General features: G+C 53.0%; 49 protein-coding genes (1 of these 49 running past the window's edge). 30 read left to right on the top strand and 19 right to left on the bottom strand.

Going from position 1 to position 57,671, the window contains the following annotated elements:
- A protein-coding gene (locus tag M3090_RS09745; protein ID WP_249055689.1) for an acyl-CoA carboxylase subunit beta crosses the window boundary here: on the top strand, positions 1–507 show its 3' end. 1,026 nt of this gene lie to the left of the window's left edge; only the last 507 of its 1,533 coding nucleotides appear in the window; its start codon lies off the left edge, out of view; it ends in the stop codon at positions 505–507.
- A gap of 94 nt (positions 508–601) precedes the next feature.
- Here the strand turns inward: M3090_RS09745 and M3090_RS09740 are convergent, their stop codons facing one another.
- A complete protein-coding gene (locus M3090_RS09740) occupies positions 602–976 on the bottom strand; it encodes a YccF domain-containing protein (RefSeq protein ID WP_249055687.1) in 375 nt (124 codons plus the stop codon).
- Positions 977–1,446: 470 nt separating this feature from the next.
- On the opposite strand from M3090_RS09740, the gene M3090_RS09735 reads away from it, so the two are divergent.
- The 16 genes from M3090_RS09735 (at position 1,447) to M3090_RS09660 (ending at position 23,577) form a co-directional block, all read left to right on the top strand.
- Positions 1,447–1,803 (top strand): P-II family nitrogen regulator, encoded by a 357-nt coding sequence (locus tag M3090_RS09735; RefSeq protein WP_249055685.1) that lies wholly within the window; start codon positions 1,447–1,449, stop codon positions 1,801–1,803.
- A 94-nt stretch (positions 1,804–1,897) separates the two neighbouring features.
- A complete protein-coding gene (locus M3090_RS09730) occupies positions 1,898–3,232 on the top strand; it encodes an ammonium transporter (protein WP_249055683.1) in 1,335 nt (444 codons plus the stop codon).
- Positions 3,233–3,277: 45 nt separating this feature from the next.
- Complete coding sequence (asnB, locus tag M3090_RS09725; RefSeq protein ID WP_249055681.1) at positions 3,278–4,942, top strand: asparagine synthase B; 1,665 nt, start codon at positions 3,278–3,280, stop codon at positions 4,940–4,942.
- On the top strand, positions 4,867–5,124 hold the full coding sequence (locus tag M3090_RS09720; protein ID WP_249055679.1) for a hypothetical protein: 258 nt from the start codon (positions 4,867–4,869) through the stop codon (positions 5,122–5,124). Before asnB ends, M3090_RS09720 begins: the two co-directional genes overlap by 76 nt.
- 137 nt (positions 5,125–5,261) lie before the next feature.
- A complete protein-coding gene (locus M3090_RS09715; RefSeq protein WP_410553226.1) occupies positions 5,262–5,972 on the top strand; it encodes a hypothetical protein in 711 nt (236 codons plus the stop codon).
- 54 nt (positions 5,973–6,026) lie between these two features.
- Positions 6,027–8,216, top strand: coding sequence for a glutamine synthetase III (locus M3090_RS09710; RefSeq protein ID WP_249055677.1), 2,190 nt, complete (start codon positions 6,027–6,029; stop codon positions 8,214–8,216).
- A 621-nt stretch (positions 8,217–8,837) separates the two neighbouring features.
- Positions 8,838–13,316: a glutamate synthase large subunit gene (gene gltB / locus M3090_RS09705; RefSeq protein ID WP_249055675.1), complete on the top strand. Its 4,479-nt coding sequence runs from the start codon at positions 8,838–8,840 to the stop codon at positions 13,314–13,316.
- 35 nt (positions 13,317–13,351) lie between these two features.
- The gene (locus tag M3090_RS09700) at positions 13,352–14,698 is read left to right on the top strand and encodes a glutamate synthase subunit beta (protein WP_249055672.1); all 1,347 of its coding nucleotides are present in this window, start codon (positions 13,352–13,354) and stop codon (positions 14,696–14,698) included.
- Positions 14,699–14,957: 259 nt separating this feature from the next.
- Positions 14,958–15,671, top strand: a complete 714-nt coding sequence (gene pyrH, locus M3090_RS09695; protein ID WP_249055670.1) for a UMP kinase — start codon at positions 14,958–14,960, stop codon at positions 15,669–15,671.
- 75 nt (positions 15,672–15,746) lie between these two features.
- Positions 15,747–16,307: a ribosome recycling factor gene (gene frr / locus M3090_RS09690; protein WP_087339346.1), complete on the top strand. Its 561-nt coding sequence runs from the start codon at positions 15,747–15,749 to the stop codon at positions 16,305–16,307.
- Positions 16,308–16,395: 88 nt separating this feature from the next.
- Positions 16,396–17,331 carry a ribosome small subunit-dependent GTPase A gene (gene rsgA / locus M3090_RS09685; protein ID WP_249055716.1) on the top strand — a complete coding sequence of 312 codons (936 nt, stop codon included), beginning with the start codon at positions 16,396–16,398 and terminating at the stop codon, positions 17,329–17,331.
- Positions 17,332–17,378: 47 nt separating this feature from the next.
- Positions 17,379–18,458: an efflux RND transporter periplasmic adaptor subunit gene (locus M3090_RS09680; protein WP_249055668.1), complete on the top strand. Its 1,080-nt coding sequence runs from the start codon at positions 17,379–17,381 to the stop codon at positions 18,456–18,458.
- An 11-nt stretch (positions 18,459–18,469) separates the two neighbouring features.
- Positions 18,470–21,502 (top strand): efflux RND transporter permease subunit, encoded by a 3,033-nt coding sequence (locus tag M3090_RS09675; RefSeq protein WP_249055666.1) that lies wholly within the window; start codon positions 18,470–18,472, stop codon positions 21,500–21,502.
- Between the two features lie 61 nt (positions 21,503–21,563).
- Positions 21,564–22,880: a TolC family protein gene (locus M3090_RS09670; RefSeq protein WP_249055664.1), complete on the top strand. Its 1,317-nt coding sequence runs from the start codon at positions 21,564–21,566 to the stop codon at positions 22,878–22,880.
- A 185-nt stretch (positions 22,881–23,065) separates the two neighbouring features.
- Positions 23,066–23,287, top strand: coding sequence for a hypothetical protein (locus M3090_RS09665; RefSeq protein ID WP_249055662.1), 222 nt, complete (start codon positions 23,066–23,068; stop codon positions 23,285–23,287).
- A complete protein-coding gene (locus M3090_RS09660) occupies positions 23,191–23,577 on the top strand; it encodes a RagB/SusD family nutrient uptake outer membrane protein (protein ID WP_317239186.1) in 387 nt (128 codons plus the stop codon). Before M3090_RS09665 ends, M3090_RS09660 begins: the two co-directional genes overlap by 97 nt.
- A 287-nt stretch (positions 23,578–23,864) precedes the next feature.
- Here the strand turns inward: M3090_RS09660 and M3090_RS09655 are convergent, their stop codons facing one another.
- Positions 23,865–26,516 carry a heavy metal translocating P-type ATPase gene (locus M3090_RS09655; RefSeq protein WP_249055660.1) on the bottom strand — a complete coding sequence of 884 codons (2,652 nt, stop codon included), beginning with the start codon at positions 26,514–26,516 and terminating at the stop codon, positions 23,865–23,867.
- Positions 26,517–26,730: 214 nt separating this feature from the next.
- Here M3090_RS09655 and M3090_RS15855 point away from each other — a divergent pair, with 214 nt between their 5' ends.
- The 3 genes from M3090_RS15855 (at position 26,731) to M3090_RS09645 (ending at position 32,936) form a co-directional block, all read left to right on the top strand.
- The gene (locus tag M3090_RS15855; RefSeq protein WP_262918880.1) at positions 26,731–26,859 is read left to right on the top strand and encodes a hypothetical protein; all 129 of its coding nucleotides are present in this window, start codon (positions 26,731–26,733) and stop codon (positions 26,857–26,859) included.
- A 1,062-nt stretch (positions 26,860–27,921) separates the two neighbouring features.
- The gene (locus M3090_RS09650; protein ID WP_249055658.1) at positions 27,922–29,850 is read left to right on the top strand and encodes a site-specific DNA-methyltransferase; all 1,929 of its coding nucleotides are present in this window, start codon (positions 27,922–27,924) and stop codon (positions 29,848–29,850) included.
- Between the two features lie 224 nt (positions 29,851–30,074).
- The gene (locus M3090_RS09645; RefSeq protein ID WP_249055655.1) at positions 30,075–32,936 is read left to right on the top strand and encodes a DEAD/DEAH box helicase family protein; all 2,862 of its coding nucleotides are present in this window, start codon (positions 30,075–30,077) and stop codon (positions 32,934–32,936) included.
- Between the two features lie 34 nt (positions 32,937–32,970).
- On the opposite strand, the gene M3090_RS09640 is transcribed toward M3090_RS09645, so the two are convergent.
- From M3090_RS09640 to M3090_RS09620, 5 genes are all read right to left on the bottom strand, one after another.
- Complete coding sequence (locus M3090_RS09640; RefSeq protein ID WP_249055653.1) at positions 32,971–33,537, bottom strand: helix-turn-helix domain-containing protein; 567 nt, start codon at positions 33,535–33,537, stop codon at positions 32,971–32,973.
- Positions 33,538–33,676: 139 nt separating this feature from the next.
- Positions 33,677–34,993 (bottom strand): MATE family efflux transporter, encoded by a 1,317-nt coding sequence (locus M3090_RS09635; protein WP_249055652.1) that lies wholly within the window; start codon positions 34,991–34,993, stop codon positions 33,677–33,679.
- A 44-nt stretch (positions 34,994–35,037) separates the two neighbouring features.
- Positions 35,038–35,442 carry a hypothetical protein gene (locus M3090_RS09630; protein ID WP_249055649.1) on the bottom strand — a complete coding sequence of 135 codons (405 nt, stop codon included), beginning with the start codon at positions 35,440–35,442 and terminating at the stop codon, positions 35,038–35,040.
- Between the two features lie 40 nt (positions 35,443–35,482).
- Positions 35,483–36,259 (bottom strand): biotin--[acetyl-CoA-carboxylase] ligase, encoded by a 777-nt coding sequence (locus M3090_RS09625; protein WP_410553223.1) that lies wholly within the window; start codon positions 36,257–36,259, stop codon positions 35,483–35,485.
- A 2-nt stretch (positions 36,260–36,261) separates the two neighbouring features.
- Entirely contained in the window at positions 36,262–36,630 is a 369-nt protein-coding gene (locus M3090_RS09620; RefSeq protein ID WP_249055645.1) for a YraN family protein, read from the bottom strand.
- 84 nt (positions 36,631–36,714) lie between these two features.
- Between M3090_RS09620 and M3090_RS09615 the strand changes: the two genes are divergently transcribed.
- Positions 36,715–36,948 (top strand): hypothetical protein, encoded by a 234-nt coding sequence (locus M3090_RS09615; RefSeq protein WP_249055642.1) that lies wholly within the window; start codon positions 36,715–36,717, stop codon positions 36,946–36,948.
- Positions 36,949–36,956: 8 nt separating this feature from the next.
- The gene (locus M3090_RS09610) at positions 36,957–37,388 is read left to right on the top strand and encodes a nucleoside deaminase (RefSeq protein ID WP_249055640.1); all 432 of its coding nucleotides are present in this window, start codon (positions 36,957–36,959) and stop codon (positions 37,386–37,388) included.
- A 34-nt stretch (positions 37,389–37,422) separates the two neighbouring features.
- Here the strand turns inward: M3090_RS09610 and M3090_RS09605 are convergent, their stop codons facing one another.
- The 4 genes from M3090_RS09605 to M3090_RS09590 are packed head-to-tail and all read right to left on the bottom strand — an operon-like array spanning position 37,423 to position 39,355.
- Entirely contained in the window at positions 37,423–37,638 is a 216-nt protein-coding gene (locus tag M3090_RS09605; protein ID WP_249055637.1) for an immunity 17 family protein, read from the bottom strand.
- A 4-nt stretch (positions 37,639–37,642) separates the two neighbouring features.
- On the bottom strand, positions 37,643–38,071 hold the full coding sequence (gene tsaE, locus M3090_RS09600) for a tRNA (adenosine(37)-N6)-threonylcarbamoyltransferase complex ATPase subunit type 1 TsaE (RefSeq protein WP_249055635.1): 429 nt from the start codon (positions 38,069–38,071) through the stop codon (positions 37,643–37,645).
- 6 nt (positions 38,072–38,077) lie between these two features.
- Entirely contained in the window at positions 38,078–38,917 is an 840-nt protein-coding gene (locus M3090_RS09595; protein WP_249055713.1) for a metal ABC transporter permease, read from the bottom strand.
- A gap of 12 nt (positions 38,918–38,929) precedes the next feature.
- Positions 38,930–39,355 carry a phospholipase gene (locus tag M3090_RS09590; RefSeq protein ID WP_249055632.1) on the bottom strand — a complete coding sequence of 142 codons (426 nt, stop codon included), beginning with the start codon at positions 39,353–39,355 and terminating at the stop codon, positions 38,930–38,932.
- Positions 39,356–40,010: 655 nt separating this feature from the next.
- Here M3090_RS09590 and M3090_RS09585 point away from each other — a divergent pair.
- Positions 40,011–40,679: a hypothetical protein gene (locus tag M3090_RS09585; protein ID WP_249055631.1), complete on the top strand. Its 669-nt coding sequence runs from the start codon at positions 40,011–40,013 to the stop codon at positions 40,677–40,679.
- Between the two features lie 6 nt (positions 40,680–40,685).
- On the opposite strand, the gene M3090_RS09580 is transcribed toward M3090_RS09585, so the two are convergent.
- Positions 40,686–41,951 (bottom strand): 3-phosphoshikimate 1-carboxyvinyltransferase, encoded by a 1,266-nt coding sequence (locus tag M3090_RS09580; RefSeq protein WP_249055629.1) that lies wholly within the window; start codon positions 41,949–41,951, stop codon positions 40,686–40,688.
- Between the two features lie 251 nt (positions 41,952–42,202).
- Here M3090_RS09580 and M3090_RS09575 point away from each other — a divergent pair, with 251 nt between their 5' ends.
- Positions 42,203–43,408, top strand: a complete 1,206-nt coding sequence (locus M3090_RS09575; RefSeq protein WP_249055628.1) for a multidrug effflux MFS transporter — start codon at positions 42,203–42,205, stop codon at positions 43,406–43,408.
- Here the strand turns inward: M3090_RS09575 and M3090_RS09570 are convergent.
- From M3090_RS09570 to M3090_RS09540, 7 genes are all read right to left on the bottom strand, one after another.
- Entirely contained in the window at positions 43,375–43,767 is a 393-nt protein-coding gene (locus M3090_RS09570; protein WP_249055625.1) for a hypothetical protein, read from the bottom strand. The two genes, M3090_RS09575 and M3090_RS09570, sit on opposite strands and share 34 nt — an antisense overlap.
- A gap of 209 nt (positions 43,768–43,976) precedes the next feature.
- Positions 43,977–44,756, bottom strand: a complete 780-nt coding sequence (locus M3090_RS09565; RefSeq protein WP_249055623.1) for a DnaJ domain-containing protein — start codon at positions 44,754–44,756, stop codon at positions 43,977–43,979.
- Positions 44,757–44,929: 173 nt separating this feature from the next.
- Positions 44,930–46,162: an exodeoxyribonuclease VII large subunit gene (gene xseA / locus M3090_RS09560; RefSeq protein ID WP_249055622.1), complete on the bottom strand. Its 1,233-nt coding sequence runs from the start codon at positions 46,160–46,162 to the stop codon at positions 44,930–44,932.
- A gap of 15 nt (positions 46,163–46,177) precedes the next feature.
- Entirely contained in the window at positions 46,178–47,545 is a 1,368-nt protein-coding gene (locus M3090_RS09555) for a S8 family peptidase (protein WP_249055619.1), read from the bottom strand.
- Positions 47,546–47,562: 17 nt separating this feature from the next.
- Positions 47,563–48,651, bottom strand: a complete 1,089-nt coding sequence (gene mnmA / locus M3090_RS09550) for a tRNA 2-thiouridine(34) synthase MnmA (RefSeq protein ID WP_249055617.1) — start codon at positions 48,649–48,651, stop codon at positions 47,563–47,565.
- A gap of 13 nt (positions 48,652–48,664) precedes the next feature.
- Complete coding sequence (locus M3090_RS09545) at positions 48,665–49,681, bottom strand: C1 family peptidase (RefSeq protein ID WP_249055616.1); 1,017 nt, start codon at positions 49,679–49,681, stop codon at positions 48,665–48,667.
- 98 nt (positions 49,682–49,779) lie between these two features.
- Positions 49,780–51,150, bottom strand: coding sequence for an NAD(P)/FAD-dependent oxidoreductase (locus M3090_RS09540; protein WP_249055613.1), 1,371 nt, complete (start codon positions 51,148–51,150; stop codon positions 49,780–49,782).
- Between the two features lie 229 nt (positions 51,151–51,379).
- Here M3090_RS09540 and M3090_RS09535 point away from each other — a divergent pair, with 229 nt between their 5' ends.
- The 6 genes from M3090_RS09535 (at position 51,380) to M3090_RS09510 (ending at position 57,542) form a co-directional block, all read left to right on the top strand.
- A complete protein-coding gene (locus M3090_RS09535; RefSeq protein ID WP_249055712.1) occupies positions 51,380–52,417 on the top strand; it encodes a porin in 1,038 nt (345 codons plus the stop codon).
- A gap of 208 nt (positions 52,418–52,625) precedes the next feature.
- Positions 52,626–53,489 (top strand): hypothetical protein, encoded by an 864-nt coding sequence (locus M3090_RS09530; RefSeq protein ID WP_249055611.1) that lies wholly within the window; start codon positions 52,626–52,628, stop codon positions 53,487–53,489.
- Between the two features lie 209 nt (positions 53,490–53,698).
- Positions 53,699–54,475 (top strand): ParA family protein, encoded by a 777-nt coding sequence (locus M3090_RS09525; RefSeq protein ID WP_249055608.1) that lies wholly within the window; start codon positions 53,699–53,701, stop codon positions 54,473–54,475.
- 6 nt (positions 54,476–54,481) lie between these two features.
- A complete protein-coding gene (locus tag M3090_RS09520; protein WP_249055607.1) occupies positions 54,482–55,372 on the top strand; it encodes a ParB/RepB/Spo0J family partition protein in 891 nt (296 codons plus the stop codon).
- Positions 55,369–56,223: a DUF5683 domain-containing protein gene (locus tag M3090_RS09515; protein WP_249055605.1), complete on the top strand. Its 855-nt coding sequence runs from the start codon at positions 55,369–55,371 to the stop codon at positions 56,221–56,223. The genes M3090_RS09520 and M3090_RS09515 overlap by 4 nt, the downstream gene beginning before the upstream one ends.
- Before the next feature lie 71 nt (positions 56,224–56,294).
- A complete protein-coding gene (locus M3090_RS09510; RefSeq protein ID WP_249055710.1) occupies positions 56,295–57,542 on the top strand; it encodes a lytic transglycosylase domain-containing protein in 1,248 nt (415 codons plus the stop codon).
- Positions 57,543–57,671: the final 129 nt, after the last annotated feature.

The following is a 57,671-nucleotide window of genomic DNA, read 5'->3' as shown; positions in this document are numbered from 1 at the left end:
GCCGCTCGTTTCATCCGCTTCTGCGACTGCTTCAACATACCTATTATTACGTTCGAAGACGTGCCCGGCTTCTTGCCCGGCACCGTGCAGGAGCACAACGGCATCATCCGCCACGGCGCCAAGATTGTCTATGCCTATGCCGAGGCCACTGTGCCCAAGATTACGCTCATCACCCGCAAGGCCTACGGCGGCGCCTACATCGTGATGTCCAGCAAACCCACCGGCGCTGACATCAACCTGGCCTATCCGCAGGCGCAGATTGCCGTGATGGGGGCCGAAGGAGCAGTGAACATCCTCTACCGCAAGGCATCTGCCGAAGAGAAGGCGGGCATCATCCAGGAGTACGAAGAGAAGTTCAACAACCCCTATCGTGCTGCCGAACGCGGCTACATCGACGAGATTATCCTGCCGCGCGACACCCGCTACAAGCTGGTGCAGGCCCTGGAGATGGCGCACAACAAGAACCAGAGCAATCCGCCGAAGAAGCATGGCAACATGCCGCTGTAAGGCAATAGCTGGTAATAAACGACAAATGGTTAATGGCCGATACACAAGTATCCCCATTAACCATTTATTTTTTCAATCTTAGAAAAGAAAAACACTAATCATTGACGATATCCTTTCCAAAAGGCGTCAATGCCAGACCTGCCAACTTGAAATGCTGTAATCCGAAAGGGATGCCAACGACTGTGATACATAGAATGGCTCCAAAAAACAAGTGAGATACAGCTATCCAAATACCTCCCAACAGAATCCAAAGCACATTCATCAACACATGTAGACAGCCGCTTGAACGCTCGCCGCTCACCACCTTCTTACCAAACGGCCAAAGAGCCAGACCTGCCAACTTTAACGTCTGCATGCCAAAAGGAATGCCAACAATAGTCACCATCAGCAACAGACTCGACACCACATATTCAATAGCCGTGAAAACCCCGCCTAACACCAACCACAAAACATTCATAAAACAACCCATAAGTTCTCTCGATTTAAAATTACAAAGACAAAGGTAATGCTTTGTTCCTCATATCAGCCACGATAAATAGAAGAAATTGCATCTTTCTCTTCAAGAAACAAACGACGCAACCATTTTTATTGCACACAGACAAACAGGCTACAAACATGTTGTTCCCTCTTTCAAACAACTGCAACATGTCAGCAAAGCATCTATAAAAAAGTAGAATTGTCAGCAATTCTGCAGAAAAGCATAACAACAAATCTATCCCAACCTTTAAACAACTTACATTTTTCACATATACAAACGATATATATATCAATTTGAAATAAAAACAAGAAATATTATAGCAGATGTGTAACTTCTCCAAAACTATAATTACAATACGATTGTATTTACTTGTATCTGCTATCATAAAGTTGCAATTTTGCAGAAAATTATTGCGCAATAACACGATTTCATTCATTAACATTGCCAAAAGAGAAACAATTATGAAAAAGATCGAAGCGATTATCCGCAAGTCAAGATTCGAGGACGTAAAAAAAGCGTTGCTTGAGGCTGACATCGAATGGTTCTCTTACTATGACGTGAGAGGAAACGGTAAAGCACGCCAAGGGCGCATCTACCGCGGAATAGTATATGACACCAGTTCGATAGAACGCACACTTATCTCAATTATTGTCCGCGACAAGAATGTGGAGAAAACAGTGAAAGCTATCCAAAAAGCCGCTCAGACAGGTGAAATAGGCGACGGACGTATCTTTATCATACCCGTGGAAGATGCCATAAGGATACGCACCGGAGAACGAGGAGACATAGCATTGTATAATGCCGAACAGGAGCAATGAGCTTAAGTACATAAGCGACAGGATAACAAGGTTGAAAAAACAAATGAAATAACAGGAGGATACAGTTATGAGTAAACATAGATTAGCACATTTCATGGATAAAAGATGGATCGTGGCAACAGCTTTGGCAGGATTGTTTTCAACCAGCGCATGGGCCAACGACGCAGTCGATGCCACCATACCCACACTTGACAGTGGAAACACGGCTTGGATGATTACAGCCACAGTATTGGTACTGCTCATGTCCATTCCGGGCATAGCATTGTTTTACGGAGGATTGGTCAGGCAGAAAAACGTGCTGAGCATCATCATGCAGACGATGGTCATCGTAGGCATTGTCAGTATTCTATGGGTAGCCATCGGATACACCTGGGTGTTTGGCACTGGCTTTAAAGAGTCCGGCAATCCGTTGTTCTGCATCATAGGCGGATTTGAAAAGGTATTTCTGAACAACATTACGACGTCGACGCTTACGGCGGGCAATATCCCTGAACTGGTCTTCGTCATGTTCCAGTGTATGTTTGCACTGATTACTCCGGCTTTGATATTGGGAGCTTTCGCCGAACGCATCAAATTCAAAGGCTACATGGTGTTCATCGTATTATGGGTAATACTGGCCTACTTCCCGATGGCACACTGGGTTTGGGGCGGTGGTTTCCTGCAAGAGATGGGGGCCATTGACTTTGCGGGAGGCACCGTGGTGCATATCAATGCCGGTATCTCCGCACTGGTCATGGCTCTGCTGATTGGCAAACGGGAAGACTATAAAGTGGGTCATCCTATCACGCCGCATAACATTACTTTTGTCTTCCTCGGCATGTCATTCCTCTGGTTAGGGTGGTTTGGATTCAACGCCGGCAGTGGCCTTAACGCCGACGGTATTGCCGCCAATGCTTTTCTGGTAACTCACATCGCAACGGCTACGGCAGCCATGACGTGGATGGCCATTGAATGGATATTTAACAAGAAACCGACTACCGTGGGAGCATGCACGGGAGCTGTGGCCGGATTGGTAGCCATCACCCCGGCGGCAGGCTCCACAGATCTGCTGGGTGCTTTCTGCATCGGACTGATTACGACCATGGTATGTTTCCTAATGGTGGCAGTAATCAAGCCCAAGTATAAATACGATGACGCATTGGATGCTTTCGGTGTGCATGGCATCGGTGGTGTAGTAGGTTCGGTACTGACCGGTGTATTTGCCACCCGCATCATTACAGGTGAAGGTGGAGCTGAAGGCGCACTTTACGGTGACTGGCACCAACTATGGGTACAGGTGCTGACAACGGTCGTTTCGATTGCGTTCAGTGCTGTCGTTACTTTCATCCTGTACAAAGTGGTCGATGCGCTGGTAGGCATAAGAGTAGACAGACGAGTAGAGGAAGAAGGTCTGGACATCTACGAACACGGAGAGTCGGCATACAACTAACATACAATATTATTAATTATACTCTTTATAGTCAGCTAAAGTTTTATGTGTGGTATAGTTTCTATTTTCAACATCAAGCAACAGACGTTTGCGCTGAGGCAGAAAGCCTTGCAGATGAGTGGCAAGATTCGCCACCGGGGCCCTGACTGGAGCGGCATCTATTGTGGCGGCAGCGCCATCCTGGCCCATGAACGCCTGGCTATTGTCGACCCGCAATCGGGCAAACAGCCGCTTTTCAGTCCGGACAAGAAGTTGATATTGGCTGTGAACGGCGAGATTTACAACCATCAGGACATCCGCCGGTGTTATGCCGGAAGATACAACTTCCAGACAGGAAGCGATTGCGAAGTCATCCTGGCACTTTACCGTGAGAAAGGTGACAAGTTCCTGGACGACCTGGACGGCATATTCGCCTTTGCCCTGTATGATGCCGAGCATGATGATTACCTCATAGCCCGCGACCCGATAGGAGTCATTCCGTTGTATTATGGATACGACCGCGAGGGGTTGCTCTACGTGGCCAGCGAACTGAAAGCCCTCGAAGGCCAATGTGACAGGTATGAACCTTTCCCGCCGGGACATCTCATGACTGCTCACGACAGATGCCCGCGAAGATACTACGAGAGGGACTGGTTCTGCTACGACAACGTGAAGGACAACGATGCAGACGAGGTCCGGCTGCGTCAATCACTCGAGGCAGCCGTCAGGCGGCAGATGATGAGCGACGTGCCCTACGGTGTCTTGCTGAGTGGCGGGCTGGATTCGTCCATCATCAGTGCCGTGGCACAGAAGTATGCCCAGAACCGCATAGAGAGCGGAGGGCGCGAAGCGGCCTGGTGGCCCCGGCTACATTCGTTTGCCGTCGGCCTGCACGGGGCGCCTGACTTGGCGAAGGCTGCCGTCGTGGCCGAGCATATCGGCACGGTGCATCACGAGATAAACTATACCATACAAGAGGGGCTCGATGCTTTGAGCGACGTCGTCTATTTCACGGAGACGTATGACATCACCACCGTAAGGGCTTCCACCCCCATGTATCTGCTGGCACGAGTGATAAAGAGCATGGGCATCAAGATGGTGCTTTCGGGCGAAGGGGCTGACGAGATATTCGGCGGCTATCTTTACTTCCACAAGGCACCGTCGGCCCGGGCTTTCCACGAGGAGACGGTGCGCAAGCTGTCCAAACTGCACCTGTACGACTGCCTGCGTGCCAACAAAAGCCTCGCTGCCTGGGGCGTCGAGGGGCGGGTGCCGTTTCTGGACACGGAGTTCCTGGACGTGGCCATGCGAATGAATCCTCAGGCCAAGATGTGCCCCGGGGCAACGATGGAGAAGAAGATACTGCGCAAGGCCTTTGCCGATTTGCTGCCGGCAGAGGTGGCATGGCGGCAGAAGGAGCAGTTCTCCGACGGCGTGGGCTATTCATGGATTGATACACTGAAACGCATCACGACCGACAGCGTGAGCGATGACGAGATGGCACACGCCGCCGAGCGCTTCCCCATCAATCCCCCGCGCAACAAGGAAGAATACTACTATCGGTCGCTATTCGCCAGCCACTTCCCAAGCGACAGCGCAGCCGCCTGCGTGCCCAGCGTGCCCAGCGTGGCGTGCAGCACGGCAGAAGCCCTGGCATGGGACAAAACATTCAGCCAGATGAACGAGCCAAGCGGACGTGCCGTCAGCGGCATACACGAACAGGCATACTGACACAAGCGGAGAACCGTTTCCGCACAGCAACGAAGAGTAAGTATAACAAGAAGAAACAACCCATTGTGATGAGTATCCGTAAGGTAGCGATGGCCATCACCGTGCATGGCAGTGAACAGTCATTTACAGGTGTGATGAATCATAAAGAACGATTCGACAAATCATATACGATGATTCCATAAATCATATACGATGATTCTATAAATCATATACGATGATTTCATCACAGCCACGTACATGCACGACGGCAACCCACGTACAGGGAAAGACATCCCTAACGAATACATGCAGATATTCATCCTATTAAACAGAAACAATTATGAAAGGTATCCAAAGAAAAGCCATCATCCTGATGATGACATGCGTGGGCACACTCACGGCCCATGCACAAGACAAAGTAGAGGCGAACGTACAAGCCGACTTAGTGAACCAATACATCTGGCGCGGACAGGAACTGGGCGACATCAGCCTGCAACCCACGCTCGGATTGTCATACAAAGGATTGTCACTGACAGCCTGGGGAAACGTGGGACTGTCTGATTCCGAAGACACCAAGGAGTTCGACCTGACCCTCGGCTATAGCATCGGCCGCTTCAACATAGGCATCACAGATTATTGGTTCAACTCGCCCAACGAACGCTACTTCTGCTACGGAGCCCACAGCACCTCGCACGTCTTCGAAGCCAACGTGGGCTACAATTTCGGCCCCGTCAGCCTGCAATGGTACACGAACTTCGCCGGAAACGACGGAGTCAACGCCGACGGCAAACGCAGCTACTCATCCTACTTTGAGGCAAGCGCCCCATTCCGCCTGGGAGGTTGCGACTGGACAGCCACAGTCGGAGCAGTACCCTACGCCACCAGCTTTTACGCAGAGGCAAACGGATTTGCCGTTACGAACGTCTCCCTCAAAGCAACCAAAGACATCCAGGTGACAAAAAGCTTCAGCATCCCCCTCTTTGCAGGCCTGTCGGTCAACCCCAGCACAGAAAAAGCCTACCTGCTCTGCGGATTCACCCTGCGCCCCTGACAGCACGAGACTGAACCCAAACAAGAACATTAACAACCAATCAATAACACAAAAATGACCAACTTAAGATTCAAAGTCGTAGAAAGCGCTTTCCAGAAGAAGCCTTTGGAAGTGACAGCCCCCACCGAGCGCCCTTCCGAGTATTTCGGCAAGAACGTATTCACCCGGGCAAAGATGTACAAGTATTTGCAGCCATCAGTCTACAACACACTGATAGACGTGATTGACAACGGCTCGTGCCTGGACCGCTCCATAGCAGACGCCGTGGCAGCAGGCATGAAACAATGGGCGGAAGAAAACGGAGTGACCCACTACACACACTGGTTCCAGCCCCTGACCGAAGGCACGGCCGAAAAGCATGACGCCTTTATCGAACACGACGGCAAAGGAGGAATGATTGAAGAGTTCTCCGGCAAGCTGCTCGTACAGCAAGAACCAGACGCCAGCTCATTCCCCAACGGAGGCATACGCAACACGTTTGAAGCACGCGGATACTCGGCATGGGACCCCACATCGCCCGTATTCATCATGGACGACACGCTCTGCATCCCGACCATCTTCATTTCATACACAGGCGAAGCACTGGACTACAAAGCACCGTTGCTGCGTGCATTGCATGCCGTCAACGTGGCAGCGACAGACGTGTGCCACTATTTTGACGAGAAAGTGAAGAAAGTGACCAGCAACCTGGGATGGGAACAGGAATACTTCCTGGTAGACGAAGGGCTGTATGGCGCACGCCCGGACCTGATGCTGACAGGACGCACGCTGATGGGACACGACTCTGCCAAGAACCAGCAATTGGAGGACCACTACTTCGGAACCATCCCAGACCGCGTACAGGCCTTCATGAAAGAGCTGGAGATACAGGCACTGGAGCTGGCCATCCCGTGCAAGACACGACACAACGAAGTGGCGCCCAACCAGTTCGAGATAGCTCCTATCTTCGAAGAAACCAACCTGGCCGTAGACCACAACATGCTGCTGATGTCTTTGATGAAGAAGGTGGCCCGGAAGCACGGTTTCCGAGTGCTGCTGCACGAAAAGCCTTTCGCCGGCATCAACGGTTCGGGCAAGCACAACAACTGGAGCTTGAGCACAGACACAGGCGTGCTGCTGCATGCACCGGGCAAGACGGCCGAAGAGAACCTGCGGTTTGTCACCTTCATTGTCGAGACGCTGATGGGCGTATACAAGCACAACGGATTGCTGAAGGCCAGCATCATGAGCGCCACCAATGCCCACCGCCTGGGAGCCAACGAGGCACCGCCTGCCATCATTTCATCGTTCCTGGGCAAGCAATTGTCCGAACTGCTGGACCATATTGAAAAGAGCGATAAGGAGAACCTGTTCAACGTGGCCGGCAAACAGGGCATGAAGCTTGACATCCCCGAGATACCGGAATTGCTCATCGACAATACAGACCGCAACCGCACATCGCCGTTTGCTTTCACAGGCAACCGCTTCGAGTTCCGGGCAGTGGGCAGTGAAGCCAACTGTGCTTCGGCCATGATTGCCCTGAACACAGCCGTGGCCGAGGCTTTGACAGAGTTCAAGCAGCGGGTAGACGCGCTCATCGCAAGGGGACAGGAGACGGCCGATGCCATCATCGACGTCTTGCGCGAAGACATCAAGGCCTGCAAGCCGGTGCGTTTCGACGGCAACGGGTATTCGGAAGAATGGGTCGAAGAGGCACGCAAGCGCGGACTGGATTGCGAGACAAGTTGCCCGGTCATCTTCGACAACTACCTGACAGAATCGTCCGTACGAATGTTCGAACGCATGAACGTCATGACCCGCAAGGAGCTGGAGGCACGCAACGAGGTGAAATGGGACACGTACACGAAGCGCATCCAGATTGAGGCACGCGTGATGGGCGACATTACCATGAACCACATCGTGCCCGTGGCCACCCACTACCAGAGCCTCTTGGCGGAGAACGTGCAACACATGCGTCAGATTTTCGCCCCGGACAAAGCCGACAAGCTTTGCGAACGGAACATGAAACTGATTGAGGAGATTGGAGAACGCACACGACTGATAGAAACCGGCGTAGAGGAACTGGTCAATGCACGCAAAGTAGCCAACAAGATAACGAGCGAGCGCGAAAAGGCCATCGCTTACCACGATAACGTGGCTCCCAAGATGGGGACCATACGTTACCAGATAGACAAACTGGAGCTGATTGTGGCCGATGAGCTATGGACCCTGCCCAAATACCGCGAATTGCTGTTTATCCGATAAAGCATTTGCCCCAACAATATCAATAGGTGTTTTTATGACTATGCGTGTATAGAGTACATCGCGTTGACTTTAGCTGCATAAAGTCGGGCGCGGGGGGCTGTGAAGCCGCACCCGCGCTTTCTTTTTTTCCCTTGCCCGCCCACCATGCCATTCCCGCGCCATACAATAGAGGGATAAGAATGGTTCCGTACCATTCCTAGAATCGTTCCGTACCATTCCTAGAATCGTTCCGTACCATTCCCAGAATCGTTCCGTACCATTCCCAGGTCTCTCCATACCTCGCCCGAAAACCTTGCAAGGCCGTCGCCCGGACGACCTGCCGACACCCCTTGCCCGCACACTGCCCGCCTTTAAGAAAACCCGGAAGAAAACCAAACAGCCGACGCAAGAAAATCCGGAAAAGAAGAAGATTATAACAGATTGAAACCAGAAAGCATATATTCACTTATAAAAACAGCATATCACCACCCAAAATACGTCAAACAGAAACAAAGGCACAACTCACCCTCAAAAAAGCGTCACGAAGGCCGAACAATAATAGGTCAGACTGAAAGCAATTTTATACTTTTGCAATCAAATTGACGTAAACAAATAGAATAATCAAATCAAATGAAACCAAATATGAAAAAAGGATTATACAATGACAGCTACGAGCATGACGCATGCGGCGTCGGGATGGTCGTCAACATCCACGGCAACAAAAGCCATGAACTAGTGGACAACGCGTTGAAAGTCCTCGAGAACATGCGCCATCGTGGCGCAGAAGGAGCCGACAACAAAACAGGCGACGGCGCCGGCATCCTGCTGCAAATCCCCCACGAGTTCATACTCCTCCAGGGCATCCCCGTGCCCGAAAAAGGAAAATACGGTACCGGATTGCTGCTGCTGCCCAAAGACCCCGCACGCCAGCAAAACATCCTGAGCATCATGATAGAAGAAATAGAACGCGAAGGACTGTCGCTGATGCACCTGCGCAACGTGCCTACCAACCCCTCGTGCCTGGGCGAAACCGCCCTGGCCAGCGAACCCGACATCAAACAGATATTCGTCACAGGCGTCACCGACGACAAAGTGCCCACGTTCGAACGCACACTCTACCTCATCCGCAAACGCATCGAACGGCGCATCCACGACACCGATTTCTACATCTGTTCCCTCTCGTCCAAGAACATCGTCTATAAAGGCATGCTCTCCAGCCTGCAACTCCGGCAGTACTTCCCCGACCTGACCAACAAATACTTCACCAGCGGCCTGGCACTGGTTCACTCGCGTTTCTCCACCAACACCTTCCCCACCTGGAGCCTCGCACAACCCTTCCGCCTGCTGTGCCATAACGGTGAAATCAACACCATACGCGGCAACCGGGGATGGATGCAAGCCCGCGAAAGCGTACTCAGCTCTGACACCCTGGGCAACATCAAAGACATATCCCCCATCGTACAGCCCGGCATGAGCGACTCTGCCAGCCTCGACAACGTATTCGAGTTCTTCGTCATGTCAGGCCTCTCGCTGCCACACGCCATGGCCCTGATGGTACCCGAAAGCTTCAACGACAAAAACCCCATATCCGAAGAACTGAAAGCCTTCTACGAATACCATTCCATCCTGATGGAACCCTGGGACGGACCGGCAGCCCTGCTGTTCAGCGACGGCCGCTATGCCGGCGGCATGCTCGACCGCAACGGCTTGCGCCCCGCACGCTACACCATCACCAAGAACGACCTGATGGTAGTAGCCTCGGAAGTAGGTGTCATGGACTTCGACCCTTCAGAGATAGCCGAAAAAGGACGCCTGCAACCCGGCAAAATACTATTGATAGACACCCAGGAAGGCAAGATTTATTACGACGGAGAAATCAAAGAGCAGCTTGCAAGCGAACATCCCTACCGCCAGTGGCTCTCTACGAATTGCATCCAACTGGAAAAACTGAAAAGCGGCCGGAAAGTCAGCAATGCCGTGCCCGACCTCGTGCGTCACGAACTCATGTTCGGATTCGGCGCCGAAGACATTGACAACACCATCATACCCATGTGCGTCAACGGACAAGAGCCCACGGCGGCCATGGGGAACGACACACCGCTGGCCGTATTCAGCGAACGCCCACAACCGTTGTTCAACTACTTCCGCCAACAGTTCGCCCAAGTCACCAATCCCGCCATCGACTCCATCCGCGAAAGCCTCGTCATGTCACTGACCGAATACATCGGCCGTGTGGGTTCTGGCATACTGCACCCCGACCAGTCGAACTGCAAAATGGTGCGCCTCCCCCATCCCATCTTAACCAACACTCAACTGGACATTCTGTGCAACATCCGTTACAAAGGGTTCAACACCGTAAAACTGCCCATGCTTTTCGAATGTGCCAAAGGCGAAGAGGGATTGCGCACAGCCCTCAGCGATTTGTGCAAAGAGGCGGCACGCAGTGTGGACGAAGGATATAACTACATCATCCTGTCCGACAAAGACATCGACGAAACACATGCAGCCATCCCTTCGCTGCTCGCAGTCAGTGCCGTACATCACTACCTCATTTCCGTCGGCAAGCGCGTACAGACAGCATTAATAGTGGAAAGCGGCGAAATCAAAGAAGCCATGCACGCCGCCCTTTTGCTTGGGTATGGAGCCTCAGCACTATGTCCATACATGGTATTCGCCATACTTGATGATTTGGTAAAGCGCAAGAAAGTCCAAGAGAACTACGAGACGGCCGAAGCCAACTACATCAAAGCTGTAAAGAAGGCTTTGCTCAAAATCATGGCAAAGATGGGCATCTCGACCATCCGTTCGTATCGTGGAGCCAAGATTTTCGAGGCAATAGGCTTGTCGGAAAGCCTTTTGAAAACCTATTTCGGTACCGACGTGTCGACCATTGGAGGCATCGGACTCAAGGCCATCGCACACGATGCCATAAGCATGCATGATGCCGGATTTGCCAAGACGACCTGCACCGACTTCCTGCCGAATCTCGGACAGTTCCATTTCCGTAAAGACGGCATACGCCACGCATGGAATCCGGAGAGCATAGCTACACTGCAACTGGCCACCCGCACAGGAGATTATCAGAAATTCAAGAAATTTACAAAGCTTGTAGACAATCCGGACGACAAGATATTCATCCGCGACTTCTTCGACTTTAAGCGTGCCGCTACTCCGATAGACATCAACGACGTAGAACCTGTCGATTCAATAGTCAAGCATTTCGTTGCGGGTGCCATGAGTTTTGGCGCCTTGAGCAAGGAGGCACACGAGGCAATCACCTTGGCCATGAACAAACTGGGCAGCCGTTCGAACACAGGAGAGGGTGGCGAAGACAATGAACGTTTCCACTCGCAACTCAACGGAATATCCCTGTCCAGCAAAACCAAACAGGTAGCTTCCGGACGTTTTGGCGTCACCACCGAATATCTTGTAAATGCCGAAGAAATACAAATCAAGGTGGCACAAGGTGCGAAGCCAGGTGAAGGAGGACAGTTGCCAGGCTTTAAGGTAGACAAAGTGATAGCCAAGACACGCCACTCCATCCCGGGCATTTCGCTTATCTCGCCTCCGCCACACCACGACATTTATTCCATAGAAGACCTCGCCCAATTAATCTTCGACCTGAAGAACGTCAACCCGAAAGCCTCTATCAGCGTGAAGCTCGTGGCTGAGAGCGGCGTAGGCACCATCGCTGCGGGTGTGGCAAAGGCCAAGGCTGACTTGATTGTAATATCGGGAGCTGAAGGTGGCACAGGAGCCAGTCCGGCATCAAGCATGCGTTTTGCCGGTATTTCTCCCGAAATCGGTATCAGTGAAACGCAACAGACGCTCGTCAAAAACGGACTGAGGGGACAAGTGCGCCTGCAAGTGGACGGCCAGTTGAAGACGGGACGCGACATTATCATAATGTCTTTACTCGGTGCCGAAGAATTCGGGTTCGGCACACTGCTGCTCATCGTACTGGGATGCGTCATGATGCGTAAATGCAATTTAAATACTTGCCCGCTCGGCGTGACGACCCAAAATCCGGAACTTCGCCGCCATTTCATGGGGAAATACGAGTATATCGTCAACTATTTCACATTCCTGGCACAAGAAGTAAGAGAATATTTAGCAGAGATGGGTTACAAGAAGCTAAATGACATCGTAGGGCATACGGAACTGATATTGCAGAAGCCGATAAGCAAAGACAATAAAGCGTCGACGCTCGATTTCAACCGCCTGTTGTTTAAGGAAGAAGAGAAATGCCCGCTTTATTACACCAGCAGGCAAAAGCATGAGTTGGATGGGGTACTGGACCAACAGATAATACGCTCGGCACAACGGGCTGTCGAAGAATGTGATGAGGTGAACCTCGACTATGCTATCAAGAACACCGACCGTGCAGTGGGTGCGATGCTCAGCGGTTTGATAGCAGCCAGACATGGCAGCAAAGGTCTGCCGGATTCTACTATAAACATAAAATTCAAAGGAAGTGCCGGTCAGAGTTTCGGGGCCTTCCTGGTGCAAGGCATCAGTTTCAAGCTCGAAGGAGAGACCAATGACTATTTTGCCAAGGGATTGAGCGGGGGACGGATTGCCATACTGCCGCCCGTGCGGAGCAATTTCCATGCCGAAGACAATACCATCGCCGGCAACACAGGACTTTACGGGGCCACTTCCGGCGAGTTGTATGTCAACGGAAAGGTAGGCGAACGCTTTGCCGTACGCAACTCCGGAGCCATAGCCGTTGTTGAGGGTGCAGGCGACCATTGTTGTGAATACATGACCGGCGGACGCGTAGTAGTCCTCGGAGAGACGGGACGCAATTTCGCCGCAGGTATGAGCGGAGGAGTTGCTTATGTCTGGGACAAAAAGCATAATTTCGACTACTTCTGCAACATGGACATGGTGGAAATCAATCTTGTCGAGGAGAGCTCGTATCGCAAGGAACTGCACGAGCTGGTGCGCCAGCACTACTTATACACCGGCTCGAAACTGGCACGCCAGATGCTGGACGATTGGGGACGCTACGTGGAAGACTTCATACAGGTTGTACCCATCGAGTACAAGCGCGTGTTGCAAGAAGAGCAAGTCAAGAAGCTGCAGCAGAAGATTGCCGACATGCAAAGAGATTACTAAACAAATGTAAGAACACTTTTTTTCTTTTACTTACTATGGGAGATCCAAAAGCATTTCTGACCATACACCGCAAAGAGGCGGGATACAGACCGGTACACGACCGGATACACGACTTTGGCGAAGTAGAACAGACGTTAAACTCGGGCGACCGCCGGCTGCAAGCCTCGCGTTGCATGGACTGCGGCGTACCTTTCTGCCACTGGGCATGCCCGTTGGGCAATAAGCCTCCCGAGTGGAACGATGCCTTGTACAAAGGAGACTGGGAGTTGGCCTACCGGCTGCTCAACTCTACCAACGACTTTCCAGAGTTCACGGGCCGTGTCTGCCCGGCACTGTGCGAAAAAGCGTGCGTACTCAACCTGACCGAGCACGAACCGACAACCAACCGCGAAGACGAGGCTGCCATCACCGAACATGCCTTCGAAGAGAACTACGTGCGTACGCATCATCCGGAACGCAATGGGCAAAAAGTGGCTGTCATCGGCAGCGGGCCGGCAGGATTGGTAGCAGCCAACCGACTGAACCTGATGGGGTATGCGGTGACGGTATTTGACAAAAACGAAGACGCTGGCGGGCTGTTGCGCTATGGCATACCGAACTTCAAGCTGAACAAGGCCGTGATTGACCGGCGCATGAAGGTGCTGCGTGACGAAGGCATCGAGTTCAAATTCAACACGGAGATAGACTTGCAGGCATTACCCACAGGTTTCGATGCTTACATCGTGGCCACGGGCACGCCTGAAGCACGCGACCTCGCCATCCCGGGGCGCGACCTGAAAGGCATCTATTTCGCTCTGGACATGCTGGCACAGCAAAACCGGATATTGGCCGGCAAGGAGCTGAAGCGTGAAGAACTGGTGACTGCACGGGGCAAAGACGTATTGGTCATCGGAGGAGGCGACACGGGCAGCGACTGCATCGGCACAGCTCATCGCCAAGGCTGCAAAAGCGTCATACAGATAGAAATTATGCCACAACCGCCCATAGGACCCGACGACCCCCAGAAGCCGTGGCCGGCATGGCCTCGCACACTAAAGACGACCTCCAGTCACGAAGAAGGCTGTACGCGCCGATGGAACATCAACTCCCTGCGCTTCCTGGGCAAAAACGGCCAGGTAACGGGAGTGGAAGTGCAGGAGATTGCCTGGAAACCCAATCCAGAAGGCGGCCGCCCGCTGATGGAACCCGTGGGCAAACCGGAAGTGATAAAAGCTGACATCGTACTGCTGGCCTTGGGATTCCTCAAGCCCCAGCACCCGAAGCTGGCCGACAACGTATTCCTGGCAGGCGACGCCTCCAGCGGGGCCTCGCTCGTAGTACGGGCCATGGCAAGCGGACGCGATGCCGCCGCACAAGTCGACACATTCTTAAAAAGACATTAAACCATCTGACTCCGAAACATCCCAAGCCTCTGCAAAGCTTGGGATGTTTGTTTCTGACACTACACAGCCATGCCTCAACCGGACAAAAGCCACGGCTATCACGCACACGGACCGCGCCCATCGTTCGCAGTAACCAAGCTTAACATACAGGATAAACAAGAGAACTTCGGAAAAACCCTATCCCGCCTGCCCGGATATTCACAGGAAAGCATTATCTTTGTCGCCAACGAAACTTAACAAAAAAACATCTACTACAAGTATGGCAACACCTTACAAACGAATCCTCCTCAAGCTCAGCGGCGAAAGCCTGATGGGCCAAAAGCAGTACGGCATCGACGAAGAGCGCCTGGCGCAGTATGCCGCACAAATCAAAGAGATACATGAAATGGGCGTACAGATAGGCATCGTCATCGGCGGAGGCAACATCTTCCGCGGGCTCAGTGGTGCCTCACGGGGCTTCGACCGCGTGAAAGGCGACCAGATGGGCATGCTGGCCACGGTCATCAACAGCCTGGCCCTCAGCTCGGCCCTCACCGCCGCCGGTGTCAAAGCCCGCGTGCTGACCGCCGTGCGCATGGAACCCATCGGGGAGTTCTACAACAAATGGCGCGCCATCGAGTGCATGGAAGCCGGCGAAGTGGTCATCATGTCGGCCGGAACAGGCAACCCCTTCTTCACCACCGACACAGGCTCGTCGCTGCGCGGCATCGAGATTGAAGCCGACGTCATGCTGAAAGGCACCCGGGTGGACGGCATCTACACCGCCGACCCGGAAAAAGACCCCACGGCCACGAAGTTCCACGACATCACCTACGACGAAGTCCTCGCCCGGGGCCTCAAAGTGATGGACCTCACGGCCACCTGCATGTGCAAGGAGAACAACCTGCCCATCATCGTCTTCGACATGGACACCCCCGGCAACCTGCGCAAAGTGATGCAAGGCGAAGAAATCGGGACACTGGTACATAATTAAACCTGGAACGAAGAGCGAAGAACAAAGATTTTAACTATATTTGCACCCATCTGAAGTAATTAAAACAAACCCGATATGAAAGACGTAAAAGACATCCTGGGCGAAGCCCAAGAAAAAATGGACATGGCCATCATGTACCTGGAAGAAACCCTGGCACACATCCGCGCCGGCAAGGCCGACGTCCGCCTGCTGGACGGCATCCGCGTAGACTCCTACGGCTCGATGGTGCCCATCAACAACGTAGCTGCCGTCACCACCCCCGACGCACGCAGCATCGCCATCAAACCGTGGGACAAGAACATGTTCCGCATCATCGAGAAGGCCATCATCGACTCCGACCTGGGCATCATGCCTGAGAACAACGGCGAAATCATCCGCATCGGCATCCCGCCCCTCACCGAAGAGCGACGCAAACAACTGGCCAAGCAGTGCAAGGGCGAAGGCGAAACAGCCAAGGTGAGCGTGCGCAACGCCCGTCGCGATGCCATTGACGCCCTGAAGAAAGCCGTGAAGGAAGGCCTGGCCGAAGACGCACAGAAAGGCGGCGAAGAAAAGCTCCAGAAGATTCACGACAAGTACATCAAGCAGATTGACGAAATGCTGGCTGCGAAAGACAAGGAGATAATGACGGTATAATGAAGAACTAAAAATGAAGAATGAAGAATTTGCCGCTCCCGACGAAGAATCTTCATTCTTCATTCCTCATTCTTCATTCAAAAAACTTATGACAGGTCTCGTAATCAAGAATACAGGAAGCTGGTATATCGTCCGCACCGAAGACGGACGCGATGTGGAGTGCAAGGTGAAAGGCAACTTCCGCCTGAAAGGCATCCGCAGCACCAACCCCGTGGCCGTGGGCGACCGCGTGCAGATAGCCGAAAACTGCGAAGGCACAGCCTTCATCACCGAGATAGAAGACCGCAAGAACTACATCATCCGCCGCGCTTCCAACCTCTCGAAGCAATCGCACATCCTGGCCGCTAACCTCGACCAGTGTATGCTGATAGTCACCGTCAACTATCCCGAGACATCTACCACCTTCATCGACCGCTTCCTGGCCACGGCCGAAGCCTACCGCGTGCCCGTCTGCATCGTCTTCAACAAGACTGACCTCTACGATGAAGACGACTGCCGCTACCTGGAGGGGCTTATCCACCTCTACACCACCATCGGCTATCCCTGCCTCAAAGTCTCGGCGAGCCAAGGCCAAGGTCTCGACGAGGTGAAGGCAATGCTTCGCGGACGCATCACCCTCTTTTCGGGCAATTCGGGCGTGGGCAAATCGACCCTCATCAACGCACTGCTGCCAGGAACCGCCGCCCGTACGGGTGAGATTTCTGCCGCACACAACAAAGGCATGCACACCACGACCTTCTCAGAGATGTATCCCGTGGACGATGCGGGCGGTTATATCATCGACACGCCGGGCATCAAAGGATTCGGCACCTTCGACATGGAGGCGGAAGAGATTGGCCACTACTTCCCCGAAATATTCGAGGCCTCGGCCGGATGCCGCTACGGCAACTGCACACACCGCCACGAACCGGGGTGCGCCGTCTTGAAAGCTGTGGAAGAGCAACGCATCAGCCAGTCACGCTATGCCTCCTACCTCAGTATGCTGGAAGACAAGGAAGAAAGCAAATACCGGGAAGCCTATTGAACCTGAACCTGACATGATACCACAAACCACACACCACACAACATCACATGAACAAAAAACTAAAAACAGGACTTATCATTCTTATTGGCGCCGGGCTCGCCGGATGGGGCATTTATTCGCAAATGCCCAAACAGAACGAAGAACTGGCAGAAGCCGACAAAGTAATGCCAGCCAACAGCCCAAGCAAAAAAGTATTGAACGTCAACGCCACCATTGTCAAGCCGCAAATGCTGGTGGACGAGATTCCCATCATCGGCAGTCTGTTGCCCGATGAAGAAGTGAACCTCTCGTTCGAGACATCCGGCAAAATCACAGACATCAACTTCGAGGAAGGCACCTACGTCACCAAGGGACAACTGCTGGCCAAGGTGAACGACCGCCCCCTGCAAGCCCAACTGCAACGCCTCGTGGCCCAACTGAAGTTGGCCGAAGACCGCGTGTTCCGCCAAGACGCCCTGTTGAAGCGCGACGCCGTCAGCAAGGAAGCCTACGAACAGGTGAAGACGGAACTGGCCACACTGAATGCCGACATCGAACTGGTACGCGCCCAGATTGAGCAGACGGAGTTGCGCGCCCCCTTCGACGGCATCATCGGCCTGCGCCAAGTCAGCGTAGGCACTTATGCATCGCCTACCACGATTGTGGCCAAACTGACCAAAATCTCCCCCCTGAAGGTGGAATTTTCCGTACCCGAAAGCTATGCGAAAGATGTGGAAATAGGCACCACGCTGAACTTCTCGCTCACCGGCTCGCTCAACAAATACGAAGCACGTGTCTACGCCCGCGAGTCAAGCCTCGATCCGGAAACCCGTTCACTCACCATCCGTGCCCTCTACCCCAACCCGTCGGGCATCATGCCGGGACGCTTCGCTTCCATCACCCTGCGCAAACAGGCATACGAAAATGCCTTGGCCATCCCCTCGGAAGCCATCGTGCCAGAAATGGGCAAGGACAAAGTATTCCTCTACAAGAACGGGAAAGCCGAACCGGTGGACATTGTGACAGGCATCCGCACCGACGCCTTGGTGCAGGCGGTGCAAGGCTTGAACGAGGGAGATACGGTTATCGTCTCGGGCACGCAGCAACTGCGAACGGGCATGACGGTGACGATTGACAACATCTATTAAGCACACGCCCCATGAACATATCCGAATTAAGCATACGCCGCCCCGTGCTCTCCACGGTGCTGACCATCATCATCCTGCTCTTCGGCTTCATTGGCTACACCTCGCTGGGCGTGCGCGAATATCCGTCGGTGGACAATCCCATCATCTCCGTGCAGTGCTCTTATACGGGAGCCAACGCCGACGTCATCGAGAACCAGATTACCGAACCGCTGGAGCAGAACATCAACGGCATCCCCGGCATCCGTTCGCTGACCAGCGTCAGCCAGCAGGGTCAAAGCCGCATCACGGTGGAGTTCGAACTGTCCGTCGACCTGGAGACAGCCGCCAATGACGTGCGCGACAAGGTGTCGCGCGCCCAACGCTACCTGCCCGACGACTGCGACCCGCCCACCGTGTCGAAGGCCGACGCCGATGCCACCCCCATCCTGATGGTGGCCTTGCAGAGCAACAAACGCTCGCTGCTGGAATTGAGCGAAATTGCCGACCTGACCGTAAAAGAACAACTGCAAACCATCTCCGACGTAAGTAGCGTGAGCATCTGGGGTGAAAAGAAATACTCCATGCGCCTGTGGCTCGACCCCACCAAAATGTCGGGCTACGGCATCACGCCCGTCGACGTAAAGGAAGCCATCGACCGCGAAAACATCGAACTGCCTTCGGGAAGCATCGAAGGCAACACTACCGAGCTGACCATACGCACGCTGGGTCTGATGCACACTCCCGAAGAGTTCAACAACCTCATCATCAAAGCCGACGGCAACCGCATCATCCGTTTCAGCGACATCGGACGCGCCGAACTAGGCGCCGCCGACCTGAAAAGCTACATGAAGATGAACGGCGTGCCCATGGTGGGCGTAGTAGTCATCCCGCAACCGGGTGCCAACCACATCGAGATTGCCGATGCCGTCTACGACCGCATGGAGCGCATGCAGAAAGACTTGCCCGAAGACGTGAGCTATACCTACGGCTTCGACAACACGCGCTTCATCCGCGCCTCCATCAGCGAAGTGGAGCACACGGTGTACGAGGCTTTTGTGCTGGTCATCATCATCATCTTCCTTTTCCTGCGCGACTGGCGCGTGACGCTGGTGCCGTGCATCGTGATTCCCGTGTCGCTCATCGGCGCGTTCTTCGTGATGTATGTGGCAGGCTTCTCCATCAACGTGCTCACCATGCTGGCCGTGGTGCTGGCCGTGGGCCTGGTGGTGGACGATGCCATCGTGATGACGGAGAACATCTACGTGCGCATCGAACAGGGCATGCCGCCTAAGCAGGCGGGCATCGAGGGAGCGAAAGAGATATTCTTTGCCGTTATCTCCACCACCATCACGCTGGTGGCCGTGTTCTTCCCCATCGTCTTCATGGAGGGCACCACGGGCAGGCTCTTCCGCGAGTTCAGCTTCGTCATCTCCGGCTCCATCCTCATCTCGGCTTTTGCCGCCTTGACATTCACACCGATGCTGGCCACCAAGCTGCTGAGACAGGAGAAGAAGAAAAACTGGTTCTACCGCGTCACCGAGCCATTCTTCGAAGGAATGAACCGCCTGTACAGTCGCTCGCTGGCCGCCTTCTTGCGGAAACGGTGGATAGCACTGGTGTTCACCCTCGTCACCTTCGGCATCATCTTCTTCCTTTGGACACATATCCCGGCCGAGATGGCTCCGCTGGAAGACCGCTCGCAGATAACCGTCAACACCAGCGGCGCCGAGGGCGTGAGCTACGAATACATCCGCGACTATACGGAGCGAATCAATGACGTGGTAGACTCCATCATTCCCGACGCACAGGCCGTGACGGCGCGTGTGTCCAGCGGGAGCGGCAACATCCGTATCACGCTGAAAGACCTGAAGGAACGCGACTACACGCAAATGGAAGTGGCAGAGAAGCTGTCGAAAGCCGTGCAGAAAGAAACGAAGGCACGTGCTTTCGTCCAACAGCAATCCTCGTTTGGCGGACGGCGCAGCAGCATGCCCGTACAATACGTGCTGCAGGCCACCAATATCGAAAAACTGCAAGAAGTACTGCCCAAGTTCATGGAACGTGTCTACGAGAACCCAACCTTCCAGATGGCAGACGTGGACCTGAAGTTCAGCGACCCCGAAGCCCGGATACAGATAGACCGCGACAAGGCGGGAACGATGGGCATCAGCACACGCAACATCGCCCAGACCTTGCAATACGGCCTGAGCGGCCAGCGCATGGGCTACTTCTACATGAACGGCAAGCAATATGAGATATTGGGCGAAATCAACCGCCAGCAACGCAACAAGCCTTCGGACCTGGTGGGCCTGTACATCCGCAGCGACAACGGCGAGATGGTGCAACTGGACAACCTGGTGCAGATTGTCTATGGCACGGCGCCGCCCAAGCTCTACCGCTACAACCGCTTCGTGTCGGCCACCGTCTCCACGGGGCTGGCCGAGGGGAAGACCATCGGGCAAGGCATTGAGGAAATGGACAAGATTGCCGCCGAAGTGCTGGACGACACCTTCCGCACGGCCTTGTCGGGCGACTCGAAGGATTACAGCGAGAGTGCGTCGAGCCTGATGTTCGCCTTCATACTGGCCATCGGACTGATTTACCTCATCCTGGCTGCACAGTTCGAGAGCTTCAAAGACCCGCTGGTCATCATGCTCACCGTGCCGCTGGCCATTGCCGGGGCGCTGGTGTTCATGTACTTCGGCGACATCACGATGAACATCTTCAGCCAGATAGGCATCATCATGCTCATCGGCCTGGTGGCCAAGAACGGCATCCTCATCGTGGAGTTTGCCAACCACAAGCAAGACCACGGCGAGGACAAGATGCGGGCCGTGAAAGACGCTGCCCTGCAACGCCTGCGCCCCATCCTGATGACCAGCTTTGCCACGGTGCTGGGCCTTATCCCGCTGGCTTTCGCTTCGGGCGAGGGTGCCAACCAACGCATCGCCATGGGCACGGCGGTATGTGGGGGTATGATTGTCTCCACGCTGCTCACCATGTACATCGTGCCAGCCATCTACAGCTATATCTCGACCGACCGGAGCAAACTGAAACAAGAATAGCAACTTTCGCTGCCGGATACAAGCAATCAACTCTCAACGATTATAAAAGACCCTATCAACGATGAAACGACTTTTACTTCCTCTCATATCGCTGTGCGCACTGGTTGCCGCCGCGCAGCCTCCTGTCTACACCCTGAAAAGATGCCTGGAAGAAGGGCTGCTCAACAACTATTCGCTGCGCATCACGCGCAACCAGGAAAAGGTGAGCGAAAACAATGCCACGCTGGCCAACGCCGGAGCCCTGCCCGTGATAGACCTCTCGGCAGGATATAGCGGGGAACTGGCGGATACGGAAACAAAACTGCGCGCAACAGGAGCCACCACACGCGAGAACAGCGCCTACGACCAGACCATCGACGCAGGCATCAACCTGGAGTGGACGCTCTTCGACGGATTCAACATCACGGCCGAATACCAACGCCTGAAGGAACTGGAGCGGCAGGGCAAGACCGATACGCGCATCGCCATCGAAGACCTGGTGGCCAACATCGCGGCCGAATATTACAACTTCGTGCAGCAGAAAATCCGCCTGAAGAACTTCCACTACGCCATGTCGCTCTCGCGCGAACGGGTGCGCATCGCCGAAGCCCGCGTGCATGTGGGAAACGCCTCGCGCCTGGATTACCTGCAAGCCCGCGTGGACTTCAATGCCGACAGTGCGCAATATGTCAAACAGCAGGAAGCCCTGCACACGTCGCGCATCGAGCTGAACGAGCTGATGGCCAACGAAGACGTGGACGAGTTCTTCCTCATCCGCGACAGCCTCATCGACATCAACCACATCCTGGACTTCGATGAACTGTGGCGCGGCACACTGGACATCAACGCCTCGCTGTTGCGCGCCGACCAGAACCAGGCCATCGCCCGGCTGGACTACAAGAAGGTCTGCTCGCGCGACTATCCCTACGTCCGCCTGAACGGGGGCTACGGCTACACGCTGAACCGCTACGAGCTGGCGGCCAACTCAAGGCGCAGCACACTGGGGCTGAACTTCGGGGTGACGGTGGGCTTCAACCTGTTCGACGGCAACCGGCGCCGCGAGCGCCGCAACGCCAGCCTGGCCGTGGAGAACGCACGCCTGGAACGCGAACAACTGGAACAGACGCTGCGTGCCGACCTCAGCAACCTGTGGCAAGCCTACCGCAACAACCTGGAACTGCTGAAGCTGGAACGCGAAAACCTCGTCGTGGCCAAGGACAATTATGACATCTCGCGCGACCGCTACCTGCTGGGCGACCTGGCCGGCATCGAAATGCGCGAGGCGCAGAAGAACCTGCTGGACGCCGAAGAACGTATCCTCTCGGCCGAGTATGACACCAAAATCTGCGAGATTTCGCTCCTGCAAATCAGCGGGAAGATACTGGAGTACTTGCGGTAGGAGAGGCTTCAGTTGACGAGGCTTCAGGCAACAAGGAGCGTGCTTGTTGGTTGTAGCTCGTAGCTCGTTTCCTCGTCAACTTGTCAACTCGTCAACTTGTCAACTCGTCAACTTGTCAACTTGTCAACTGAAGCCTTGTAGACTGAAGCCTCGTCAACTCGTCAACTAAATAAATAAGAACACTTATGGACAAGAAGATTGATGAAGAACTGCTGGACAGGCCGGTGGATATCCGCCCGAAGCTGCCCAAAACCGCCGCGTCTTCCTCGGCAAATTTCCCGGCAAGAGCGGCGACCCGAAAGACAACAACATCTGCATCATCCGCCTCTCCGAAGTCTATCTCAACGCTGCTGAAGCCGGTGTGCACCTGGGTGGCCCTGAAGCCGAAAGCGGGCGGCAGTACTTGAACACACTCATCGGCCAGCGCACCCCCACGGCCTCCATGCAAGTATCAGCCGAAGACTTCACCATCGACCGCGTGCTCGACGAACGACGCCGTGAACTGGTGGGCGAAGGTCAAATCTTCTTCGACTTCCTGCGCAATCAACGGGCCATTACCCGCACAGGCAGTTGGCATCTGGGCACACTGAAAACATCCAATGCCCAAACCATCCAACCCACCGATCTGCGCATCGCCCTGCCCATCCCCCAATCGGAAATCGACGCCAACCCCAACATGGTGCAGAATGTGCGGTAAGCCCTAAATACTTTGCCTGCATAAAGCCCTGGCCTGCATAAAAAAGAAGCCGCAAGCCTGACAGACCTACAAAAGAATCTGCCAGACTTGCGGTTTCTTAGAGCCTGTCGTTTAAATTTTCATTTGCTCTGTCACCCCGAGCACAGTCGAGGGGCCTCACTACGCACCTGAAAAGTATTAGGGAGATGTTTCGACTACGCTTCAACCCCCTCTTTGCTCCCCCGTTTGGCGGGGGAGAGCAATGCTCAACATGACAGAGAGAGCGATTTTTAAACGACAGCTCTTATTTACAGCAAAATGTCATCGCTCAGCGTATATTCACCGGCCTCTTCCGTCACCTGTTGCTGAAGTTCAGCCAATGAATACTCCTTCCCGCTAAACTTCACCGTGGCCACGGGCGGGTCGAGGGTGACGGTGGCGCTGACGCCTTCCAACTTGTTCAATGCCTTCTCTACGTGCATACGGCAGTGTTGACACATCATGCCGCTTACTTTGAATTGCTTTTCCATTGTCTTTTCTTCTGTTTTAGTTTGACATATATCCCTTGATTCTTCATTCTTCATTATTAGTTCTTCATTCAAAGTGGATTCTTCGTTCTTCATTTTTCGTTCTTCATTAGAAGAGAGCTTCTTCCGGCGCAGGCGCAGGCTATTGGTCACCACGCTGACACTGCTGAAAGCCATGGCTGCCCCGCCAATCATGGGGTTGAGCAGGAAGCCGCAGACGGGGTAGAGCACGCCGGCGGCGATAGGCACGCTTATCATATTGTAGATAAATGCCCAGAAGAGGTTCTGCCGGATGGTACGCACGGTGAGGCGCGAGAGTTGCAAGGCTTCGGGTATCTTGCGCAGGTCGGACGAGATGAGTGTCATCTTCGCCACGTCCATGGCAATGTCGCTGCCGCTGCCCATGGCAATGCTCAGGTCGGCACGAGCCAGGGCGGCGCTGTCGTTGATGCCGTCGCCCACCATGGCCACCACCTTGCCCTCCTTTTGCAACTGGCCGATGTAAGCTGCCTTGTCCTGTGGCAATACGCCGGCTTTGTATTTCGTGATGCCGGCCTGGCGGGCAATGACCTTGGCGGTGGCTTCGTTGTCGCCCGTCAGCAGGTGGACTTCTACCCCCTCGGCTTGCAGGGTGCGGATGGCATGGACGGACGAAGGCTTAATGCGGTCGGCAATGGCGATGACGGCCAGGACTTCCGTCTCATTGGCAAACCAGACGATGGTTTGTCCTTCTGCTTCCCACGCTGAGGCGTTTTCTTGCAGGGCGGAAGAGATACGGCGGCCTTGCATCAGGCGGCGGTTGCCCGCATAGTAGGAAATGCCGTTATAGCTGCCCTTTACGCCTTGTCCCGTCACGCTCTCGAATCCATCCACCTTTTTAAATGAAGAATGAAGAATACCCGCTTCGCGGGGAAATGAAGAATGTTCGTTGAAAGCGGCAAATTCTTCATTCTTCATTCTTAATTCTTCATTAAGATTCAGTTCTTCATTCCCCAAGATTGCTTCTGCCAGCGGGTGTTCAGACATTTTTTCCAAAGCCAACAGGACAGGAGCGTATGCCTTAGCCTCATCATCAGCCCAAAGGATGTGTTGCACGACGGGATGCCCTTCGGTCACCGTGCCCGTCTTGTCCAGCACTACGACATTCACTCTCTTGGCTGTCTCCAGGCTCTCGGCATCTTTAATGAGGATGCCCCGCTCGGCCCCCTTGCCGATGCCTACCATGATGGCCGTGGGGGTAGCCAGTCCCAAGGCGCAGGGACAGGCGATGATGAGTACCGTCACCAGTGCCAGCAGGCCGTGGGTAAAGCCTTCCGAGGAGTCGAGCATCATCCAGAGGATGAACGAGAGCAATGCGATGCCCATGATGGTCGGCACAAAGACAGCCGCCACCCGGTCCACCAGCTTCTGCACGGGCGCCTTGGAGCCTTGCGCATCCTGCACCAAGTGGATAATCTTCGCCAGCAGGGTGTCCGTCCCCACCTTCTCCGCGCGGAAGCGGAAACTGCCTTTCTGGTTGATGGTGCCGGCATAGACCTTGTCGTCCGGTCGTTTGGCCACAGGCACGGGTTCGCCGCTCAGCATGCTTTCGTCCACGTAAGAGCTTCCTTCCGTCACCACGCCGTCCACGGCGATACGTTCGCCCGGCTTCACCTGGATGATGTCGCCGGGACCTATCTGCTCGATGGGAACCTCTTTTAATGAAGAATTAAGATTTGGTTCTTCATTCTCAATGATTAGGGTGACGGTCTTGGGCTGCAATCCCATCAGCTTCTTGATGGCCTGCGAGGTATGGCCCTTGGCCCGCTCTTCCAGCAATCGTCCCAGCAAGATGAAGGCGATGATGACGCTCGACGACTCGAAGTAGACGTGCGGCGTGATGCTACGGGACAGCCAGAAATCGGGGAAGAACAGGTTGAACACGCTGAACAGATAGGCCACGCCCGTGCTGCTGGCCACCAAGGTGTCCATGTTGGCCGAGCCGTGGCGCAGTTGTTTCCACGCATTGACGAAGAAGCTGCGCCCCAGCCCGAAGACTACGGGCGTGGACAGCAGCCACGTGCTCCAGCCCGCCCAAGGCCGGTCCATGAAGCCCATGCCGATGACGGCGATGGGGATGGCCAGGAGGATGGCCCACGTGGTGCGTCGCTTCAGCGATTGGTATGTCTTGCGGTGTGCCTCTTCCACCTCGTCCGCCGTGTGTTCGTCGTGGGTGATGACGAGGTCGTAGCCAGCCTCCTGCACCGCGTGTTGCAGGGCTTCGGGCGAGGTTTGTGACGGGTCATATTCCACCAGTGCCGTAGCGGCGGCATAGTTGACGGCTGCGTGGCATACGCCCGGTTGCTTGTTCAAAGTCTTGTCCACACGGGCGGCACAGGCGGCGCAACTCATTCCCAGGATGGGAAAGGTGTCTTGGGTAGTAGTCTTTTCCATACGTATTGTTCCTTCCTTTTTTCTTTTCGGGGGCAAAGGTAAGGAGGAAAGGCGGAACGGATGTTACAAGATTATGGATGAGATTTATGGAATTCCGGATTGCCACACTCTCTGTTATGCTAAGTAGGATTTCATAAAGTAGTCGTTTATATTTAGAGTCTGTTTGAATTTTCATTGTCGCTGTCATCCTGAACGAAGTGAAGGATCTCACTGTGTGCCGAGAGTATTCGGGAGATGTTTCGACTTCGCTCAACATGACAGAGAGCAGGATGAAGGCGATGATGACGAGGTCATAGCCGGCCTCCTGCACCGCGTGTTGCAGGGCTTCGGGAGAGGTCTGTGACGGGTCATACTCCACCAGCGCCGTAGCGGCGGCATAGTTGACAACGGGGGTTACAAGATTATGGATAATGTTTATAGGTAGATGTTGAAACTTGGTTTATGTTATTTGTACGCCATAAATTCCCCTTTTTGCCATATACGCTGCATGTGGGCGGATTTGCATAGAAAAATATTTATATTTTGTCGATACATGTATCATCGAATTTTTATTGCACACTGCTGCATCATTGCTATTCCTCCGCTGCTAAATCGAAGAAATAGCGAAGGGATAGCGAAGGGATAGCGAAGGAATAGCGAAGGAATAGCGAAGGGATAGCATACAGGTTGCTTAAGAGATATAGGAAAATTCTTTCCCGTGGAAATTATTGTAAATCGTTGGCAATTAATATAATATACTGATTATGGAAGAGAATCCGCATGCTCGTATGGACTCCGGGGTTTATCCGCTTTACAGCTTGTTTGGAGTGTTTGGCGTTTGCACACAGGTTCAGAAGGAGGTAAGTCATGCTGTTTTATATTTGGTAAAATAATTATACTTGCAAAGTAGTGCAGACACACAGTCATCCGGGGCAACGTATTTGTATAAGTAAGTAACCAGAATAAGCAATAAGGTATCGGGATTAACCACAGATGGCACAGCCGGGACTGGTTTGCACAGATTCCTTAAACTGTATTTGTCATGGGTAGGCCGTATGTGAGGCCCCTCGACTATGGCTCGGGGTGACAGGGAAAATGAATTTTAAGCGCTAAAAATTAACGCGGCGGAGTATGGGAATAAAGACTTTATTCCGTATCTTTACGCCCGAAAACAAGGCTGCAGTGGCGGCGGTTTTCATTTTATTGGATTACTAATTAGCATTTGCTATTTGTTCTATCACGTTGAAACCTGAGAAATTTCAAATATTAAGAGTTGAACAAGTTGTAGATGTCTGCGCATAGCGCGGGCATAACTTGTACTCTTAATGGTTTTCTCAGGACCACAACGTGAGCAAGTTAAGGCTCGCGTTTTTTTGTGTCTCCTGAGAAAAAATAGAGAGTAGCATTGCGCAAATAGCTATAACTTATGCCAAAGTCACTACTTGAAGAACTGCCCAAAATAGCAGCCGAGGGCAGACGGGAAGCTCAGCAACTCCTGGAGCGTATCAACAGTGGTACGCGCATCGGGCTGCAAACCAATGAACTCGTCTTGCCCTCCAAAGATATATCCGGACTTTGGCGGGGCGAATTGCCACAATTTTCTCTTCGCGGGCAGTGGATGAACCGCTTGATTTACGGGGAGAATCTGCTGACCATGCAGGCCTTGTTAGTAGGTGATGAGGCTACGGGGCTTCCATCGTTCCGGGGCAAGGTGGACCTTATTTACATTGACCCACCTTTTGACAGCAAGGCGGATTATCGGACAAAGATTAATCTACCCGGTGTAGAGATTGAGCAGAAGCCAACGGTGCTGGAGCAGGCTGCATATAGTGATACTTGGAAGGACGGAACGGTGTCTTATCTGAGGATGATGTATCCACGGCTGTTATTGATGAGGGAATTGCTTTCGGAGAAGGGAAGTATTTATGTACATATTGATTGGCACGTGGGGGCGTATGTAAAGATTTTGATGGATGATATATTTGGAAAAGCTAATCTAATGAATGAAATAGTTTGGCATTATCAAAGTGGGGGAATACCTATGAGTTGTTTCGCAAGAAAACATGATATTCTTTATTTTTATAAAAGAGGACAGAATACTTGTTTTAATGATAAAGATGCCACATTCCCGCGTAATAGATGCCAAGCTTGTGGAACACTTGTAGATAAGTGGAATAATCTTAAAAAAGAAATAGATGAAGATGGTCGCATATATAGGACTATAAAGTCTGCTGGGAAAATATATCGTTATTATGATGATGAACCAGTTTTATTGCCAGATGTATGGTTTGACATTAATCATATTCAACAAAAGGATCCACAGAGAAGGGGTTATGCCACCCAAAAGCCCGAAGCCCTCCTCGAACGCATCATCAAAGCCAGCAGCAACGAAGGCGACCTTGTCTGCGACTTCTTTGGTGGGAGCGGCACCACGGCCGCCGTGGCCGAACGTCTGGGTCGTCGCTGGATAACCTGCGACATCGGCAAGCCTGCTTCCCTCATCATGCGCAAGCGTTTCATCGACCAAGGCGTAAAGCCCTTCCTCTACCAAGGCATTGGCGACTATCAGAAGGAAGCCTTCAGCAGCAGCAAGTTGGTGAAGAAAGTGGGCGACCTGAGCCGCATTGTGATGCAGTTGTACGGCGCCATCCCTTTCACCGAAGAGCAACTCAACGACCGCAACTGGGGCTACCTGAAGTCCACGCGCACCCTGGTGCTGGTGGACAGCCCCAACAAACTGACAGGCACCGCTACCCTGCGCCGTGCGTACGAGGCACGCCAGACCCTGCTGGGAGGCGGTTGGGCCAAGGTGGTGGTGCTGGGCTGGAACTTCGCCTTCGACATCAGCGAGGCCATCCGCCGCTACGAGGGTGCGGTAGAAGTGCTGGTCATCCCGCCCGACCTCCTGGACAAACTTGCCAAGAAAGGCCTGAAGAAGCTGGTGGACGACAAGTCGGTGCGCTTCAGCACCCTGCAATACCTCACCTGCCGCCCCATGAAGGTGCTGCCCGCCTCGGAGGACGAGGACAACCTGGTGGTGGAACTGGACAACTACGTCCTCCTCTCGCCGGACAATATCCCCCTGGACGACCGCGACAAGGAGAAGTTGCAACAGGTCATCGACCGCGACCCGCTGGCCCTCATCGAATACTGGAGCATCGACCCCGACTATGACGGCATCACCTTCCGTAGCCGCTGGCAGGACTACCGCGAGAACACCGCCAACGACCGCGACCCGCTGCACTGCGTCTATACGGCCGTGCTCCGTGTGCCCCGTCGAGCCGGACGTACAGTGTGCGTCAAGGCGGTGGACGTGTTCGGATTTGAAAGCATGGTGGTGGAAACGATGAAATGATAATTTAGTGGATTGACCACAGATGACACAGATAGAACAGATTTGCACTGATTTATTAATAGAATCTGTCATGTCGAGCTTGTCGAGACATCTCACGTAACGTATGAGGAAGCCTTATGTGAGCCCCCTCGACTACGCTCGGGGTGACAAATACATCTGTGTCCATCTGTGCCATATCTGTATCATCTGTGGTTCAAATTCCAGTTTGCTCAATAACTTAACATATGAAACCAGATATTTCCCTTGAACTGGCCCGCCGCCTGAACGAACAGGTACAGACGGCCTGGGCCGACAGCTCGATGCTGGAAGCAGTAACGTCTGTGACGGCCGACCTCCTGCGTTATTGGTTTACCGAACCCTATGTGGACGAGCGTCCCTGCAATTTCCACGAAGGACAGCGGCAGTCCATCCTGAATATTATCTATCTGCACGAGGTGCTGCACGTGCAGACCGTGCTTGATGTCTACGAACAAGTGGCACCGGACCTGTTGCCCGAAGCCGACTTGGGCACACTGGCGCAGGAGAAGTACAGCTTCCCCAAATATGCCGTGAAGATGGCCACCGGCACAGGCAAAACTTGGGTGATGCACGCCCTGATGCTGTGGCAGTTTCTCAATGCCCGCCGCGAAGAGACTCCCTCGGGCCGCTACACCCGCCATTTTCTGGTGGTGGCCCCGGGGCTCATTGTCTACGACCGCCTGCTCGATGCTTACTGCGGCCGCTTGCGTCCCGGCACGGCTGAACGCGATGTGCAGACCAACGACTTCCACCGCAACGCGGAACTCTTTCTGCCGCCAGCCTATCGCGAGGAGGCGTTCAGCTTCATTGAGACCAACACGGCGGACAAGGACAACATAGGCCGCAAGGTGACGGGCGACGGACTGATAGCCCTGACCAACTGGCACATCTTCCTGGCGGAGAAAGAGGAGGAGGAAGAAGATGTGGTGACGAGCCTCTTTCCCGTGCGCCCCGGCACCAGTGCGGGCAACGTCCTCGATACCCTGGACCGCCGCTTCCTGCGCGGCGACGTGGTGGACTACCTGGCTGCACTGCCCGAACTGATGGTCATCAACGACGAGGCGCACCACATCCACGAGCACAAGAAGGCGGGCGAGATTGTGGAGGTGGAATGGCAGAAGGGCCTGAGCCACATCGCCCGCAGCAAGCAGGGACGCTTCCTGCAACTGGATTTCTCGGCCACACCCTACGACACGGTGGGCACGATGGCGAAATCGGCCAAGCTGTACTTCCCCCACATCGTCTCAGATTTTGACCTCTCCACCGCCATGCGCCAAGGTTTGGTGAAGACCCTGCTACTGGACAAGCGCCAGGAACTGACCGAACTGGAGCACCTGGATTTCCGGGCCGTGCGCGATGAGCGGGGACAGGTCATGGAGCTGAGCGACGGACAGCGGCTGATGTTGCGCGCCGGGCTGGAGAAACTGCGACTCCTGGAGGAAGGGTTCCTGAGGATAGACGCATCGAAGCATCCGAAGATGCTGGTGATGTGCGAGGACACCCTGGTGACCACCTACGTAGAACAGTTCCTGCGCGGGGAGGGACTGGCGGAAGAAGAGGTTCTCCGCATCGACAGCAACCGCAAGGGCGTATTGGGCGAAGCCGAGTGGCAGCGCGTGCGCGAACGGCTGTTCAATGTGGACCGCTATGCCACACCCCGTGTCATCGTGTCCGTGCTAATGCTGCGCGAAGGCTTCGATGTGAACAACATCTGCGTCATTGTCCCCCTGCGTTCGTCGCAGGCACCCATCCTGCTGGAGCAGACCGTGGGCCGCGGCCTGCGCCTGATGTGGCGTGAGCCTCAATACCGAGAGGAGAAAGAGGAAAACCGCCGCCTGGTGCTGGTGAAACGGCAGCAGCCCAAGTCCTACCTGGACATGCTCTCCATCATAGAGCACCCGGCCTTCGAGCAGTTCTACAAAGACCTGATGGCCGAGGGCCTGGCCGCCGAGGATACCGGAGAAGCCGGCAGCACCAACGCCACGGGCGACCTGATGCGTGTCGGGCTGAAGCCGGATTACGAGGAGTACGACTTCTTTTGGCCCACGGTGGTCCGCGATGCCGAGGAGGAAATCACGCCCGCACAGATTGACGTCCGCACGCTGGCTCCCTTCACCGCCTTCACGCTGGACTACCTGCGCGAGCACCTGGCTACGAAAGGCGAGACCTTTCTGTCCGAAGCCGTGATGACAGAGACCCGCTTCGGCAAGTACGAGGTGAAGGCCGACCTTTTCAGCGCCCGTTCCTACAACGACTACTTGCAGAAGCTGTTGCGGACCGTCACTACCCGCATGGACCGGGTGGGTAAACGAGGCCGGCAACCCATGCCTGCCATCCAGATTAACCAGGCAGACATCGTGCGCCTGCTGGACCTGTATATCCGTACCCGCCTGTTCGGCCGGACGTTCGACCCCTTCCAAGATAATGACTGGAAGATTCTGCTCTCCAAGAACGGCCTCGTCACGCAGCATATTGTCAAGGAAATGAGCGTGGCCATCCACCGGATGCAGGAGAACGTGGAGTGCAGTGAGGCGGTGGTGGAGAAGACATGGTTCTCGTCTGTCCCCACACTGTGCGTCCGCGAGAATTATTCCATGGAGTTGCAGAAAGTCATTTACGAACGGCTGGGCTATCCCTCGCACGGGGGCGGGCTGGAGAAAGCTTTCATGGAGTTTTTGGATCGGGATGCCTGCGTGGAGCGTTTTCAGAAAATCAGCGAGAGCCAGCACGCCTTTGCCAGCCTGTACTACGTGCGGCAGACGGACGGACTGTTGGCTTCCTATCATCCGGACTTCCTGGTGTGCACGGCCACGCATATCTACGTCGTGGAGACCAAGGCCGACGACCGGGTGAGGGACCCCAACGTCCGCTGCAAGCAACAGGCCGCCGCAGCCTGGTGTGCCAAGATAAACACGTTGCCGCCCGCTGACCGCCTGGAGCGTGAGTGGGCATACATCCTCCTGCCCGAGTCGGACTTCTACCTGCAGTCGGCCAACGGCGCCACGCTGGAAGACATGGCCCGGCTGAACCGTGTGACGTTGGCAGCGACGCCGGACAGGTTGTTGTAAACGGGAATGAAAGTTGCAGGGAGGGCGGATAGGCTCAAAGTTCGTCCAGCCCCTTGCGCTTGCCGCCTTCCGACCGCTTGAAGGCACTGGGAGTGAGGCCGGTGATTTGCTTGAACTGCGTGCTCAGGTAGGCGGCGCTGGAGTAGCCCAGGCGGTCGGCAATCTCGTTCAGTGTCAGTTCATCGTAAGTCAGCAACTCTTTGGCGCACTCTATTTTCTGGGTGATGGCATATCGTTCGATGGTGCTGCCTGTTTCTTCGGAGAAGGCTTTGCTCAGCGTGCTGTAATCCTTGTGCAAAAGCTCGGAAAGGTAGTGGGAAAGATTGGCGGAGGGAGCCGCTTCGCGGTAGTGGACCAGCTGGATGACGGCATCCTTGATTTGCTCCACCAAGCGGGCACGCGGTGCCTCCAGCAGTTCGAAGCCTTCTGCCTCCAGGGCTTGGCGGAGACGGATGCGGAGGGCATCGTCTACCTCTTCCCGGACCACGGCTATGCCCAATTCCACGGACAACGGGTGCAGGCCAAGTCTCGTGAGGCAATCTGTCACAGCCCGGATGCAGCGGGGACAAACCATGTTCTTGATGTGGAGGGTAGTGGTCATAGGCAAAATCCTTTCTCTGCAAAAGTACGAAGAAAGTTTGGAACTCCGATTTTCTCCGGGAGATTTCTCTTGAAGCGGACTTCCCGGAAACCTGGATATCCGCCAGGGGGCTCAGGCCAATTTCAGAAAAGTGCACTGCCTATGTGTCTGCGAACGACCTCCGTTCCACCCCGCGAGCCAATCCCGTCTGTACCGCTCCACGCATGAACAGATATACGACGAAAGCCAGCCACAAAGCATGGTTCCCCCACGCCTCCCGCAGTCCATAATAGAATCCGAAGAAGCAGGCAGCCGCTATCGCCATTGCCAGGAGCATCCCCCGTGTGGCGGTGGCCCCGATGAACACCCCGTCCCACACAAAAGCGGCCACACCCGCCGCAGGAATGGCTAACGCCCACAGGAAGTATTCATCCGAAGCGGCTATCACCTCGCGCTCGTCGGTCAGCAGCCCCAGAAAAACATTGCCGCCCAAGGCATAGGCCACCGTAAACAGGAGAGCCATGCCCGCTCCCCACACAAACAACCGCCGCACAGTGGCGCGGAACAAACTCCGGTCGCCGGCACCGATATAGCGCCCGCTCAGCGCCTCGCCGGCATAGGCAAAGCCGTCCATCACGTAGGAAAAAAGCGTGAAAAGCTGCATCAGCAACGTATTTACTGCCAAGACGATTTCCCCCTGAGCGGCTCCAGACGACGTGAAAAACAGCGTCACCGCCACCAGACAGAGCGTGCGTAAGAAGATATCGCGGTTCACTCCAAAGAAACGTGCCATGGCTTCGCGCTGCCATATCCCTTGCAAACCAGAGAAAGAACGGCGCAAACTCCCGTAACGACGGAACCACAGTCCTGCTCCCATCAAGAAACCGGCCCACTGCGCCACAAGCGTCCCCAGAGCTACCCCTTCCACCTTCATCTGGCCCCAATAGACAAACGACAGGCTGGCAGCTATGTTCACTACATTTTGCGTAATGGCTACAAACATGGGAATACGTGAGTTCTGCATGCCGATATACCACCCCGTCAACCCGTAAAGCCCCAGCATGGCCGGAGCCCCCCAGATACAGATACGGAAATACGCCGTAGCCAGTTCACGAATCTCTTCCGTAGGATGTATGAACAAGAAAGCTGCCTGCACGATGGGCGCTTGCAAAGCTATCAGCAGCGAAGCCACCAACAAGCCCAATCCTACGGCACGCACCAGCAGCCGGCACATCTCGTCGGTATCCTGCCGCCCATAGGCTTGCGACGTCATGCCGCTGGTGCCCATGCGCAAAAAGCCGAATACCCAATAGATGATGTTAAACAGCAAGCCCCCCACGGCAATGGCCCCGATGTAAGCAGGGCTGCCCAGATGCCCCACGATAGTGACATCCACCAGCCCCAGCAAAGGCACAGTAATGTTGCTCACGATGGAAGGTAAGGCAATGTGCAAAATCTGTCTGTCAATGGGTCTCATGAATCAGTAGACATTTCTGTAAGATGCAAGTTCCGTCCGTTGGTTCAATATCCACGGAAAGTGACATATATCCCCCCCAGCAGGCATGAGAGGTAATTAGAGTCGATGTACACGTGATCCATGTAAAGCCTTCCTCCGCCCCGATAATCCAGCGCTATGGAGTTCAGCACGCTGTTCGCCCAGAACCAATGGAAGTCATAATACTCTTCCCAACTTTTGCCGTAATAACTGCAAAGCAAAGACTCCTCTCCGGTGCCGTCGGGATAGAAAATGATTTGGTGGTCAATCTGCGTGCCGTCTTGATCCGTGTACAAACCTTCCCACATCCGGTTACAAAGTTGCCACGTAGCGCCTCCATTGTCGGGCGGATAATCTCCGCCTTTGATTTCACAGCCGCCCAATCCGGCCAAGAGAGCGATTAGAAGCATGCAATGGAATAGTTTTTTCATAAACAATCTGAGTAAAAAAATAGATTATAACCCTCGTCACTTATAAAACATACGCCACTTCTTTGAACAAATACGCACGTTCCTGCCCATGCCTGTCCTGCAAGACAAAACGTCCGTCTCTTTCCACACGCAGCAGCTTTGCCTCAAAGCGCCCTTCCCTGTCTTCATACAGATGCCATCCTTCGCGACGGAACAGCGCATTGGCATAGCGTCCGGCTATGTCGGCAGCCACAGCAGCACAGGCATCTGCCTCTGCAAGTTGCAAAGCTTCGTAATAGTCCTTTACACGCCTCATGATGCCGGCCAAGATTTCCCCGCGGTCGTACTCCCGACCTGTGATTTGCTTCAATGAAACAGGATTGGGAGCATCGCTGCGAAACACCTCCTGGTTGATGTTCACCCCAATTCCTGCGATGCTACGCCCGATGCCACCTGCTGATAATTCGTTTTCTATCAGCAATCCACAGATTTTTTTCTCTTCCCAATATATATCGTTGGGCCATTTGATACTGAAGCCTCCCGCCTGCCGCTCCAGTTCTTCCTTGACAGCCAGAGCAATGAGCTGCGACAAAAGGAACTGCTGTGGTGCGGCAAGGAAAGAAGGATATAGCACGAAACTGAACATCAGGTTCTTGCCCCGTTCCGATTCCCAGGTATTTCCCCGCTGTCCTTTACCGGCTGTTTGATAGTCAGCACAAACGGTGGTATATTCTGCCACATGTTCCCGGTCGCAAAGCTGTGTCAGGTAACGGTTCGTGGAGTCCGTCTCTTCCAGTGTCAGGAGCGGGAATGAATAGGTTGTTGTCATTTCTGTCATGTTCAAGTAAATATGGGTGAATCAAAAGCATCTTCGATGTGAGTTATCCGAAACTGTCCCTTTGTTCCTACCACGTCGATGATGTCAAAGCGCACGTCTGCCTCTATGTCATGCAACTTGATGTAGGCATCCGCAGCCACTACAATGTGGCGTATCTTTTTCCAATCCACCGCTTCGTGCGGTTCGCGGAAATCCGTATTCTGCCTTGTCTTTACTTCAACGAACACCAGCACGCCGTCCTTACTTGCCACGATGTCCAACTCCAAACGGTTCTTCCTCCAGTTACGGTCGCAGATGGCATATCCTTGGCTTATCAAATAGTCGGCGGCGGCATCTTCGCCTGCCTTCCCGAGCAGATTGGGTGCGCTCATATTCTTCTCTTTTTGTTCTTCTGATGCAAATTTAGCCTTTTTCTGTTTTGTAATTGCCGAAGGAAGCTTAAATTTGCAAACGTTATGAGGAAAAGAAACAAAACCGGTGCGAAAGCTGCCATGTGCGGACGGAAACGCGAGCAGCGCATAGTCTGTCTGATGAGCGACGAAGAGTTGCGCATCGTTGACCGCTATCTGGCTCATTATAAGATTACGAACAAATCGCGCTGGTTTCGGGAGACTATCCTGGGATTTATTCACAAGAACATGGAAGACGATTATCCCACACTCTTTGGGGAACACGATATGAGGAGGTAAGAAAAAAGATGGACGACACTTACTACATGAAACAGGCTTTGGCCGAAGCCCGCCAGGCAGCCGAACGTGGCGAAGTGCCTGTGGGGGCCGTGGTCGTATGCAAAGACCGTATCATTGCCCGCGCCCACAACCTGACCGAAACACTGACCGACGTTACAGCCCATGCCGAAATGCAGGCCATCACGGCCGCCGCTTCCGCCTTGGGAGGCAAGTACCTGAACGAATGTACCCTGTATGTCACCGTCGAACCTTGCGTCATGTGTGCGGGAGCCATAGGCTGGTCTCAGTTGAAACGGCTGGTCTTTGGCGCGGAAGACGACAAACGAGGCTATCGGCGTTATGCCCCGCAAGCCCTGCATCCGAAGACTGAGGTTGTCCAAGGCGTCATGGCCGATGAATGTTCCCGGCTGATGAAAGAGTTTTTTGCCGCCCGACGATAGACATCGGACACGGCAACCGGCTTCCGGCCTCTGCTTATTTCCCCGTATGCGTGAAGAAAAAAGCGGCCATTCCGATAAGAATCACTCCCAATACACCGTAGAACCAACGCGCCTGCCGACGACCTACGTTGCGCACCACGAACTGCGCATTACGCGCCGTAAAGAACCAGTCCCAATCCAGCAATGCCGCCAGCAGGGACAAGCTGCCTGCCAAGGCAAAAATGCCCTGTATGATATATTGGCTGGCCATACGCTCAGTCCGGATTTTCCACAGTAAGGAACCGCTCTCCGTCCGGCTGCTCTTCGATGGTCACCTTTACCGTATCGCCGGGCAACAGTTCTTCTATCAGTTCCGGCCATTCGATGAAGCAGACGGCACCGCAATAGAAATAATCCTCATAGCCCATGTCATACACCTCTTCCAACTTTTTGATTCGGTAGAAGTCAAAATGGTAAATCAGCTCACCCGTCGTGTCCGAACGATATTCGTTGACAATGGCAAACGTGGGCGATGTGACCATATCTGTCACCCCCAGCTCTTCGCACACAGCCTTGATGAAAGTGGTCTTTCCGGCTCCCATTTTTCCGTAGAGAGCGAAAACGGTATGGTCACCCATCAGCCCGATAAACTGGCGGGCCGCTTCGCGAATCTGTTCCAGCGATTGAATCTTGATTTCAGTCATATGCTTTTATATATTCTTTTGAATGATATTCTGTTTACGCCTGCGGTATGTCCACAAACTCTTCCCGACCTTGCACACGGCATAGATGACAATGGAGAAGAATATGATGGACGCTCCCGAAGGTATGTTTTCCCGGAAGGACAGGTACAGCCCGCCCAAGCAACTGAGATAGCCTATGCCAATGGACAGCCAGACGATGCTCGCGAAACGTTGCGAGAAAAGATTGGCCGTCATCTGCGGAATGGTCAGCAACGATATGACCAGCACAATGCCCACCATGCGAAGGCAAGCCACGATAGTCAGAGCGATGAACATCATCAGCACATATTCCAGCAACTGCACCCGCAGCCCCTGAGAACGGGCAAACTCGCGGTCGAACGCCACGTAGACAATCGGGTGGCGGAAAAGCGTGAAAAACACCGCCAATACCCCGGCCACACAGCCCAACAACAGCAAATCGCCCCGCGTGATGGTCAATATGTTGCCAAACAAGTAGGCCGACAAATCGGGCGCGAACCCCGGCGACAGGAAAGTGAACATCACCCCCACCGCCATTCCCAAAGCCCAGAACACGGCGATGGCCGAATCTTCGCGCATCTCCTTACGCTTGCTCAGCCACTCCACGCCAAAGGCCGATAGCACGGCAAACACAGCCGCAGCCAGTATGGGCGGCACCCCTGTGTACAAGCCCAATCCGATGCCTCCGAACGAAGCATGAGTCAAACCACCGCTGATGAACACCAACCGCCGCGTGACGATGTATGTCCCCACCAGTCCACAGGCAATGCTGGCCAACAAGCTGCCGATAAGGGCATGCTGAATGAAAGTATATTGCAATAAATCCATCATTTCTTTCTGCTACTGTTTTCCGTTTCTCCGCTCTCCAATAATGAGGAATACCTCGTCTTTCAACGTTTCGGGCAGCGCGATGCCCCGCAACTGAAGGCTGCGTACCCAGCCGGCCACATCTTCCTCGCGCATGGTGTAGAACACATCACGGAACTCATCTTCCTGTTCAGCCGTATAACCGTCCGGAGGCGTACCGATATAACGGTCCAGTTCCTCGTCGTCGTAATATTCAATCTTTTTGCTCACGGCAGCCAGCAGACTTTCTTTTTCGCACACCTCGTGCTGCCCGCAACACTCCATGTCGACCGGGTTCACTTCGGGCAGCGCCTCTATCTCGCCCCGTTCCACTTGTTGTTGCAACTTTTTGTTTCGCACCATGCCTGCCACAGCAGCAAACACAGCCAATGCCAGTAACGCTATGATGAGTATCCACATGCGGCTATCCTTTCTTCGAACAAATCATCCTCTCCCCTTTTGGACAGAAAGAGCGGACAAAGATACATTTTGTTTGGGAGAAATGAAATTTATGGAGAAGGTAAATTGCGATTCATACTTCTGGAAGCAAAAAAGAGATTTCCCTCCTACCAAATTCGTACTTGCTCCCTACCTTCTCCCTACCTCGTCCCTGTATATAGACAAGGACCAGGTAGGGAGGAGATACGAAGTTGCCCCCTCTTGCCTCCCCGTTTGGCGAAAGAGAACAACGCCCGGGATGACAGGGAAATGAATTTTAAATTTTGTGCAGGATGAATTTGTACATTTTAGTTTAGTCGTGGTGACTTAATTCTCCTCCTCCGGGGAGGAGGGGAATTGAGTTACCTATCTTGCATCTAATGTGGAAATGCACCTTTTCATCCCGAAACAAACTCTTATTACCGATTGAGTTTCGGTCATGTTGTTGTGCTCACCCGATAACGGTGGAGAACAACACCCGGGACGACAGGAAAATGAATTTTAAACAGGATTAAAACAAGCTTTGAGGATTAAAATATTGGTTTTGACTTTGAAACTTCAAACCAATGAAGTAACTTTACGATGTATTTAGGTTTCTGCACCTATAATCATAGTTGTTGCAAATAAAAGAATCGCCATGACATATCCGGAAATACATACTTGTGCCGAGCTGACGGCTTTCATAGATGAGATTGGTTTCCTGCCATTACTGCGTATGGGCCTGACGGGCTGGTCGGCCGAAGAGGTGGTCGATGAAGATTGCCAGTATACACCGTTGCCGGATGGTGGCTGGGAGTGGCCGCTTTGGGAATGGAAAGGACCGGTCATCCGGGAAAGCGCTTGCGCTTATGGCAAATTCTTTATGGGAAAAGCCGGTTTTGTGTCCAAAGACTGGTGGCCTGATTTCTGCAACTGGCGCCGGTATCGCAATCCTTATCCCGCACCGGAGAGCATTGAGGAAGCCATTTTGTTGACATTGAAAGAGAACGAAAGCATCATAACGCGTGATTTACGTGCTTTGTGCGGGTTTACGGGAGCAAAGATGCGCAGCAAATTCGATGCTTTCCTTACGCGGTTGCAGATGGGTGGTTACGTCGTGACAGAAGACTTCGTTTATCCGCGTGACAAGCACGGACGGTCCTATGGCTGGGGATGGTCTTTGTTGACTACTCCTGAGCGCCTGTTGGGGCGAGAGAATTGCCATATCAACAGAAGTCCGGAAGAATCTTACGAACGGATAAAGAGACACCTTAGAAAAATATTGCCGGATGTCTCGGAGAAACAAATCAGCCGGTTGTTGGGATAAGCGCCATCAGGCATCTTCCTGGATGTGAAATCCGGCCTTCTGCAAATCTTTCCAGAAACAGGGATAAGATTTAGAAACAACTTCGGGCTTGTCGATGCAAAGGTCTGGAACGAGCAGGCAAGCCGGCGCAAAAGCCATTGCCATACGATGGTCTTCGTAAGTGGAGATGACAGGTGCCTGATGTGCGCGACAGCGTTCTCCATTCCAGGCAAGAGTGCTGTTTTCCTCGCAGGTGAGAGCATAGCCCAGTTTGCGCAGTTCGTTGATAAGCGCTGCCAGGCGGTCGGTTTCTTTGATTTTGAGGCTTTGCAGACCGGTGAAGCGAAAGGGAATATCCATCAGGCAACAAGTGACCACAAAAGTCTGTGCCAGGTCGGGGATGTCTATCAAATCGGCTTCCAGACGGGAAACGGGAGTGTCACCAGAACTGAGGATGATTCCCGTAGGGGTATACTGGGTCTTTACGCCAAGGCGGGCGAAAAGGGTGGCTCCACGGCTGTCACCTTGATAACTTTTCTCAAACAATCCCGGCAGTTCTATCTTTATCGTATCCTCTCTCCTGCCCTCTTTTCTATTCTTCACCCGGAAAAGCGCCATGATTTCGTACCAGTATGACGCGGCGCTCCAATCGCTTTCTACGGTATAAGATACATCTTGATATCCACCGGGATAGGCCGTGATGCAGTCTGCCGCTGTCCATTCAACCCTTGCGCCGAAATCGCGCATCAGTTGCAGGGTCAGTTCGATATAAGGGCGGGAGATGATGTGTCCCGTCAGCCGGAGCGTCAGTCCTTGCGGCAGCATCGGGCCAATCATCAGTAAGGCAGAGATGTATTGCGAACTGACATTGCCTGCCAGTGTCGCCTGGTTGCCTGTCAATCTTGTGCCTGTAATGCGCAAGGGTGGAAAACCTTCATTCCCGGCATATTCAATCCGCGCTCCGAGGCTGCGCAAAGCATCTACCAAGATACGGATGGGACGTTGCTGCATACGTTCTGTACCTGTCAACAGACAGCAGTTATCGGATGCCACACTCAGATAAGCGGTAAGAAAGCGCATGGCTGTACCTGCTGCCTGTATGTCAATAGTGCCTTGGGGAGTATTCAGGGCACGAATCATGACGCGCGTGTCGTCACAGTCGCTCAAGTTGGAAAGCTGTGACTTGCCTTGAGACAAGGCGTGAAGTATAAGCGCACGATTGCTGATGCTTTTAGAGGCGGGCAGGCCGATGGTGGCTTGCAGGGTATCGGGAGCAGAAAGTCGGTATTGCATGTTCAAGAGGGTTTAATGAATTATCCGGTTGCAAAAATAGGGATTCTTTGGCGACCTTGGTAACAATGTTTAGAAATAATAAGCAAAACATGGGCAGAGCAGTCGGGCAATCCTTGGTAATTTTGCCGCGAAAAAATGATAACGACATGTTCTGGTATTCCTTTTTCTGTTGCACGATGCGCAGTTGCACATATAGGTGCCAATCGATAGGTGGGAAACCAGAGATGGTTTTTACTTCAAAATAAAACGAAATGAAAAAAGAAAATTCAAAGTTTTTTTTGCTGCTTTTGTTGGGAATGTTGACAGCATTCGGCCCGTTTGTAACCGACATGTATTTGCCCAGTTTACCCTCGATGGGCGAATATTTCAGCGCCACTTCTTCGCAAGTGCAGTTAGGACTGACAACCAGCATGATTGGTTTGGCAGTGGGGCAGGTTTTGTTTGGCCCTTTGAGTGACCGTTACGGACGGCGCAAGCCGTTGATAGTGGCGATGTGGATGTTTCTGGCATCCACGTTGCTGTGTTTGTTTTCTCAAGACATTTTTCAGTTTGCGGCGTTTCGTCTGGTGCAAGGCATTGCCGGCGCGGGAGGCATAGTTATCTCTCGTTCGGTAGCAGCCGATAAGTTTACAGGTCGTGAATTGGCTAAGATGTTGGCCGTGATAGGTGCCATTAATGGAGTGGCCCCTGTGGCCGCACCCATTGTAGGAGGTGTGTTTACCAATCTTATTGGTTGGAAAGGCATTTTCTGCATTTTGTTGGGATTGGGCGTGATTCTGCTGGCGTGCAGTTATCGTTTTCGCGAGTCATTGCCGGCTGAGCGCTGCTCAATGGCCAGGTTTAGCGACATGTTCCATAGTTTTCGTATGGTATTGAGCGACCGTCAGTATATGGCGTATGTTTTGCAATTTGCTTTTGCCCAAGGAGTGTTGTTTGCTTATATCGCTTCTTCCCCTTTTATTATTCAGCAACACTATGGCTATTCTCCGTTGGTATTTAGCGTTTGTTTTGCCATCAATGCAATGGCCATCGGGGTGGCGGCTGCGTTGTCTGTCCGTTTCCATCGAGCCCTAAGCAGCACGTTGTCCGGTTGTGTGGCCATGCTTGTCCTGGCCTTGGCCGAATGTCTGGCCTTGATGCATGGATGCAGCTTCTGGGTGTACGAAGCGTTGTTGTTCGCCCTTTTGTTTGGCATGGGGCTGACTTTTACATCTACTACAGCCTTGGCTATGGAGTGCCAGCGGAGCAATGCTGGCATGGCTTCTGCATTGCTGGGTGCAATGGGGTTTGCTTTGGGAGGCATCGTTTCTCCTTTGGTCGGATTGGGTGATATTATGCATGCCACGGGGCTGACCTTTGTTGTCTGCTCGCTGGGGTCCCTGTCGTGCGCACTGATTGCTTTAGGGCGTCGCCGTGTACGTCTTTATTTTTCGTTCAGCACATCCCAAAAGCGCTGAGGCAAGCAGATGTTGGATACATCTACAGCCGGACGGAACAAAGGGGCAATGTCCCGCGGGGTAAATCCGGCAATGCCACACCCGATTTCAGTGACAAGAAATGTCAGTTCCGGGTGCATTTGGGCAAAGCGAATAAACTCGTCCACATAAGGACGGATGGCCTCCGGCCCGCCGTGCATGGTTGGGATGCCGTAGGTCTGCCCTTGCAGGCCTGCGCCTTGCCCCCACACGGCACCCCATTGGCGCCATGCTTGCAGGGCGGCGCCTCCACCGTGGGCACCTTCCAGGTTGCTGCCAAATACGAATATCTCACCCGGCTTGAGGGCGGTGATACAATCAGATGTGATTCGTTGTTTCATACGCTTGGTTTGGTTACTTCATTGAACGGTTGGTTAAACATTTAACGGTTTGCTGCCTTACGATGCGGCAGGTTGCCTCCTCTGGATGCGGCAGGTTGCCTCCTTAAGATGCGGCGGGTTGCCTCCTCAGGATGCGGCGGGTTGCCAAATATTGCTTTGGCGGGTTGCCAAGTCCGGCAGTATTTCCGAAGGACATTGGGCAATCGGTTCTATTTCATGCCGCGTGCCTTGTATATTTGTTCTTTGGCATTGTTGATTTCCTGGAATTTTTCCTCGGCAGCCCTCCTTACGTCTTCACCTAATGTGGCTACCCGGTCAGGATGGTGTTTCAAAGCCAGTCGGCGATAAGCTGCGCGTATCTCTTGATCTGTCGCTTCCGGTGTGACTTCCAGCACCTTATAAGCTTGCTCCAATGAGTTTCCACCTAAATTAAGCATCGATTCTGCTTCTTGGATGGAAAGTCCCATACAGACAGCCACTTCTTTGAGTGCCTCCACCTCCTCTTGGCTGATATGTCCGTCGCTTTTGGCAATTTCGGCTAAAAAGCTGAGCAGTTGCAAACGTTCTTCGTAAGACAGATTAGCAGCTATTTGTGCTCCACAGTCACGTATGGTATTGCGAAAAGCATTCGGATTATGCGCGTCCATGCGCTTGCGTTCTTCAAAGAGATTGAGCAATATCTGTTCTCCCTCGCGTACTGCCTGTTCGCCGAAATTCTGCCGGAGGAAACGGCGTACATATTCCATCTCGCTATGCATGATTCGCCCGTCGGCCCGAATGATATACGAAGCCATGACTAACATGGAAAAAAGAAAACTGTTGCGTCGTCCTGCATATGGATTGTCCTCTGTTTGCCCATACATGTCCGTGTTGCTTGCCGCAACGTTGCTATTATCAAAAAAAACGCCTAATGCGAATCCTGCTAATGCGCCTAAAGGGCCTCCTGCCATGAATCCAAGGATGCCTCCAATCCATTTTCCTGCTCCCATATAATTTACAGTTTTTAGTGATTAAAATATCAGGTTTTCATTTGGACAATGTGCCACAAAGATAGGTATTCTTTTGGATAGAGCAACACCCCGAAAAGGGAAAAATAGACATATATCTTTTTTAAGAAAGGACAGAAGCTGACCAACGACAAGTGGTACCCCCGCACATTCGGCTAATCCGACACCACCGAACGGACCGTGCCTCGGGCCAGGCGCGTCTCGATGCAATCGCCCGGCAGCAAGGACGAAGCATCGCGCACCACCCGGCCGTCTTTCAGTGTCAGGCTATAGCCTCGCTCCAACAGCTTACGGGGCGAGGCATCTTCCAGACGCTGCCCCAACAGCTCCAGCCGGTGGCGCTGGCGGGCCAGCATGGCTTCCGCCCCCTTCGCCAAATCCTTGCGCAGCATCAACAGCGACAGGCGCGTCTGCGAGACACAGCGGTAAGCCCCCGCCGGAACACGCCGCTTCAAGGTCTCCAGACGCGCCTGTTCCTTGCGCAAGACGGCCGACACCCCCTGCTGCAAGCGGGCAGCCAAGGCATAAAGCGCCTCTGCAGCCTGCTCCGCACAAGACACCAGATATTCGGCAGCAGCAGTGGGCGTCTTCACACGGACGTGCGCCACACTGTCCAGCACCGTATCGTCTCGCTCATGACCGATGCCCGTAATGATGGGCAGAGGGAACTGGGCACAGGCAGCCGCCAGCAAGTAGGTGTCGAAGCCCGACAAGTCGGAAGTAGCCCCTCCACCCCGTATGATGACCACCACGTCGAACTCATCCTGCCGGGCATGGATGGCGTCGAGCGCCGCCAGGATGCTGTCCTCTGTCTGCTCGCCCTGCATGACGGCCGCAAACAACTCGACGTGGAAATAATAGCCGTACGGATTGTGCCGCAACTGGTGGCAAAAGTCGCCGTAACCGGCAGCCGTGGGCGACGAAACGACCGCCACGCGCTGGGGCAACACAGGCATGGGCAACTCTTTGTTCAGAGTCAGCACCCCCTCGTCTGCCAACTGCTTCAGGATGGCACGCCTGCGCTGCGCCAGGTCGCCCAACGTATAGGCCGGGTCGATGTCATACACCACCAGGCTGAATCCATATAACTCATGAAAAGCGACCGCGACCCTGACCAACACCTTGATGCCCGGAGCCCAGGCCTGCCCGGTCTCCTCCTCAAAGTAAGGACGCAGCACCTGGTAGACATTGCTCCATATCACGCCACGGGCCTTGGCCAGCAAGGCATTGCCCTGGGGGGATTTCTGCACGAACTCCACATAGCAGTGGCCTGCGGCATTGACACGCACCTCGGCCAGCTCGGCCTGCACCCAGTACGAGCCACTCACCCCCTCCTCTACGGCCCGGCGCACCAAGCCATTCAGTTCGTATAACGACAAGGCTTCCATAAGACACACAACGCCTCAGCGGGCAGAACGACAGGACACGTATGCCTGCCACAAATCAGGAATCCCATAACCATAGACATTGTCCGGATACGCAGCCCGGTCGCCCGAACGGCGTACCAGCTCCAGCAGCTCCTTGGCCGTAAGCTCCGGACAGGCCTGCCACAGACAGGCCACCATGCCACACATGATGGGCGCGGCAAACGACGTGCCATTGGCCGTCCCCTGGTTGCCATTCGTGCGCATGACGTCCGCCTCCAGCCCCACGGCCACCACATCCGGCTTGACACGCCCGTCGGCCGTATGGCCCACGGACGAGAAAGGTGCCAGCACCCCCTGCCTGTCCACGGCACCCACCGTCAGGACATGCTCCGCATCGGCGGGAGTGGTGATTTTCTTCCACGGCTCCATGCCGCAGTTGCCGGCACTGCACACCAGCACCATGCCCTTGTCGGCCATGTGCGACGCCTGCCGGGACATCAGGGCGCGGCGGCCGTCCAAATCGCGCAGGCGGTAGCTCTGCGACGGGTCGTCGTACTCATAATATCCCAGCGAAGTGTTCACCACATCCACGCCCACACTGTCGGCAAACTCGACCGCTGCCGCCCAATAGTCTTCTTCCACCGGTTGCTCGCTGCGTTCGTCTTCGCTGCGCAACAGCCAATAAGCCGCCTCCGGGGCCGTACCCGTCATCACTTCCGGCCGATTCATGGCCATGCACGACAACACCATCATGCCATGACTACCTTTGGCATAGACATCCGAGCCCGGCTCTACGAAGTCACGCGTCCCCAGCACACGGATGTTGCGCATGGCCTTCATGCGGTCGGCATTGTGGAACCCGGCGTCGATGACGGCAATCGTCATCCCCTTTCCCCGGAATCCGGCCTCGTGCAACTTATGGCCGCCACTCAAGGCAATCTGCCTGAAGGCCATGCCATACACACTGTCGGGATGCACAGTCGGACAATCTGACAACGAGTCACGCCCGGCCGCCTTCACCTCCCAATAGGCAGGCGTCCTCTTCCACACCCGCTCTACCGAACGGACAAACGGCAACGAAGCGATGCGGGCTACCTGGGCCGAATCACTGCACGACACGGTCACGAAGTTTTCCCATTTCCCCTTGACCACCACCTTGACGCCCTGTCGGCAGATAGCATCCACATACGCCTGACACACCGGCAAGTCCGTAGAATCGACAGGCAAATGCTGCCTCTTCCTGCGCTCGATAGCCTTGCGGGAGAGGAAATCTCCCGGACGGTCCAATGAATACTCCGTAGCCGCCTTGTCTTTCAGGCAAACGCGGTACCTTAACGAATCTCCTTCCGCCCATGCACCGGCCAGTGGCCAAAGCAGGACCAGACACCAAACGAGTTTCTTCACAAACATGGTTCTATCCCTTATTTCGATTGTTCCACATACATCCCGATGCCCCGCTGGGAAGCGATAAAAGCCCCTCCCACAAGACGGTCTCCCAGATAGAACACGGCAGACTGTCCCGGTGCGACGGCCGAAGCCTCCTCGCGGAAGTGCACCAACAGGCGGCCGTCGTCCAGACGGTTCACCTCGCAGGGAAGCGGCTTCCCCCGGTAACGGATACGCACACACACGTCCGGGTTGCCCAGCACTTCACTTTCATCCACCAGCAAATCGCGCTCAGCCAGCATCCACTCCGTCTTCAACTGCCCGGCATCGCCCAGCATCACCGTGTTCTTCTCCGGATTGATTTTCAACACATATGCCGGCTTGCCCAAAGCAATCTCCAAGCCCTTGCGCTGCCCGATGGTGTAATAAGGAAAGCCCTTGTGCTGGCCCAGCTTTACGCCTTCTGCATTGACAAACCATCCCGGGCCCACCTCCTTATCTATCTCCGGACAATGCTCGCGCAAGAAGTCGCGGTAATCGCCTTTGATGAAGCATACCTCCATGCTCTCACCGTCTTCCGCCTTCACGGCATACCCCTTGGCACGCAAATAATCGCGCACCCGGGGCTTGGTATAAGTCCCCAACGGAAAGATGCAACGGCGCAGCACCTCTTGCCCCAGCCTCCACAAGAAGTAAGACTGGTCTTTCTTCTCGTCATCGCCCACGCAGACATAGACATGCCCGTTCCGCTCTGTCAGACGGATGTAATGCCCGGTCGCCATGTGCGCACACCCCAGCTTGTCCGCCCATTCTTCCAACAGGCGGAACTTGAACAAAGGATTGCACATCACGCATGGATTGGGTGTGCGCCCCGCACGGTATTCATCCATAAAATAGCGCACGATGGTATCGCGGAACCCCTCACGCACATCGGCCACGTAATGCTCCACCCCCATCTCACGGGCCAAAGCCGCGGCCTCCGCCGGTTCATCTCCCCAAACCCACATGGTCACTCCGATGACCTCATAACCTTGTTCCTGCAACATCAGACAAGTGGCGGTACTGTCGATACCGCCACTCATACCTACCAATACACGTTTGTTCTTTCCTATTCCGTTCCACATTATAATATGTCAACTAAAAACACAGTTTGTAAATGTCCGTATAAGAAACATTCTCTAAATGGGGCACGAATTCTGCCGAAAGCAAGACCGAAATGGTCTTTGCACGAAAATAATCTTCAGACATGTATATGAATCCATCATAAGCACCATTCTCCCCATAAGAGTTTTTCAACAGATAATAAAAATCACCCGCTTCATCATGAGCAGTACCTACAATATGCATCATATGATCATCCGTTGTCGTAAAATCTTCGAAGCCTTTTTGTCTGGAATCTTGTGTCACAGGACTATATGGCCAAACAGCCACTCCATACCGATTACTAAACGTCTTTTCGCTCACATCACCATGCCATACCACTGTATGTCCCTGTCGCAGAGATTTGCGCACCGTCTGCTCCAATTCATCCAACGGAAGATTAAGATAACGGGCATGTTCCCAATTATCAGGAACTTCCAACACAAATGGTTCATAATAAGGATGATGTGAGACGCTAGCTAACTGTACATAACCTTCCGGATTCAAATGCAACGAATCAGCAAAAGACAGCGGAGTATATCGCACCCCTTTGTAGACAAAGCTTTCCGGTACAGGCCCCATCTCTCTATCCAACAATGCAACCGCACGTTTACGATAGATTTGGAAGTTCTTTTCCTTTACCGCTTTTTCTGCCAATTGCTTGAGTCTCTCCAAAAGATTACGATGATCGAATCCACGCTTACCTCTCACTTGTCCCCGATATGCCTCCCAAGGCACAATGCCATTTTCTTTCAGCACACGCAAGAACGAATGTCCCAAACCTCCGTTTCTGATTTCCTCACGACCTCGAGAATAACAGTAAGCATCAAACTGATTTAAATATTTCTGCCGGACAACAAACATAACCGACAAACGTACCGTGTCATCCCGTACGGCCAATAAATCTGATTCCAGCAACGAAGCGGTAGCATATGCCCAACAAGTAGAAGTCCAACCTTGATTCAACACAGAAGTGCAGGGCAATATTGTATCATTCTCAAAATTATATGCCATAGGAGGTATCTTGCTATCCGCACAAGCACAGCACACACACAACAACAGCCCTACCTGCAACTTATCCCACAAATAACGCCTCATGACAAATCAGCCCTTCATTCCTTTGGTTTCTTATTCTCTTGAGTATCGTTCTGCAAATCCTCACCCCAGTGCACACGTGCTTCACGCTCCTCGCGCTCACGCACCTCCTTGGCCTTGCGGGCATAGACAATGATGCGCAACGACTGGTCGTAAGTGAAATAATTGTACATCCAGTTCAACAAGACATTGACCCGGTTGCGCACGCCCAAAATGGAGCGCAAGTGCACCACCAGCCACAACACCCAGGCAATCCAGCCCTGCGTCTTGACCTTCTTGAACTCTGCCACAGCCCTGTTGCGCCCGACAGTGGCCATCGACCCGAGGTTCTTATAATGGAAAGGCTTCAAAGCTTTCTTCTTCTCCATCCGCTTCAAGTTCTCGGCCAGGAGCTTGCCTTGCTGAATGGCTACCTGTGCCAACTGAGGATGCCCGTTGGGATAATCCTTGTCGGCCGTCATGATACACTGGTCGCCGATGGCAAACACATCCTTCAGGCCTTCCACACGGTTGTAGGCATCCACTTTCAAGCGGCCTCCGCGCCCTAAACATTCAGAAGGTATATTACCGATGGAGACGGCTTTCACGCCACTTACCCAAATAAAGGTACGCGTAGGAATCTCCATGCCGTCTTCGAAAATCACCTTATGATCACGATAATCCGTCACTTTCTTGTGGAGGCAGACATTCACGCCCATATTGCGCAAGAACTGCTCGGCGGCGGCAGACGATTCGGGCGACATACCGCCCAGCAGACGTCCGGCAGCCTCTATCAAGAATATGTTCAACTGGCTGCTATCCATGTCCGGATAATCGGCCGGCAGCACATATCTCTTCATCTCGGACAGCACACCGGCAATTTCCACCCCCGTGGCACCGCCACCCACAATCACGATGTTCTGCAATTCATTACGCTCCTGTTCGGTAGCACAAGTAATGCTACGCTCCAAGTTGCTCAACAAAGCATTGCGCAGCCCCATGGCTTCCGGCAAAGTCTTCATAGGCATGGCCTCTTCCTCCAGGTGTTTGTTCCCAAAGAAATTGGTAGTGGTACCGGCAGCAAAAACCAAGTAATCATACTCCACCTTGCCAATGGACGTTTGCAGAATCTTACGGTCTGGGAATATGCAACGGGCTTCGGCCATTCTAAAGTAGAAATTCTTGCGCTTCCGGAAAAGTTTCCGGAAAGGGAATGAAATAGAGCTTGGTTCGATGCCCGAAGAAGCCACCTGGTAAATCATCGGAGGAAACTGATGGAAATTATTCTTGTCCACCAGCACCACCTGCATGCCCGACTTACGAAGTGCATTGGCCAACTTCAAACCGCCAAAACCTCCACCTACTATTACAACTCGCTTAGCATTTGTCTTTGCAATATTAAAACTCATACGCTTCTTGTAGATTATAAGTTCTTGAAACAGCCGCAAAAGTACAAAAAAAAGTGAAACAGGACACAGGGAACGGGAAGTTTCTTTCACACAGGACCATCGCCAGCCGACAGTCTGAAACACTTGTAACATAAATGAAACATATATGACATAATTACATAACAACTATTTCGGATTTTTGCAATCCAAAATAACCCTATCATAACCAACAATGAGAAAAAACATTTGCATGTTGCTTTTGTCCATGCTCCCTTTGGCCGGCCATGCCCAAACCAACACAGCCAACGAGGACGGGAAAGTGATTGACAAAGAAAAGCTGGAACAAGAAGACTACAAGCCAGAAATCCACGGGACTATCCGGGCCAAATACGAATATCAGACAAGCATGGGCGCCGGACGCTTCGAAGTGCGCACCGCGCGCGTCAGCATCACGGGCAATGTCTTGCCCAAAGTAGCCTATAAGGCAGAAATCGACCTGTCCGACGAAGGGCAAATCAAGATGCTAGACGCATACGCCCGCCTCTTCCCCCTGAAAGACTTCACCGTCACCGCCGGACAGATGCGCGTCCCCTTCACAATCGACGCCCACCGCTCGCCCCACGAACAATACTTTGCCAACCGCTCGTTCATTGCCAAACAAGTGGGCAACGTGCGCGACGTAGGACTGACACTGGGATACACCTTCCCCACAGCCATGCCCATCATCCTGGAAGGAGGACTCTACAACGGTTCCGGCCTGACCAACCAAAAAGTATGGCACAAAGACGTGAACTATTCCGCCAAGGCACAACTCTTTCCCGCCGACGGCTTCAACCTGACACTGAGCGTGCAAGGCATCCAACCGGAAGACGTATGGATGCACTCTTACGACATTGGTGCCTATTACGAAACAGAACGTTTCCACATCGAAGCCGAATATCTCTACAAGCAGTATTCCCACAACGCTTTCGACGACGTGCACTCCGTTGACGCTTTTGTCAACTACGACCTGCCCTTGCGCAAGGTATTCAACAAAATGTCATTCCTGGCCCGCTACGACATGATGACCGACCACAGCGACGGCGAAACCCGCGACGAAAACACCGGGGCACTGAGCATCACCGACTACAAGCGCCACCGTCTGACAGCCGGCATTACCTTCAGCCTCAGCAAAGCTTTCCGCACCGACCTGCGCCTCAACTTCGAGAAATACTTCTACCCCGAAGGCAGCATCGCCAAAGAATCGGAACAAGACAAAATCGTGCTCGAACTGATGGTACGTTTCTGAGGTCTCCGACCCCTGCCCTGCCCCTCCGTATTCGCACCATTGCCCTACCAAAGTCGTACCTCCTCCCTACCTTCTCCCTACCTCGTCCCTGTGTATGGACAAGGACGAGGTAGGGAGGAAATAGGAAAAAGAAACGAAAAAGACAGGAGCCCATTTGCTTTTCTCGCCCCAAATGTTTATATTTGGGAATCGAAGAAGAAGCAATAGCATGGCAAATCCATTACTTCCCGGCCTGGCCTGGCACGAACAAGAGAAATTGTACACCCGGTTGCGGCAGTACAATGAAGGGCGCCCTTCCTACAAAGAAACAGGTGCATATCTGGTCGTGCTGCCCCGTCCCGGACATTCCAACTACACGTTGTGGATTTACTCCCCGCTGCCCGGACGCCAAAGCATCTTCTACCTGCACGAACTGGCTCCCGATGCCGAAGAGTCTCTGCGCATGGCCAGCAGTTGGTGCTACTACTCCTCGCGCCGACTTCTGGTGGTGGAATATAACGCCAAACACATGCAAAGCCGGGGCGACGACTTGGTGTCCTTCGGCAAATACCGTGGGCACTTTTTGCATGAAGTCCTGGCCGTAGACCCAGCCTATGTGGCATGGATAGCCTTCAAATTCACACCGCGCATACCTAAGCAAGAACGTTTCGTGGCGATTGCAAGGATTTACCATTCGGTACACCTGGACTTTCAACAACAGCGTAACCGTCAGGGGATACAAGGACATTTCTTAGGGAAAGAAGGAGAAAGCGTAAAAGACCTCACACTGACAATCACCAAAGTATGTACAGAAGATGACCCCTACCGGACGCAAGTGCAAGGCAACACCCCCTGCTTCTACGTGCGGCAGGTGTTATGGCTGAAAGACGCAGCCGGCAACTGCGCCACCTTCCGTGTGGCAGCACATACCCCCAGCCACGAATCGGGCGTACTGCCCGCACTCGAACATCCATTCAGACCGGGAGAAATCGTACAAGTAAAATCCGCACGCATCAGCCGTACCTATATAACGAAAAATGTACGCTGGACACGGCTCACATACGTAAAGTTTCAGAGGAACAGATTGGTTTAGAAATATTAATCTTCTGTAAGCGAGCCCTAAAACCATTTTCCCTTTTCAATATTAATATGTATATTTGCCCCCGATAAGCAGAAAGAAGGTTCAAGCGGGTTATTAACAAAACAGGCGACTTTTCAACTGTTTTCGCAATCTTTCTCCTTTTCAGTAGGTGCAATGAGAAATTATCGCTTATTTCGCCGTCAGATAAATATATAGAGATTATGGGAAAAATTATCGCAATGGCAAACCAGAAGGGCGGCGTGGGAAAAACGACGACGACCATCAACCTTGCCGCTTCACTTGCCACACTCGAAAAAAAAGTGCTTGTTGTCGACGCTGACCCACAGGCCAATGCCTCGTCGGGTCTGGGAGTGGACATCAAGCAGGCAGATTGCACCATCTACGAATGCCTCATTAATCGCACTGACGTACGAAAAGCTATCCATGACACCGAGATAGACACGCTGAAAGTCATCTCATCGCACATTAACCTGGTGGGGGCAGAAATTGAAATGCTGAACCTGCCCAACCGAGAAAAGATTCTGAAAGAAGTGCTTGCACCGCTGAAAGATGATTTCGACTACATCCTGATAGACTGTTCACCTTCGTTGGGATTGATTACGGTCAATGCGCTCACAGCCGCAGACTCGGTCATTATCCCCGTACAAGCCGAATATTTCGCACTGGAAGGCATCAGCAAACTGCTGAATACCATAAAAATCATCAAGTCGAAACTGAACCCGGCCCTTGAAATAGAAGGCTTCCTGCTGACCATGTACGACTCTCGCTTGCGCCAGGCCAACCAGATATATGAGGAAGTGAAACGGCACTTTCAGGAATTGGTTTTCAAGACGGTCATACAACGTAATGTCAAACTCAGTGAAGCCCCCAGTTTCGGCCTGCCCACTATCTTGTATGATGCCGATTCGACAGGCGCTAAAAATCACATGGCACTGGCCAAAGAATTAATAAGCAGAAACCAAGAAAAGCCTCTTTAATAAACTATGGTACAACGAAGAAATGCTTTGGGACGCGGACTGGACGCCCTCTTCTCGATGGACGAGGTACAGGCGGAAGGGTCTTCGTCCATCAATGAAATAGAACTGGACAAGATTTCCATCAATCCCAACCAACCTCGCCGGGATTTTGATCCTACAGCCTTGCAAGAGTTGGCAGACTCGATAGCGGAAATCGGTATCATACAGCCCATTACCTTAAGAAAGATGGGAGACGATGAGTACCAGATTATTGCCGGCGAACGAAGATTCCGAGCCTCTCAACTGGCGGGATTGAAAACGATACCGGCCTACATCCGCACGGCTGACGACGAGAATGTGATGGAAATGGCCCTCATCGAAAACATACAGCGTGAAGACCTGAACTCTGTCGAAATCGCCTTGGCCTATCAGCACCTGATTGACCAATATGGACTAACGCAAGAACGACTCAGCGAGCGCGTGGGCAAAAAGCGTACCACGATAGCCAACTATCTGCGCCTGCTGAAACTGCCCGCCCCCATACAGATAGGTCTGCAGAACAAGCAGATAGACATGGGGCATGCACGGGCATTACTGACGCTGGACGACCCGAAACTTCAGGTGAAAGTATATGAGGAAATCGTACAACACAATTATTCGGTACGGAAAGTCGAGGAAATAGTAAAGTCTCTGAGCGAAGGTGAAGCAGTCAAAAGCGGCGGGCGTAAACTCTCCCCCAAGCAGAGTAAGCTTCCCGAAGAATTTAATATGCTGAAACAACAATTATCAGGCTTCTTCCAGGCTAAAGTACAACTGACTTGTTCGGATAAAGGAAAAGGAAAAATCAGCATCCCATTCAATAACGAAGAAGAGTTAGAAAGGATTATAGGCATCTTCGACACGCTGAAAAACAGATGATAAAAAACAAACATACATATCGCCTTGCAATAGCCCTGCTGCTTTGCCTTGTACAAGCGGCAGGGATTGTAGCATATGGACAAACACGTCCGAGAGCCGCTCAGAAGAGAGCGCACCAGTTGACCACAGATACCCTTCAACCACCTGTCCATATTCAACACAGGGACACTTTACGCCCGGCAGCCATTCGCTCTTTAACCGATTCGGCCTTGGTTGTTCCGGCAGACAGCCTGGCCATAGCAGACAGCATTGCCGCGGAGAACAAAAAGAAGATGATGGAATTAACCGCCTCTCCCCAAATAAAAGAGCCACAGGCTTCTACGGACAGCCTAAGCAAGGAGATGAAACGGAAATTGTGGGTTCCCAATCCTGTGCGTGCCACGTGGCTGGCACTTGTCATCCCGGGCGGAGGACAGATTTATAACCGGAAATATTGGAAATTGCCTATTTTCTACGGAGGTTTCGCCGGATGTGCCTATGCACTGACGTGGAACGGAAAGATGTATCGTGATTATTTCAACGCTTACCGCGATGCGGCCAACGGCAACTGGAGCTCGACGAACATCACAGATTTGATTCCTCCTTCTTACATGAACCAAGTGTCACAGGAACGTCTGATCGACTTGTTGCGCCGAAGGAAAGATACTTACCGGCGATACCGCGACCTGAGTATTTTTGCCTTTGTGGCAGTTTACCTGCTGTCTGTGGTTGACGCATATGTAGATGCCGAACTATCCAACTTCGACATTACCCCGGACCTGAGCATGAAAGTAGAGCCGACCGTCATAGACACGCAAATCAACCACTCTACCAACAAATCAGTAGGATTGCAATGCAGTTTCCGCTTCTAAAAAGTATACAAATATAAGAACAGATAACAACCATGCATATAAAAACCAGCTTAATTGCCACATCGTTGTGGATGGGCAGCCTGTTGGCCGCCTTTCCGGCGCAGGCACAAGAGAGCGTGAATGTAGTCATCAACGAAAACGGCACGGAACATACAGAGACCATCGATTTGCCTATCAGCATGACTTATCCGCTGGACAGTCTGCTCAACGACTGGAAAGCCAAGACATATATCGATTTAAGCAAAGATTGCAGCACATCTACCATCAACCCCACATTCAGTGATTCCATCTACATCGACCGCCTCTCACGCATGCCGGTCATTATGGAAATGCCTTATAACGATATTGTACGCAAATTCATAGATACATATACCATCCGCTTACGCAACCAGGTATCTTTCATGCTAAGCGCCTGCAATTTCTACATGCCAATCTTCGAGGAAGCACTTGACGCCTACAACTTACCTCTCGAACTAAAATACCTGCCCATCATAGAATCAGCCCTGAACCCCTCTGCCGTATCACGCGCGGGAGCTACCGGCTTATGGCAGTTCATGCTAACCACAGGCAAATTATATGGCTTGGAGAGCAATAGTTTAGTGGACGAACGGCGTGACCCGATCAAAGCCACTTGGGCTGCCGCCCGCTATCTGAAAGACATGTATAACATATACAAAGACTGGAACCTGGTCATTGCCGCCTATAATTGCGGTCCCGGCAATGTCAACAAAGCCATACGACGTGCAGGCGGAAAAACAGATTATTGGGCTATTTATAACTATTTGCCAAGAGAAACCCGGGGCTATGTACCGGCCTTCATAGCGGCCAATTATGTCATGACCTATTACTGCAAACATAATATCTGCCCCATGGAAACCAACATACCTCAAGCGACAGATACAGTACAAGTGAGCCGGAATCTGCATTTTGAACAAATAGCAGATATTTGCCACATTCCTTTGGAAGAAATCAAAAGCTTGAACCCTCAATATAAACGCAACATCGTGCCGGGAAATAGCAAGCCTTATACACTAAGACTACCTACCGAGGCTATCAGTTCTTTCATAGATAACCAAGACACAATCTATAACCATCGCAGTACAGAATTGTTCAAGAACCGACGCACCGTTGCATCTGTGGGCACCCGGAGCAAAGCAACAGCCGGAGATGGCGAACTGACTTACTATAAAATCAAACAAGGAGATACTTTAGGAACCATCGCCAGAAAATTTGGTGTATCTGTACGACAGCTACGCAGTTGGAATGGATTACGTAACAATAACATACGAGCTGGACGCCGCTTAAAAATATACAAATAGCCTAACCGGAAGCTGCATTGATGAAAAAAGGAGCACAAAATGTAGCAAAAAATCCAGAAATCCTTTGCAGGAATAAAAAAAAGAACTACCTTTGCAGCCGAAAACAAAAGACAACTCCTTGATAGGAAA

This window comes from Bacteroides sp. ET71 (assembly GCF_023336905.1).
GTDB lineage: Bacteria > Bacteroidota > Bacteroidia > Bacteroidales > Bacteroidaceae > Bacteroides.
Note: the sequence above shows the minus strand (reverse complement) of the source record. Positions and strands in the feature narration are given on the sequence as shown.

Bases quoted from the DNA above. Each gene is read 5' to 3' on its own strand.
- M3090_RS09740 (WP_249055687.1), bottom strand. From the start codon at position 976: ATGGGTTGTTTTATGAATGTTTTGTGGTTGGTGTTAGGCGGGGTTTTC.
- M3090_RS09735 (WP_249055685.1), top strand. From the start codon at position 1,447: ATGAAAAAGATCGAAGCGATTATCCGCAAGTCAAGATTCGAGGACGTA.
- M3090_RS09730 (WP_249055683.1), top strand. From the start codon at position 1,898: ATGGATAAAAGATGGATCGTGGCAACAGCTTTGGCAGGATTGTTTTCA.
- asnB (WP_249055681.1), top strand. From the start codon at position 3,278: ATGTGTGGTATAGTTTCTATTTTCAACATCAAGCAACAGACGTTTGCG.
- M3090_RS09720 (WP_249055679.1), top strand. From the start codon at position 4,867: ATGGGACAAAACATTCAGCCAGATGAACGAGCCAAGCGGACGTGCCGT.
- M3090_RS09715 (WP_410553226.1), top strand. From the start codon at position 5,262: ATGAAAGGTATCCAAAGAAAAGCCATCATCCTGATGATGACATGCGTG.
- M3090_RS09710 (WP_249055677.1), top strand. From the start codon at position 6,027: ATGACCAACTTAAGATTCAAAGTCGTAGAAAGCGCTTTCCAGAAGAAG.
- gltB (WP_249055675.1), top strand. From the start codon at position 8,838: ATGAAAAAAGGATTATACAATGACAGCTACGAGCATGACGCATGCGGC.
- M3090_RS09700 (WP_249055672.1), top strand. From the start codon at position 13,352: ATGGGAGATCCAAAAGCATTTCTGACCATACACCGCAAAGAGGCGGGA.
- pyrH (WP_249055670.1), top strand. From the start codon at position 14,958: ATGGCAACACCTTACAAACGAATCCTCCTCAAGCTCAGCGGCGAAAGC.
- frr (WP_087339346.1), top strand. From the start codon at position 15,747: ATGAAAGACGTAAAAGACATCCTGGGCGAAGCCCAAGAAAAAATGGAC.
- rsgA (WP_249055716.1), top strand. From the start codon at position 16,396: ATGACAGGTCTCGTAATCAAGAATACAGGAAGCTGGTATATCGTCCGC.
- M3090_RS09680 (WP_249055668.1), top strand. From the start codon at position 17,379: ATGAACAAAAAACTAAAAACAGGACTTATCATTCTTATTGGCGCCGGG.
- M3090_RS09675 (WP_249055666.1), top strand. From the start codon at position 18,470: ATGAACATATCCGAATTAAGCATACGCCGCCCCGTGCTCTCCACGGTG.
- M3090_RS09670 (WP_249055664.1), top strand. From the start codon at position 21,564: ATGAAACGACTTTTACTTCCTCTCATATCGCTGTGCGCACTGGTTGCC.
- M3090_RS09665 (WP_249055662.1), top strand. From the start codon at position 23,066: ATGGACAAGAAGATTGATGAAGAACTGCTGGACAGGCCGGTGGATATC.
- M3090_RS09655 (WP_249055660.1), bottom strand. From the start codon at position 26,516: ATGGAAAAGACTACTACCCAAGACACCTTTCCCATCCTGGGAATGAGT.
- M3090_RS09650 (WP_249055658.1), top strand. From the start codon at position 27,922: ATGCCAAAGTCACTACTTGAAGAACTGCCCAAAATAGCAGCCGAGGGC.
- M3090_RS09645 (WP_249055655.1), top strand. From the start codon at position 30,075: ATGAAACCAGATATTTCCCTTGAACTGGCCCGCCGCCTGAACGAACAG.
- M3090_RS09640 (WP_249055653.1), bottom strand. From the start codon at position 33,537: ATGACCACTACCCTCCACATCAAGAACATGGTTTGTCCCCGCTGCATC.
- M3090_RS09635 (WP_249055652.1), bottom strand. From the start codon at position 34,993: ATGAGACCCATTGACAGACAGATTTTGCACATTGCCTTACCTTCCATC.
- M3090_RS09630 (WP_249055649.1), bottom strand. From the start codon at position 35,442: ATGAAAAAACTATTCCATTGCATGCTTCTAATCGCTCTCTTGGCCGGA.
- M3090_RS09625 (WP_410553223.1), bottom strand. From the start codon at position 36,259: ATGACAGAAATGACAACAACCTATTCATTCCCGCTCCTGACACTGGAA.
- M3090_RS09620 (WP_249055645.1), bottom strand. From the start codon at position 36,630: ATGAGCGCACCCAATCTGCTCGGGAAGGCAGGCGAAGATGCCGCCGCC.
- M3090_RS09615 (WP_249055642.1), top strand. From the start codon at position 36,715: ATGAGGAAAAGAAACAAAACCGGTGCGAAAGCTGCCATGTGCGGACGG.
- M3090_RS09610 (WP_249055640.1), top strand. From the start codon at position 36,957: ATGGACGACACTTACTACATGAAACAGGCTTTGGCCGAAGCCCGCCAG.
- M3090_RS09605 (WP_249055637.1), bottom strand. From the start codon at position 37,638: ATGGCCAGCCAATATATCATACAGGGCATTTTTGCCTTGGCAGGCAGC.
- tsaE (WP_249055635.1), bottom strand. From the start codon at position 38,071: ATGACTGAAATCAAGATTCAATCGCTGGAACAGATTCGCGAAGCGGCC.
- M3090_RS09595 (WP_249055713.1), bottom strand. From the start codon at position 38,917: ATGGATTTATTGCAATATACTTTCATTCAGCATGCCCTTATCGGCAGC.
- M3090_RS09590 (WP_249055632.1), bottom strand. From the start codon at position 39,355: ATGTGGATACTCATCATAGCGTTACTGGCATTGGCTGTGTTTGCTGCT.
- M3090_RS09585 (WP_249055631.1), top strand. From the start codon at position 40,011: ATGACATATCCGGAAATACATACTTGTGCCGAGCTGACGGCTTTCATA.
- M3090_RS09580 (WP_249055629.1), bottom strand. From the start codon at position 41,951: ATGCAATACCGACTTTCTGCTCCCGATACCCTGCAAGCCACCATCGGC.
- M3090_RS09575 (WP_249055628.1), top strand. From the start codon at position 42,203: ATGAAAAAAGAAAATTCAAAGTTTTTTTTGCTGCTTTTGTTGGGAATG.
- M3090_RS09570 (WP_249055625.1), bottom strand. From the start codon at position 43,767: ATGAAACAACGAATCACATCTGATTGTATCACCGCCCTCAAGCCGGGT.
- M3090_RS09565 (WP_249055623.1), bottom strand. From the start codon at position 44,756: ATGGGAGCAGGAAAATGGATTGGAGGCATCCTTGGATTCATGGCAGGA.
- xseA (WP_249055622.1), bottom strand. From the start codon at position 46,162: ATGGAAGCCTTGTCGTTATACGAACTGAATGGCTTGGTGCGCCGGGCC.
- mnmA (WP_249055617.1), bottom strand. From the start codon at position 48,651: ATGTGGAACGGAATAGGAAAGAACAAACGTGTATTGGTAGGTATGAGT.
- M3090_RS09545 (WP_249055616.1), bottom strand. From the start codon at position 49,681: ATGGCATATAATTTTGAGAATGATACAATATTGCCCTGCACTTCTGTG.
- M3090_RS09540 (WP_249055613.1), bottom strand. From the start codon at position 51,150: ATGAGTTTTAATATTGCAAAGACAAATGCTAAGCGAGTTGTAATAGTA.
- M3090_RS09535 (WP_249055712.1), top strand. From the start codon at position 51,380: ATGTTGCTTTTGTCCATGCTCCCTTTGGCCGGCCATGCCCAAACCAAC.
- M3090_RS09530 (WP_249055611.1), top strand. From the start codon at position 52,626: ATGGCAAATCCATTACTTCCCGGCCTGGCCTGGCACGAACAAGAGAAA.
- M3090_RS09525 (WP_249055608.1), top strand. From the start codon at position 53,699: ATGGGAAAAATTATCGCAATGGCAAACCAGAAGGGCGGCGTGGGAAAA.
- M3090_RS09520 (WP_249055607.1), top strand. From the start codon at position 54,482: ATGGTACAACGAAGAAATGCTTTGGGACGCGGACTGGACGCCCTCTTC.
- M3090_RS09515 (WP_249055605.1), top strand. From the start codon at position 55,369: ATGATAAAAAACAAACATACATATCGCCTTGCAATAGCCCTGCTGCTT.
- M3090_RS09510 (WP_249055710.1), top strand. From the start codon at position 56,295: ATGGGCAGCCTGTTGGCCGCCTTTCCGGCGCAGGCACAAGAGAGCGTG.